The organism is Flavobacterium sp. MFBS3-15 (assembly GCF_026107645.2).
In the GTDB taxonomy this organism is placed as follows: domain Bacteria; phylum Bacteroidota; class Bacteroidia; order Flavobacteriales; family Flavobacteriaceae; genus Flavobacterium.
Genome location: NZ_JAPCHV010000014.1, coordinates 57,672 through 115,342 on the forward strand (window position 1 = coordinate 57,672; position 57,671 = coordinate 115,342).

A 57,671-nucleotide genomic window follows, 5' to 3' on the forward strand; every position below is an offset into this window, starting at 1 on the left:
TTCTGGCAGGCCAACACATTATGCAATCGACTACCGCGAGGCTGAGCCGGTGGTGTTCATGGAGCGGGGCGTTGAGTTCCTCGTATTCCCTAACGGTGAGTTCGACTTCAACACGGAGCCTTCAACAAGGCCTTCTGATACCTATTATCGTTACGGCCGCGGGCGCTACAACACCAATGCCACCTATGGCGCGCCAAACCGTGGCGGCGGCGTACGGATAGAACATGACTACGCAGGCCGGGTACGCCGGGTGGGCAACGTGTTCATCAACTACGATGCAAGGGGCCGCGTAAAACGCATAGGCACAGTATACATGAGCTATAACAGCTTTGCGCTGGCACAAATAGGCAACCTGCGCCTGATATATAACAGGTCAGGACAGATAGTAGATGCTACAGGCTATGTTAATGCCTACAACCGCGGCGCCTACGAGCCTTACTACAGCGGCACCCAGGGCAGCGGAAACTATGGCGGCGGAAGCACCGGGGGTTCGCATTACGATGACGACAGCGACGTGTACTACCGCAAGCCTGCCGAAACCACAAGAGGATAATCTGCAAATCAATAGCCGAAGGGCCGCTTTCAGGAGCGGCTTTTCTTATTTTTGCACTGCGCATACTTTTTGCCGTTTGTGTGCGTTTTTTCCTAAACCAACAGAACATGCTCACCTTCAAAAGAAATTACTTCCTGCTGACCATCCTCCTTTTCATTACCGAAGTGCTTATCGCCCTGTATGTCCACGACAAGATCATCAGGCCCTATGGGGGCGATGTGCTGGTAGTCATCCTCATTTACTGCTTTGTCCGTACGTTCTTCAATTGGCGGGTTGTGCCCGTAGCCGTTGGCACACTCCTATTTGCCTTTTTAGTAGAGACAATGCAGTACTTTAAAATCATCGAAATTCTCGGCCTGCAGGACTCGTCATTTTTCAGGATAGTCATCGGGACATCCTTCGCCTGGATGGACATGCTTACCTATGTTATTGGGATTGCCATAGTTCTTTTGGCAGAAAAAATTTTGGTAAAAAAACCATAATTGATTTATTCCTTTGGCAACTGTTCTATTCGAGATAATAAAAGATACACAAAAACAGCATTGTTACAAGGGTTTACACATCATATTGTCAGAAAAAAGACATTTTTATTAGATATAAAATTGTAATAAAAAAAATTACACTACATTTGCACTTTGGCACGCAAGTTGCTAAATATAAATTATCATGAATCTCTTTTCATGAGGTTTATAATAATTGGTTGGTTGGTTTGTTAAGTCCCGTCATCTCACGCAGATGGCGGGATTTTTTTTGTTATTATAGTTCTATTTTATTAAGTTTGATAAAGCAATAATGATTATGAATCAATTAGAAACTATTAAAAGCAGGCTTATCGACAGAATAACGGCAAGTAAAAATGAGAAGCTTTTGTCGGCAATAGAAAATATCTTCATTGTCACTGAAGAACCTGTCACTTACACACCCGAACAGTTTGAGATGCTCATGCTTGCTGAAGACGACATCAAGTATGGCAATGTGACCTCGCAGGAAGACCTTGACAAAATGGACGAGGAATGGCTGAAATAAAAATTATTTGGGGCAAACATCGCCATCAGGCAGCGTAATAAAACATTCGAATATTGGAATGAGCGAAACGGAAGCACATCCTATTCCAAAAAACTAAATGGCCGAATAAAAGAAAATCTTCAAACTGCCGCACTGAATCCGGAAATCGGAAAAATTTCTGATGGCAACGATTACAGGATGATCTCTTTAGGACATTATAGCCTAGTATACAAATTGGTGGCCAATTCCATATACGTTTTGGCGTTTTGGGACAATCGCCAAAACCCGAAAAAGCTCCTGGGATTGCTGAAAAAATAGTTTCGCTGCTATCTTTCCTTCACCGGCACCCATACCTCCTCTTCCGATTCCGGACTGCCATTTTTGTACTTCTCCCCCAACACTTCAAAGTGCGGCCGATTGTCCAAAACATAGCCCGATGACGGGAGCCAGTCATTAAAGATAAAACTGTAGAAAGGGACTGCCTCCTCAGGAGTGCCTGTATAACTAAAAACAGCATATTGCCCTCCCGCCAGTTCCAGCGTTTCCATCCCTTCCGGGTGTGCATCAAAATCCGTTACCTCAACAGCAGCCCATTTTTCAAATTCAGTTTCAGGACTGAAATGAGCATGAAAGCCTTCAGGATATATTTGCAATGAGAACATATCAGTACCCACAGCATTGGCAATTTCCTTTCTGCGCGGCATGAAGCCATTCCACAGTTTGAATGTCCAGTTATTGGCATACGACATGTTGAGGCGGCTGCCGATGAGCTTTTTGGGAGGTATGGATTTTATTTGGGGGGTCATTGATTATAACTTTCACTCATGCCGGTTAGTCCTCACCCCAACCCTCTCCAAAGGAGAGGGAGCCGGGATGTCCACTCTTACCGGATAATTTTACTATATAGCCTACACACAGACTGTGACTGAAAACTAAAACTACACCTTAACCCTGTTGAGCTTACTGTTCCTCCGGCTAAAGCCGAAGTAAATGGATAAGCCTATAAGCAGCCATGCCGTGAAATAGATCCAGTTCCAAACGCTGAGCTCGGCCATCATGTACAGGCAGCAGATGAGCCCCAGCAACGGAATGAGTGACAGGTTTTTGCGGAAGGCCCAAATTGCGAGCAGAACCAGTGCAATCAGGAATATGTACATTGGTATTTTGTGCTTGAAAAGGTCGAAGCCGCTTTCATATTTCACGTTTTCGGCTACGGGCAATTCGTCAACGAGCCTTTTATAAGCTTCGTCATCATGTTCGTAAGTGCCCAATATCTGCTCAAGGTCCTGTGTACCGTTGGCAACATCGCGCGCAAGCAGCGAATTGTACACTTCATCGGCCTGCTCTTTTGTCAGTGATGTCACAATGGTTGCGGGTGTATTGATCTGCTTGTCATTATTAAGGAATGCCCAGGTAGCCTCCTTATTGTATGTGAATGAAAATACCAGCCCGGCAATGAGCAATACCGGCATGATGAATTTAGCGTTCACATAGGGTGTGCGGAACTTGCCCCGTGGCACATCCTTACGGTTTTGAAGCACCAATACCCCGGCGCATACCAGCACAAAGGCAAACAGCGTACCTATGCTGCACAGGTCGGTTACCATGGTAAGGTTAAGGAACAATGCAGGCACGGCCACTACAAATCCAGTAACGATGGTGGCATAGGATGGTGTTTTAAAACGTGGGTGCACTTTCGAAAACTTTTTAGGCAGCAGCCCGTCGCGGCTCATGCTCATCCATATCCTTGGCTGGCCCATCTGGAATACCAATAGTACGCTGGCCATGGCTACTACAGCGCTCACGGCAATGATGCCGCTCATCCACCTGAGGTCGAGCTTTTCGAACACGAATGCCAGCGGGTCGCCCACATTCAGCTCGTTGTAGCGCACCATCCCGGTAAGGACAAGCGCAATGATTACATACAGCACAGTACAGATGATGATGGCCCACATCATCCCGCGTGGCAGGTCGCGCTGCGGGTTCTTGCACTCTTCGGCAGTGGTGGAAATGGCATCAAAACCGATGTAGGCAAAGAAAACAGCAGATACTCCCTTGAGCACGCCTGAAGCACCATTCGGCGCAAACGGGTCCCAATTGGCAGTATCTACATAAAATACGCCCACGGCAATAACAAGCAGTATGATGCACAGCTTAACCACCACCATGAGGTTGGAGGCATTGCGCGACTCCTTCATGCCCCTGTACACCAGTGCGGTTATGATAATGATGATAAGCAATGCCGGAAGGTCGGCTACAAAATGGAAAGAACCCAGCGTTGGCGCGGTTGTCCAGGCGGTATAAGCATCCTGAAGCCCGGCATCGAGGTTTTCGAAAGCTTTGCCCCCCTGCATCAACGCAGTGGCATCGGCAAAGCCATTGGAGGCAGTAAGGTAATCCATCTGTATCCACTGCGGGAGGTGCAGCCCCCCGCTTTCGAGCAGCCCCGTGAAGTAATCGCTCCAGGATATGGCGACCGTGATGTTGCCAATGGCATATTCCATGATGAGCGCCCACCCTATTATCCAGGCGATAATTTCGCCAAAAGCAACATAGGAATATGTATAGGCACTGCCCGATACCGGCACCATGGAGGCAAACTCGGCATAGGCAAAAGCCGCAAAACCACAGGCAAGGGCAGTAAACAGGAACAGGAATATTACGGCCGGCCCGCCATCGGCGCTGGCCTTGCCTATCGTACTGAAAATACCGGCCCCGATGATGGCGGCAATACCGAAGGCAGCAAGGTCGCGCACCGTTAAATGCCTGCCTAACGAATGGCCGTGCTCATCGTTATCGACCTGATTGAGTATGTCTTCAACTTTTTTCTTACGAAATAATGCGTTTAATCCCATTTGCCAATTGTCAGTTTTATTGAAAAAAAACAAATATAAGGGTAAATTGAAAAAAATGCCCCCCAATAATTTTGATATAGATATTTTTTTTGCTAACTACAATTTACATAAGCGTTCTCTATCCTTCCATAAGTAATAACAATGGACATAAACCTTCGAAAACGCTTGTAAACGCTAAATTTGCAATAGAAAATTAATAATCATTAAATAATACACTATGTCATTAGTAGGTAAAAAATTTCCAAACATTACTGTAGATGCAATTTCTGAAATGGGTGACAACCTGAGGATCAATGTCCTTGAGGAAGCGGTGAACAACAACAAAAAAGTGCTTTTGTTCTGGTACCCTAAAGATTTCACATTCGTTTGCCCTACCGAGCTTCACGCTTTCCAGGCTGCCCTTGGCGAATTTGAAAAAAGGAATACTGTAGTTATAGGCGCTTCATGCGATACTAACGAAGTACACTTTGCATGGCTTAATACTCCGAAAGACAATGGCGGTATCGAAGGTGTAACATACCCGATCATTGCCGATACCAACAGGAACCTTGCCAATATACTTGGAATCCTTGACATTGAGTCTACTGAATACAATGAGGAAACCGACACTCTGTTGGTTACAGGTTCTAACGTTACTTACAGGGCTACTTACCTGGTTGACGAAACAGGAAAAATTTTCCATGAGAGCGTAAACGACATGCCACTTGGCCGTAACGTTGCCGAGTACCTGAGGCTGATTGACGCTTACACGCACGTACAGACTAAAGGCGAGGTTTGCCCGGCGAACTGGGAAGAAGGAAAAGAGGCAATGACTGCCGACCGTAACGGTGTGGCTTCATACCTTGCTTCAAACTAATTAATAACTAAAAATTCACCGTACCATGATACAGGAACTTGAAAAAGATAATTTAGCAGAAATCGTTGCCGGTGAACCATTGGTAGTAGTTCAGTATTCAGCCGGATGGTGTGGCAACTGCAGGATCATGAAGCCTAAGTTCAAAAAGATGGCTACTGAGAATACCAATGTAAAGTTCATCCTTGCCGATGCTGAAAACTTCCCGGAGTCAAGGAAACTTGCCAAAGTGGATAACCTGCCGACATTTGCAGCCTTTAGGGGCGGGCAGCTGGTAAACCAGGTACAGACGAATAAAATAGAAATCTTAACCGACCTTATCAATGAAGTTACCAGTAATTAAGCACCTTACGCAGTTCATTGAAGATAACGACCAGGACTATATCATCGAAACGCTTGAAGTACTTGAAGCGCTGACAGAAGTGCCTTCGCTCAAGGATGAAGAGCTGGATGTGGTTGGGGAGCTTATCTCAAACATGTATGGCGCACTCGAGGTAAACAAAATGATAAAAGAAGGGATGACCAAAAAGGAAGCGCTCAACGCATTTATGATGCGCGTACTTGGTGCCATAGATAAAGAATAGCTTTTTCATAATCAGGTTTAAATTGAAAAACGCTCCCATTGAGGGGGCGTTTTTTTTGTTTTATAGCCATTTAAGGCCAAAAAATACCCAAAAATGGGGATTGATTGCAATTAATCCAGTGTATATTTTTACAGCCAAAAATCCCTAATTATGAAAAAAAGACTACTATTGATCATGGCATTTGTTGCTGTAATGATTTCGTGCTCAAAAGATGATGGCGATGGCAACAATGGAGAAAACCCTATCGGTGGTGAAATATTCACGGCGCAGGTGGTAAAAATCCAGATTCCTGAAGGAACGGAGCTTACCCAGACAATGTATGACGGTGAGATTGGCGGCATCCCTGTAAAGCTTGTAAAAGCTCCGGGGAATATGCTGGCATTTTATCTTCCGACGAATATGCCCACAGGCAATGCCGCATTAGTTATCCCGGCATTGTCTAATATGACGATTGATTATAACATTCAGCAATCCGTACTAAATGCATCTGCAAATGAGATAATTAGCGGATATATCAACAGCCTCGATCTATATGCCCAAAATTTTGGTGATTCTCCGCAGGCACAGTCGTTAAGGCACAACATTGAAAACCTTGAGACAATCTACAACGCTCTAAGCGATGAAGAAAAAAATGAGATGGCACTCACTTACCAGGTTAATAAAATGGCCTTTGACGGCGTATTGGCAATAAGCATGGAACGTACCAGCGACCATGAGGCGTCGCGGGCAGTTTTGAAGGTTGGCCTGGCTGCAGCAGCAATTGTTGAGGGCGTGGCATTGGTTGCAGCAACAGTAGCAAGTGCAACAACCGTTGCAGCCCTTGCACCCGCAGCCCTCGGAGCAGTTACTGTTTACGCAGGGCTTGTGCTGATCAATAACACTGTTAGCGATATTTTCGAGGTAAATGTAATCAAAGAGAACCTAAATCTTGGCGGCTTGTGGGGTGTTACTGACAGGACCGAGATGCCAAGGTTCATTCACAATGTTTCGCAGAATATCACCCTGCAGGCAAACCAAAGGGAATTAGCCCAAAGCGATTCATCCCGAACTGACGAGTATACTTCAGAATTCTTTGAAAATTTTAGCCATTTTAATAACTATGTAGGGATAACTAACAATAGCATCGGTATTATAAACAATGAACTGGAATCAGCCGATCTCCATGCTTTTTCTGCTGCTACATTATCTGCCGACACGACTTTTAGCATGGCAAATATAGATGAAGAAGCTTTTGGAGACATCACATTTTCATTATCGCACCCAAATCTTGTACTTGAGGAAGCATCGCTCCTTGCGGACGGCCAGTTGAAAGTAAAGATAAAAGTAATTGGTATACCTCCTTCGCGCGAAATAGAAACAAACCTTAATTATACATTTGACAATGGGTTCAGTTCATTTACAGGTAGATTTCCCATAATCGTTGAAATACCTTTAGAGGGGTCATGGAATGCAATTAACATTGGTGGCGTTGCCATAGGGGAATGGATAAATGTTTACTCCCCCTCATGCCCTAATGTTGTAATCCTACAGGATAAATGGCTGAACAGGACATTGCAATTTACCGAAAACACCTTTAATTTTTCAGGAAATGTGGTGACTAAAAATTTAAATGTAGTTGTTCAGAGTGATTGTACAATATCAATGGATTCTGAAGATACCGAACAACAGGATTTTGATGAAGAGGGAGGGACATATACTGTCGAAGGAAATATACTGACGCTTTTCAGCCCGGAGGATGGCGACCAGGTATCCGTACCGGTACAATTTATCACCGCAGATAAAATCCAAATTGCGGATGAAATCTATGAAAGACAATAAGCATTGCAAACCAACCAGTCGCAAACGCTCCCCACACCGGGAGCGTTTTTGTTTTGTATCATCGGTCAATTGCATTACTTTAGTAGCTTCATAATTACACACAAATGAAAAACATATTCTGTTCCATCATAGCGTTGATTGCTTTTACGGCGAGCTGCCTGGCCCAAAAGGACCTGATTAACCTGGCATACGGCAAGCACCCACAGCAAACGGTCGACCTGTTCCTGCCAAAGCATTATTCCGGAAGTACACCCGTTGTCATCATGATACACGGCGGTGCCTGGATGATGGGCGGCAAGGAGTATACCGACAAGCGCGCGAAAGACCTGCGCGACCGTGGGTTTGTTGTAGCTAATATTGACTACCGCTATGTGAGCGAAACAGTACACTGCAACGATTTACTGGAAGATGTGGACAATGCTGTAGCGTATGTGCAAAAGGAAGGCAGGAAGCACGGCTATAATACGGATCAGGTAAACATGGCCGGGATAAGCGCGGGGGCACATTTGTCGCTACTGTATGGCTATACTACGAAAAGAAAAGTGAATTCCATTACTGCCATATGCCCGCCAACAAAACTGGACGATGGGGATATTATCCAACACCTTAAAAATGTAAAACTGGATCACGTCGTTGAGCTTTTGGCGGATGCGAAATTCAAACCGGACGGCAGGCAGGACGAAAAATTTACACTGGTTAGTCCGTACTACCGGATCATGAGGATACCAACACTGCTCATTCATGGTGACAATGACCATTTGGTTCCGTATGAACAGTCTTCTTCACTATACATGTCCCTTCAGGAAAGAAATGTCGAATCGAGATTACTCACCATGAAAGGCAAAGACCACGATGCCGGCCTGAACGACGCCGACACCGAAAAGGAAGCCTATGACAACATTGTAGACTGGATAAATTTATATAACTAATGCATCTGTACATTAAAAATATGGTATGCCCGCGGTGCATAACGGCCGTGCGCAGCGAACTGGAAAAAGCCGGAATCACAGTACTATCGGTAGAGCTGGGCGAAGCGGAGATCAAAAACGAGCTTACACCGGAAGAGTTGCGCCATACCGAACAATCGCTGCAGGCATTGGGTTTTGAACTTATCGGCGACCGCAAAAGCCGCATTATTGAGCAGATAAAGACAGAAATAGTATACCTCATACACCATTCAGGTGAAATACTCAGCACCAACCTTTCCGTCTGGCTGGCCGATAAGCTGCACTACGAGTACACGTACCTGAGCAACCTGTTCTCTGAAGTGGAGGGCACTACCATAGAGAAATACTACATTGCCCAGCGCATTGAGAAAGTAAAGGAGCTCCTGGTATATGACGAGCTCTCATTAGCCGAAATTGCAGATGTGCTGGGTTACAGCAGCGCCGCATACCTGTCGGGCCAATTCAAAAAAGTTACCGGCCTCACTCCTACTTTCTATAAATCCATAAAGGAAAGCAAGCGCAGGAAGATTGATGAGCTGTAGTAGACACTTTATCTATTTTAACCACATAGATACATAGAATCCATAGTTTATAAACTGTTTAGGTAACATATTCTCACATAGATGAAGCTAAGCTTCAAACTCTGTGATACCAAACTATAACTTTTTCCCCCTTTTTAAACCTATGTGCCTATGTGGTTGAATATTTTATCAGGTTTAAAGTGTCAGTAAATTTCATAGCTATTTCCAAAAATTGCATAAGCTCCCTGACGCATAAAATCCGAACTTTGCTATATCAATTTTAAATACGGTAAAAAATGCGACATACTTATACACTTTCCGGAATGACCTGTGACGGCTGTTCTGCCAAAGTGGGCTTCCTGCTCAAAAAAGTACCCGGCGTAACCGATGTGGCCATCGACCTGGAAAATGGCACCGCCGATGTGACGATGGACAGCCACATCCCTACCCCCGAACTTCAGGAGGCCCTGAAAGAATATCCCAAATACCAACTGACCGGCCACGAGCACGGGCACAAGGCTGCGGTGGACTTGTTTGGCAACCCGCCCGAAGAGGAAAAAAGCTGGGCCGAAACCTACAAGCCCATACTGCTTTTGTTTGGGTACATAAGCATCGTTTCGCTTATAGCCGGATTTTCAGGAGAGGGATTCAGCATCATGCTGTTCATGCGGGTATTCATGGCGGGATTCTTCCTGGCGTTCTCTTTCTTCAAGATGCTCAACCTGAAAGCTTTTACCGAAAGCTACGCGATGTATGACGTAGTAGCCATGAAATTCCCTGCCTGGGGATACATCTATGCCTTCATCGAACTCGCGTTGGGTCTTGCCTTCGCCCTCAACTTCGAGCCGGTATTCACCAATGCGTTTACGGTAGTGGTAATGTCGGCAAGCCTCATCGGGGTGCTGCAGAGCGTACTCAACAAGAAGAAAATACAGTGCGCCTGCCTGGGTGCGGTATTCAACCTGCCCATGAGTACCGTGACCATTATTGAGGATGGACTGATGATTGCGATGAGCATAGGTATGCTGCTGATGTATTTGTAAGTTTTTTAGCCACGAATTACACAAATTTCTCTAATTCTTCTGAAAAACATATTCAGAAGTTAAATTCATTCTTCCTGAAAATTTGTGTAATTCGTGTAATTCGTGGCAAAAAAAAATCTTGTACTCCAATTAATTCCTACTTTTGTGTTCATTAAAAAAATAAACACAATGGCTACCATCACACTTGGGGGCAATCCCATAGAAACTATTGGCGAACTGCCGGCAACCGGAACAAAGGCTCCTGAATTCAACCTTGTAAAAGGCGACCTTTCCAAAGCATCTTTGGCAGATTTTAAAGGAAGCAAGCTGGTACTGAACATCTTCCCGAGCATTGATACAGGAACATGTGCCACATCGGTTCGCAAGTTCAATGAGCAGGCAGCGAACCTTGAAAACACTAAGGTGCTTTGCATAGCACGCGACACTCCATTTGCGATGAACCGTTTTTGCGGTGCGGAAGGGCTTGAGAATGTAGTTACGCTTTCTGACTTCAATACAGGCGCTTTCGGTAAGGATTACGGACTGACCATTACTACCGGCCCGCTTGAAGGATTCCACTCGCGCGCAATAGTTGTTATTGATGAAGAAGGAACGGTAGTGTATACCGAGCAGGTTCCCGAAATCAGGGATGAGCCAAACTATAAGGCTGCGTTGAAAAGCCTGTAATTGAATTAATCGGACAAAATAACCCCGGGACAGATATCCCATTCGTGATTGACTACATGAAAGACAACAGGTTCGTAAAAGGAAGGCTTAAAAGTGTTGGTTATTCGGTAAAAGGCGCCTACAGGCTCGTAACGAGCGAGCATAGCATCATGGTGCAGTTTTTTATAGGTGTGGCCATAACCATTGCCGGCTTTTACTTTGAAATATCTGCAACAGAATGGATGCTGCAGATATTTGCCATAGGGCTGGTGCTGGCCATTGAGGGCGCCAATACCGCTGTAGAAAAAATATGCGATTTCATCCACCCCGATTACCACGAAAGGATCGGGTTCATAAAAGACATTGCTTCGGGCGCCGTATGTTTTGCGGCGCTGGCAGCAATGGCAGTAGGCATTATAATTTATTACCCTAAAGTAGCTTTGCTTTTTTAAATTTATTGATATTTTTACAGTCAGGAAAAATACATAAATGGCAAAAAGCAAAAAAGAAACCAGGACAGCAGAAAAACCGGCAACCGAAAAAAAGAAATGGGGCTTTTCCCGCCAGCACAAAGTATTGCTTGGCGCTTTGCTCTTCCTCTTTTCAATAGCCCTGCTGCTCTCATTCATTTCCTATTTCCTTTACTGGGATTATGACCAGAGCGTGCTAACCGCCTTTGGCGACAGGCAGCAGGCCGTACACAACTGGCTGGGCAAATTTGGCGCGTGGCTGGCCGACCTGTTCCTTTATCAGGGATTCGGGGTTGCGAGCTTCATCCTGATACGCTTTTTCTTTTTGGCGGGTTCCTACCTGGTGCTCGACCTTCCGGTAAGGAAGCTTAAAAAAACATTGTTCTGGGATTTGTACCTTGTCATCATCGTTTCGGTATTGTGCGGGTTCTTCAATTATGCCATTCCGCAGCTGGGCGGTATCATAGGTTATGAAATGAACCTGTTCCTTCAGGATTACCTGGGCAGCACCGGTACTTTGCTGGTGCTCATCTTCGGGCTGTTCCTGTTCCTGATATTCCGCGTCAGGATGTCTCCGGATGCCATCAAGACCTTTTTTGAGAACAGGCGCAAGGAAATTGAGGAAGACCTTGACAGCGTACCGGAAACAGCACCTTTACAGGATACTTCAAACATTACGGTGACAGCGCCCTACTCCGTAACCGATGCATCGGCACAGGAGGATAAAAATATTTTGCGTGATGATGAAGAAGATGACGAAGAACCGGAAATGGTTTTGCGCACCGTCCCTCCGGTAACCCCTACCGCCCCGCCGCCATCACAATTTGAAATTAACCGCGAGGCACTTAAACCTACCATAGAGCATTCATCAGAACTGAACCTTGACCCGGCAGTAAAGCCTAAGGCGGCAGAGCCTGCAGCCTCCTTCCACGAGGTTATTGAAACCGATGATGAGAGCTTTGTAATCGAAAAATTTGCTGAGGAAGATGTCGTGGAAGAAAACCTTGCTGCACGCCTGGTTAAGGATTTTGGCGAGTTCGACCCTACACTCGACCTTTCCAATTACCAGTTCCCATCGATAGAGCTGTTAAAAGATTATTCTTCGGGCGGCATTACCATCAACCAGGAAGAGCTGGAACAAAATAAGAACAAGATTGTTGAAACGCTGCGCAACTACAAGATAGACATCGCCCAAATAAAGGCGACTGTAGGCCCAAGCGTTACCCTGTATGAAATCGTACCCGAAGCCGGCATACGCATTTCGAAAATAAAAAGCCTCGAGGACGACATTGCCCTTTCGCTTGCAGCACTGGGCATCCGTATCATTGCGCCAATACCGGGCAAGGGAACTATAGGTATCGAGGTGCCGAACCAAAACCCGACCACCGTTTCGATGAAGTCGGTTATAGGTTCCCCGAAATTCCAGTCGGCCGAAATGGAACTCCCTATCGCATTGGGTAAGACCATATCTAACGAAACCTTTGTGGTAGACCTTGCCAAGATGCCCCACCTGCTGATGGCGGGAGCTACAGGACAAGGTAAATCGGTTGGCCTTAACGCCGTGCTTACCTCCCTCCTTTACAAGAAGCACCCTGCTGAAGTAAAGTTTGTACTGGTTGACCCTAAAAAGGTGGAACTCACACTGTTCAATAAAATCGAAAGGCATTACCTCGCCAAACTTCCTGATGGCGGTGATGCCATCATTACAGACAATACCAAGGTTATCAATACACTCAACTCCCTTTGCGTGGAGATGGACAACCGCTACAACCTGCTGAAGGATGCATCGGTAAGGAACATTAAGGAATATAACGAGAAATTCCGCCTGAGAAAGCTCAACCCCGAGAACGGCCACCGCTTCCTGCCCTACATTGTCCTGGTGGTAGATGAATTTGCCGACCTGATCATGACTGCCGGCAAGGAAGTAGAAACGCCGATTGCGCGTTTGGCACAGCTGGCCAGGGCCATTGGCATCCACCTGATCATTGCGACACAAAGGCCATCGGTAAACGTAATTACGGGTATCATCAAGGCGAACTTCCCGGCAAGGATAGCGTTCAGGGTAACCTCGAAAATCGACTCGCGCACCATTCTCGACAGCCAGGGCGCCGACCAGCTTATAGGCCGCGGTGATTTGCTATATACACAGGGCAACGACCTGGTGAGGGTACAGTGTGCCTTTGTAGATACGCCTGAAGTCGAAAAGATAACCGAATTCATCGGTTCGCAGAAAGCCTATCCCGAAGCTTACCTGCTTCCGGAATACTACGGAGAAGAAAGTGGCATCAATCTTGATATAGACATATCCGAAAGAGACTCAATGTTCAGGGAAGCTGCCGAAGTGATCGTTACGGCCCAGCAGGGATCGGCGTCATTGCTGCAGCGCAAATTAAAGTTGGGCTACAACCGCGCCGGAAGGCTCATCGACCAGATGGAGGCCGCCGGGATTGTAGGCCCGTTTGAAGGCAGTAAAGCCCGCAGCGTTCTTATCCCCGACCTTGTGTCCCTTGAGCAATTTTTCAAAAACGAAGAAAACAATTTTTAGACATGCAAAGGATTATCAGGGTCATAGCGCTTTTTTTACTCATTGCCTCCTTGCCGGTACAGGCACAGGATGCCGCTAAGGCCAAGGCGCTGCTCGACCAGGTGAGCGCCAAAGTAAAAAGCTACCAGAATATTTCCATCGACTTTAAATTCTCGGTAAGCAACCCAAAGAAAAACCTCAACCAGGAAAGCAAGGGGACAGTAGTACAGAAAGGCAACCAGTATGTGCTTAACTTTATGGGAATGACACGTATTTTTGACGGCAAAAAGGTATATAACATAGTACCGGAAGATGAGGAAATCACCATTTCCAAATATGATGACGAAAAGTCGGATGAGCTTACGCCATCGAAAATGCTTACTTTTTTCAATTCTGGCTACAAGTATTCCTGGGACATCCTGCAAAATGTAAAAGGCAGGAAGATACAGTATGTAAAACTGAACCCGCTTGACCCGAAAGATGCCACAAAAGAGGTACTTATAGGCATTGATACCCAGACCAAGCACATTTATAATTACATACGGACCGACAAGGATGGCACGAAAACCATCATTACGATAAATTCTTTCAAAACAAACCAGCCTTTGTCAAAAAATCACTTTACCTTTACCGAAAGTAAATATCCTAATTACTATATTAATAGATTAGACTAATTTCCGGTGAAGATATTAGACCGTTACATCCTTACCTCATTCATAAAGACCTTTGCGTCGGTATTTATCATCCTGTTCTTTATCTTTATTTTACAGGCGATATGGCTGTTCATTGCCGAGCTTGCGGGTAAGGACCTCGACGCGGGCATCATTGCCAAATTCCTCATTTTTTATGCGCCTAAGGTAGTGCCGCTGGTATTGCCGCTTTCCATATTGCTGGCCTCGATCATGACCTTTGGCAACTTTGCAGAGAATTATGAGTTTGCTGCCATGAAATCATCAGGCATTTCCCTTAGCAGGGCCATGCGCAGCCTTATGATATTCATTTTCGGCCTCAGCATAGTAGCCTTCTTCTTTGCCAATGACATCATCCCAAAAGCCGAATACAAGTTCATCAACCTGAGGGCAAACATCGTAAAGCGCAAGCCTGCGATGGCCATTGTGGAAGGGCAGTTCAACTCAATTGGGAGCTATAACATCAAGGTAGATAAAAAATCAGGCGAAAATGGCGAGAAGCTGAAGGGTGTTACCATCCACAAAAGGATTCCCGGTAATATGAATGCAACCATCATCCGCTCCAAAACCGGCCTGCTGAAGAGCAGTGAGACATCCAATGTACTGCAACTGGAGTTGTTTGACGGGTATTATTATGAGGATGTCAACTCAAAAAATCCGGGGGACCGCAAGAAGATGCCGTTCGCCAAGAGCAGCTTTACCCGTCAGATCATGAACATCGACCTGAGCATGCTGAACAATGCCAGCACCGATGAAGAACAGATAGCACAGACCAACAACATGCTCAACCTGAGCGAGCTTACCTATACGCTGGATTCACTCGAAGGCAATTATACCAAAGAAGCAAAGAGCCACGCCCGCAATATGGCGCAAAGGCCAAACAACATACTGGCCTACTCAAGACCTTCGATTCTTACTAAAAATGACACCATTGCAGCCGTAAAGAAAGACAGCGTTCCTGCAAAGCTCATTGAGCTTATCAAAACAAAAGAAGATAAAGGCAGGATACTGGACATTGCCGAAAACAGCGTAAGGAGTACCGAAAGCAGCATTAGTTCGGGTAAGGCAGCCCTGTTTGAGAGGATAAAGGCCATCAATAGCCACTGGATAGCTTATTACGACAAGTTTGTAATCGCCTATGCCTGCCTCCTGATGTTCTTTATTGGCGCACCACTCGGAGCCATCATACGCAAAGGCGGCCTGGGTCTACCTATCGTATTTGCAGTACTCATATTCATAACATTCCACTTTATAAATACTTTTGGCAAAAAGCTGGCCCAGGAAAACGGCATCCCGCCCTTCCTCGGATCATGGATGTCATCCTTCGTACTGACACCTTTGGCGGTATTCCTTACCTACAGGGCGACCAATGACATGAACGTAACCATCAACTGGGATCCGCTTGTTAAGCCTGCGCAGAAGATATTTAATAAAGTGTTCAAAATCAAAACTAAAGATGCTTAATATACCTGTTGAAGACCGCATACAACTCAACACAATAGAAGAAGCCATAGAAGACATCCGCCAGGGCAAGATCATCATAGTGGTGGACGATGAAGACCGCGAAAACGAGGGTGATTTCCTTGCTGCCGCAGATAAGGTAACTCCCGAAATGATCAATTTCATGGCTACCCACGGCAGGGGGCTCATTTGTACTCCCCTTACCGAAAAGCGCTGCAAAGAGCTTGAACTTAATGTGATGGTGGTCCGTAATACGGACTCTATGCAGACAGCATTTACCGTATCGGTCGACTTACTGGGCCATGGCGTTACTACAGGCATATCAGCCCACGACAGGGCCAAGACTGTAGAGGCAATGATGGATCCCAACCTAAAGCCGGAAGATTTGGCAAGGCCCGGGCATATTTTTCCATTAATAGCCAAAGAAGGCGGTGTTTTAAGGCGTACAGGCCATACCGAGGCAGCCATCGACTTTGCAAGGCTGGCCGGTTTTAAGCCTGCCGGTGTGATTTGCGAGATAATGAACGAGGATGGCAGCATGGCAAGGCTTCCGGAACTGTATGAGGTGGCGAAGAAATTCGACCTTAAGCTGGTTTCGATTGAAGATCTTGTGGCCTACCGCATGCAGCATGACAGCCTTATCCAGAAGAAGGAAGACTTTGAGATGGAAACGCGCTTTGGCACCTTCAGGCTGAGGGCCTATGTGCAGACGACCAACAAGCAGGTGCACATTGCCCTGACCAAAGGCAGCTGGAACATTGGCGACCCGGTACTGACAAGGATCAACTCGACACAGGTAAATAATGATATTTTAGGTACGCTTACCAATGATGCCGACAGGAAACTGGACAATATGTTTAAACGCATCAACGAGGAAGGCAAAGGGGCTATACTGTTCATCAACCAGGAGGTTTCCCCTGCCGAGCTGCTTACCCGCATCAAGGAGCTGAAAGAGCAACAGGCTGAAAAAGGGCTTTGCAAAGCACCACAGATAAAGATGGACGAAAGGGATTTCGGAATCGGTGCGCAGATTTTGCACGACATTGACATTTGCAAGATACGCCTGCTGACCAATTCGGGCCAGACAAAGCGTGTCGGAATGATTGGTTACGGCCTTGAAATAACGGAATACGTAGAATTTTAAAAATATTTTTGACCCTAAAATAAAGGTTATGAAATGTTTAGAAAAGGTTACGAAATAATTTAGCAATTAAGTTAAATTTGTTTTTGGAAAACCGAAAAAGGTTGCTATATTTGCAACCGCAATGAGGGAAATCATTGTAACATACTGGAGGAATGGCAGAGTGGTCGATTGCGGCAGTCTTGAAAACTGTTGACTGTAACAGGTCCGGGGGTTCGAATCCCTCTTCCTCCGCTGAAAACCGAAAACCTTTAAATAGAGATATTTAAAGGTTTTTTTTTGTTTATACCTGTTACTAAGCAGTAACACTTCCTGTATAGGCGAACCGCTCCTTTCGCATAGGCTTAGACACAAACTAAAGTTTTCTTAAACAGGCCGGAAGGCCAATTTATTCTTAGTAATTTGAAGTATAAAATATCCGGACTCCCGGCTTAAATTCAATACTATGGAAAATACAGCAAAACATAAAGGAAGCCTTTACGGCAAGACAGTCGTAATTACCGGCGCAACCAGCGGTGTGGGCCGTGCAGCAGCTGAAGCATTTGCAAAGGAAGGCTCTAATGTCGTTATAGTGGCGCGTGGCCAAAAAGGGATTGATGAAACTGTAGCGATTTGCAGGGATATGAATTCGGCAGCCATAGGGATTTCGGCAGATATGTCGGTTGCAGAGGACGTGGAAAAAGTAATGGCAGAAGCTTTAAAAATAAACGGCAGGGTGGATGTGTGGATAAACAATGCCGGTGTAATGGCCAGCGGGAAATTTGAGGAAATCCCCATGGAGATCCACGAGCAGGTAATTAAGACAAACCTGTTCGGGTACATGCACGGTGCCTACAATGCCATCAGGGTGTTTAAGCAACAAGATGAAGGCATACTGATAAACAATGTCTCAATCGGCGGGTTTATGCCTGCCCCGTACAGCGCTGTCTATTCGGCGACCAAATATGGCATCAGGGGGATGATGGAGTGCCTTCAGGGTGAAATATCCAACAGGAGCGACATACATGTGTGCAACCTCTATCCGCAATTGCAGAATTCTACAGGCAACCTGCATTCAGCAAAGTATTCGGGCTTTGCTATGCAAATACCTCCCATTGCCTCCAATCCGCGGGCAACTGCAGCAAAAATGGTCAAGCTGGCCAGGCATCCCAAAAAAGATATGTTCCCTGATCTCAGGGCGGCAGCGATCACAAACCTTTACAGGCTGTTCCCAAAACCTGTAATAAATGCTGCATCGGCTGCAGTACGGCTAAAAATGAAAATGAACAAATCGAAGGAAGACGATGCCGGAAACATCCTGACACCATCGGCAGAGCCACTCAGGGTATATGGTAAGCCGCCTGTGCCCTCATCGGCAAAAACATTAGGGTTGGCATTGCTGGCCGGTGCCGGTGCAGGGCTTGCCGTTATGTTGCTGGCTAAAAAAATCTAAGTAAAAAAGGCTGCCAACTTAATGACAGCCTTCCTTAAAAAACTCAAAACTTTATTCAACAATTAGTTTCTTAGAAGTCGATTTGCTTCCTGCATATATCCTGGCAATGTACATTCCTTTTGGCAATGCACTGATAGTAACCGAATCAGCGTCAGCTTCCATTACTTTGCTTCCCAAAACCGAGTAAATCTCAACTTTGGTAATATCTGCTGTTTCAGAAACAAAATGAACGATATCCGTAGCCGGGTTAGGGAACATCCTTACTGATGCGCCCAACTCAGGCCTGTCGATTCCCAGGCTGCATTCTTCACCAACGGTATAAGTAAAGTATTGCGTTACCGCCTGGCCTCCTGCATAAGCGAACTTAACAGCAATATTCACATCCTGGCCCGTTGTAAGCCCCGGAACCGTTGCTGAGAATGAAAGGCCTTCACCCTGTGTCATTGCAATCTCCGTAAACGGATCCTGCAGCCAAACATATCCTACAACACCTACCTTATCGGTATCAAGCAGTTCGACTGTCACAACAACATCGTTGCCCACTGTTTCAAAATGATATGTGTAACCTGTAGAGAAGCTTCCGTTCTCTGCAGTCGTGCTCATGCCCTCGCATTCGGTATTCGTATCTTCAATTGTAGCAGCCTGTAATTCGATTACATTGGTAGCCATGTTGCCTGCTGCATCCATAACAGTGATAGTGAATACATATACCGATTCAGGCAAAAGGTTATTGATTATTACCGATTCCGTCACACCGGATTCACCTGTAACAGTTATCGATGTTCCACCCTCGTAAGTAATCGTATAAATCACATCGCCTGAATTGTCGGATGCCGTTAGCTCCAACTCAATTGAAGTTGCGGTAACCGTTCCTGTGCTGATTTCAAAGCCTGTTGGGGCTTCGATATCTTCCTCGCCGGTACCGCAGTTCTCTCCTACTTCATAGTTAATGTACTGAGTTACTACCTGTCCGCCGGCATAAGCGAATTTGACTGCAATGCCAATTGTATTTCCTAAAGTCTGTGCGGGGATAGTTCCTGTAAAAGTAAGGCCTTCCACATTCGCCATAGGAGTCTCGGCAAATGGTGCCTGAAGCCATAAGTAGGCAACCACACCTACCTTATCGGTATCCAGCAGGGTTATTGTAACATTTACGTTATTACCCACTGTTTCAAACTCATAGCTATAGCCTGTAGAGAAAGTGCCGTCCTGTGCGGCATTTGCAGTTCCTGAACACGGTGTTGTTTCACCGCCCCCGCTTTCTTCAGCGGTTGTGGCAAGGATAACAATCGGGTTGGCAGCTGTATTGCCTGCGGCATCGGCAGCCGTCACTGTAAAGGTGTAGTCGGTATCCGCATCAAGTTCGTCAATCACTACGGTCTCTGTTTCACCCGAAGCAACTGTAACCGTCATTGTTTCCGTCCCATAGGTTATGGTATACGTTACCGAACCTGAATTATCTGTACCGTTAAGCACTAATGCTATCGAGTTGGCTGTGATTGTACCTGCGGTTGCCGTAAAACCTGTCGGCGCCTCTGTATCTTCTTCAGCCTCGCAATCCTGCCCAACCACATAGTTGATGTATTGCGTAACAACCTGGCCTCCTGCGTAAGCAAACTTAACAGCAATGCCTATGGTTGCGCCATTGGCCTGCCCCGGTATCGTGCCGGTGAAGGTAAGCCCGCCCGCATTGGCCATCGGTGTTTCTGTAAAAGGGGCCTGCAGCCATAAGTAGGCTACAACTCCCACTTTATCGGTATCAAGCATGGTCATGCTAACCTGCACATTGCCATTTACTGTTTGGAAAGAATAGCTGTATCCTGTGGTAAATGTACCATCCAATGCGGCAGTACCTGTACCTGTACATGGCACACTGCTTGAGTTTTGCAATGTGGTAGCCTGAACAGTCTGCGGGTTGTTTGCCGCAGCATTTCCGGCGCCGTCAGCAGCAGTTACAGTAAATGTATAGGCCGTGCCTGCCGTAAGCCCTTCAATCAGCGCAACCTGCTGGCTTCCGGAAGTCCCGTTAACCGTAGTGGTGGTTGCACCGTAAGTGATCGTATAGATAACAGCTCCGGAATCGTCTGTGCCGTTAAGAAGAAGCTGTACCGAGTTTGCGGTAACCGTTCCTGCTGTAGCTGTAAAACCGGTTGGCGCCTGCGTGTCGCCACCGCCGCCTGTACAGTTTTCACCCACAACATAGTTAACATACTGTGTTACAACCAAGCCTCCTGCATAAGCAAATTTCACTGCTATGCCAATGGTAGTACCGGGAGTCTGTCCGGGAATAGTTCCTGTAAAGGTCAGCCCTCCGGCATTAGCCATAGGGGTTTCCGAAAAAGGTGTCTGCGTGCGCAAATAGGCAATTACACCAACCTTATCGGTATCCAGCATCGTCATGGATACGTTCACCGTATTTCCCGTTGTGGAAAAGACATAACTGTAACCGGTAGAGAAAGCTCCCTCCGACGCGGCAGTAGCCGTGCCGGCGCAGGCTGTGTTGGCTGGGCCTGACTGGGTTGTTGCAGTCAAAGCTATAGGGTTATTTGCCGCAGCGTTGCCTGAAGCATCAGCAGCAGTGACGCTGAAAGTATATGCAGTCCCGACCATAAGGTTATTTATCACAACCGGTAGCTGTGTGCCCGAAGTGCCTGTTGCCGTGGTAGTATTGCTTCCGTAAGTTATGGTGTAAGTAATGTTGCCCGAATCATCAGATCCGTTTAACAGCAATTGCACCGAGGTTGCCGTTACCGTGCCCACAGTAGCCGTAAAACCTGTCGGAGCCTGGGTATCTCCCCCACCGCCCGTACAGTTTTCACCCACAACATAATTAATATATTGTGTTACGACCAGGCCTCCTGCATAGGCAAACTTGACCGCTATGCCTATTGTTGCTCCCGGAGTCTGTCCGGCGATAGTGCCTGTAAAACTAAGCCCGCCGGCATTGGCCATAGGCGCTTCAGTGAATGGCATTTGCGTCCGCACATAAGCTACAACGCCTACTTTGTCAGTATCAAGCATCGTGGCGGTTACATTTACAGTTGTCCCGGTTGTAGAGAACTCATAACTGTAGCCTGTTGAAAAAGTTCCTTCTGATGCCGCAGTACCTGTTCCCGCACAAGGCGTATTGAATGGTGCAGCGACATTGCCGAAGCCGGAATAATTTGCAATTACTATGCAAATCAGTAACGAAAGGAACTTCATGCATTTTTGATAATTTTGTTTCATATAATTTGATTTTTTTGCTAATATACCTCTAATAATTTCACATTTCCTTAACAAGAGGTATATACAAACCATACATCACCAAAAAAACACGCTACAAAACAACGGTTTTACCTATACAACAACACTACAACTACACCGTTTTCGCCAGTAAATATCGGGGCATGAATTTTCATGAATTTCAATATTTATTTTTTGGATATTATAGCTGTTGCCGTATCCAGATTTGAACCCCTGGCAGTCAATACTACATCATTTCCACTACCGTCGGGCTGTACGATTACCTGCGCATAGCCGTTAAAAAGCTTTCTTTTCCATGTTTCGGCCGGCGTACAAACCTGAACCACGCCGGGATCGGTATTGGCGGCATCCCAATCGTTAATTTTTCGCAATGGGGCAGCGATGATGTGGAGCGTATTATCGCCATTCTTCAATACATCAGCAGCAAGGATATATTTTTGGGCATCATCCGGTGAGGCCGCCATTTTTTTCCCGTTGACAAAAACTACCGCTTCCGGCCCAATCTTTTGGTAAAAGAAGGTTATTACTGCGTTTTTTTCAACGCTATCAAGCTTAAAGCTTCCCCTGTAAACATAGGCCGGAGCCGGATTCTTATAGTCCCTGCCCTCAAAAGCGGGTATCCATCTGCTTTCCTGATATGATGGCAGTTCCTGCGGCAAACCCGCTGCAGCCAAAGCCTGTTCCTGCAGGCCTGTGATTTTTACAAGGGCGATGTCTTCAATAAATTTGTCCTTTTCGGGTGATGTCGGGTCGCCATTCCCTACCCCGATGATCTTCCCTCCTTTTACCGAAAACGAAATTTCGTTATTCGCATTTGGTACGTGCAGGCCGTTTTTATCGGTCACTGACACTGTGAGGACTTTTAGGTCCTTTACATGAGGAATTTTGCTCTCAGCCAGGATGATTTTAGAGGGTGCGCCGGTGGACTTTTGGGTATCCTTCAGGAGTATTTTTCCACCCTTGTAACCAATGGCCTCCAAAGTGCCGGGTTGGTAGGCTATTTTCCATTCGAGGTGGCCTAATTTTTCCATCCTCTTTTTTCCCAAGCTTTTCTTGTTCAGGAACAATTCCACCTCATCACAATTGGAATGCACCCACACATCGATCTCCTTACTTTCCATCCCCTGCCAGTTCCAGTGCGGAATGATATGCAGGACGGGCTCGTTCCCCCACCATGATTTCAGGTAATACACATTATCCTTCGGGAAGCCGCACATGTCCATCATCCCAAAATAGGAATTGACCGAAGGCCAGCCATACGGGGTAGGCTCCCCCCTGTAATCAAACCCTGTCCAGATGAACATCCCCGCCAGGTAGGACCTTTCGGCGTAGAATTTCCATCCCTCCTCTATGCTGTAAAAGGTTGGGCGAGGCTTGCGGTCGTAGGCGCTTTTGTAGTGTTTGGCCTCATCGTCAAAGTAGATGCCCCGCGTGGCGAAGGTCGACCCCTCCTCGGTGCCCATGCCCGGCTGATTGGGGAATTGCCTCCTGTGCGCATCAATATCGCCGTTGCCCATGTAGTTGTAGCCCATGACCCCGACCATGGATGATATCCCGCTCCGGAACCCGCTGCTGATGCCCACGGTTACCGGCCGCGTAGGGTCGATACTTCTGGCGAAGTCCTGCATGATATGCGTAATGCGCTCTCCCGTGATGTTGCCCTCGATCTTCCATTCCTCATTGCCCACAGACCAGCAGAACACGCTCGGGTGGTTGCGGTCGCGCTCTATCATCTGCCGCACGGCCCCGAGGTGGTAATCGTTGATGCCCATCAGCCTTGTCTCGTCGATAACCAGCATGCCGAGCCTGTCGCACGCCTCGAGCAGTTCGGGTGTGGGTGGGTGGTGCGAGCAGCGGTAGGCATTGCTCCCCATTTCCTTCAGCTTTTGGATGCGGAAGTACTGCAACCCGTCGGGCAGTGCCGTTCCCACTCCGGCATGGTCCTGGTGGTTATTGGTACCTTTAAGCTTCAGCGGCTTCCCGTTGAGGAAAAAGCCCTCTTCGGCATCAAACCGTATGCTGCGGATGCCAAAGGCAGTTTCGTAACTGTCCACTACCCTGCCCTCCTGCCTTACCTGCGTCACCATGCGGTACAGGTTGGGCGTATCCACGTCCCAAAGCTTCGGGCCGTTTATTTTCAGTGCCGACGTGAAAACACCCTTTTGGTAAAAACCCGGGGCGCTCCCCTTTTCGGTTGCCGACGCCACTTCTTTTCCGTCGGCATCATAGGCTGTCCGGACAATTTCGATTGCTCCCGTATAGTTGCCTTTGTTTTCTATCGTAACCTGTGCGGTAACATCTGCAAAGCCATTCTTTACGTCCGATGTTATGTAAGTACCGTTCTGTGCCACGTGCAGCGGATTGGTTTTAAGTAAGTGGACGTGCCTGTATATGCCCGCCCCTTCGTAATACCATCCCTCCTCCATCGAAGCATCCACCCGCACGGCAATGGTATTCTCGCCGCCATAGTTCACATAGGCCGAAACATCGTGTTGGAAACCCAGGTAGCCGCTTTCCCATGTGCCGAGGAAATGCCCGTTGAACCACACCTTGCAGTTGCGGTACACCCCATCGAATTGCAGCGAAATGATCCTGCCAAGGTCAGCTTGCGGAATGGTTACTTTTTTGCGGTACCACCCGATGCTTTTTTGGGGGAATCCTTTACCTGCTGCCTTGAACCCGTGGCTTGGGCTGCCTTTTTCGGAAAATGGCTGCTCCACCGCCCAGTCGTGCGGCAGGTCGAGCAGGCGCCAGGCACGGTCATCGAAAACCGGGGCCGCGGGGCCATCACCGTTGCCTGTTTTAGCGAGATAGGAAAAGTAGGCCGTGCCATGGTTGAAGTCTTTTTCCGTATCCGACGGATGCCCGAACGAGAACCTCCACCCGGAATCAATGCGGGTTTGCTCCCGCGGGTTTTGGGCAAAAGCAAGGCCGGTAATCATTAAAAAGCAGGCTAAAAACAGGCGGTGTAGTATGGCATTCATAGTGTATTATAACGATTGAGGGATAAAAATATCGTTTTTGGGCGGCGTGTAGTAATAGTATTTTATCAAAGTATGAACATAGTCCTCTCCCCGGCCCTCTTCAAAGGAGAGGGTGACGGGACGTAACGCTCTTACCGGGAAAACCACGGAAAACAAACTTAAAACCCGCTACTGTTCCGTGTAAACCTCACCCCCAACCCCCTCTCCAAAGGAGAGGGGGCAGCTACACTCCTGTCGAATAGTCCTCTTCAAAGGAGAGGGTGACGGGACGTAACACTCATGCCGGTTATACGAGAAAACAAAAATAAAACCTGACTTTGCGGAGCACATCCCTATATGGTTAAATCGAATACCAATTGGCTATCAATTGGAATAATTCCTTATTTTCGCTCATTCAAAAACAACATTAAACACACATGGACTTCAACAAGATTATCGAGCTTCTTGCCTATACGCTGCCTGCAGCCATTACCGGGCTGGTAGCTTACTACTTTTTTGCACAGCATACCAAAAACGAGGAGGGCCGCCGCCGCTACCTCATCCATAAGGAAGCGCAGAAGAATGCCCTGCCCCTCCGCCTGCAGGCTTATGAAAGGCTGGTACTGTTCCTGGAGCGCATCAACCCTGCCAAACTGCTGATACGCGTGGCACCGCACTCTTCCGACAAAAATGACTATGAGGAATACCTCATTGCCCAGATCGAGCAGGAATATGAGCACAACCTTACCCAGCAAATCTACATTTCGGGCGAGGCATGGGATGTGATCATGACCGCCAAGAACGCCACCATACAAATGATACGCAAGGCAGGCATGAGTGCCGACTCGGCCAACAAAATGCGCGAAATGATCCTTACCGACCTTTTCGACAAGCAAAGCCCCAGCAGTGTGGCAGTGGCTTATTTGAAGAACGAGGTTGGGGAGATGTGGTCTTAATTATTTCAGATTTCAGATTGTAGATTTCAGATTGAGCTGCACTCATGCCAGTAAAATGGATTTACGCAGGTCTTCTTTTTAACGATACGGTAGAGATGCAATGCCTGCATCTCACAGGATACAGGGGCGCGTTGAATGCGCCCCACTTTTTTATACTATGTTTGAGTCGCAAGGCATTGCGTCTCTACCCTTACGGTTCATATGACAATCAGGGGGATTACGTGCTTGCGCCAAATAATTCTTAATTGTTGCCCTTTTCCTACGGAAAATGCAGTTTTTTTCAATACTTTAGCACAATCAAACAACAGACACATTTCAAATTTTTAACGTTACAATGAAAAATACTGCGCTTACGCATATTCATGAGGGCCTTGGTGCCAAAATGGTCCCTTTTGCGGGCTACAACATGCCTGTTCAATATGAAGGGGTGAACATCGAACACGAAACCGTACGCAATGGCGTAGGCGTTTTCGACGTGTCGCACATGGGAGAATTCCTCCTTAGCGGGCCAAAGGCACTGGACCTGATACAGAAGGTGACCAGCAATGATGCATCGACGCTTACTGTAGGCCGGGCACAATATTCCTGCCTGCCGAATGATGAGGGCGGTATCGTAGACGACCTTATCGTGTACAAGATTAAAGAAGAGCAATACCTGCTGGTAGTGAATGCCTCGAACATTGAGAAGGACTGGGCATGGATATCGTCTAAAAACGATTTGGGTGTGGACATGCGCAATGTATCGGAAGACTATTCGTTATTAGCCATACAGGGGCCTATGGCCATGGAAGCCATGCAGCCGCTTACATCGGTAGACCTTGCTGCCATAAAGTACTACCATTTTGAAGTGGCCGACTTTGCGGGCATTGAGCATGTGATCATTTCTGCAACGGGATATACCGGCAGCGGCGGTTTTGAGATCTATGCCAAAAACAGCGAGATAGAACAGATTTGGAACAAAGTATTTGAAGCCGGAGAAGCATATGGCATAAAGCCTATCGGGCTTGCTGCACGCGACACGCTTCGCCTGGAAATGGGCTTCTGCCTGTATGGGAACGACATTAATGATACCACTTCCCCGCTTGAGGCCGGGCTGGGCTGGATCACGAAGTTCAACAAGGACTTTACCAACTCGGAGGCACTGAAGCAGCAAAAGGAAGCCGGCGTAACCCGCAAGCTGGTAGGCTTTGAGCTTACCGAGCGGGGGATACCGAGGCACGATTATGAAATTACAGACAAGGACGGAAACGTGATAGGCGTTGTAACATCGGGTACGCAGTCACCATCGCTGGGCAAAGGCATCGGGTTGGGCTATGTGCCTGCAGCCTATGCCGCGCCGGACAGCGAAATATTCATCCGCATAAGGAAGAATGATATCCCTGCCAGGGTGGTGAAGCTGCCGTTCTATAAAAAATAAATGCCATGAAAAAACTATTCGCATTCGCTTTACTGCTTCCCCTGGCAATGGGGGCGCAAAACCATGATAAGGCGTGCGATGTTTTTTCGAAAGTGAATAGTGTGCTTCAGTCGAGGCACTACAAGCCTAAACCGGTAGACGACAGTTTATCGGTTTATGTTTTTGATAAGGTCATGGAAGGGCTGGACGATAACCGCATCCTGTTCCTGAAAGAGGAGTACGAACAGCTGGCCAGGCACCGCTATGCCATTGATAATTACATAAAGGACAAGGACTGCTCGTTCTTTTCCGACTTTATCACCATTTACAAAAAGGCCCTGGAACGCAGCAGGGGCTTTGTAGAGGAAATTGGCCGCGAGCCGCTTCCCTTCAATACCAAAGACACCATCTATTACTCCAGGGAAACCTTTCCGTTTCACTCCAAAGCAGACCGCATAAAGAGTTTCCTTCGCAAGAAGATCACCTACGACATACTCGAGGACATATCCGAACAGAGCAAAAACAAAGATTCGCTCAAAGTACATCTTGAGGCGTTAGGAAAAATATCACGCCCAAAAATATTGGAAAGCTACCTGTGCAAGGCCAACCTGTTGCTGAACCCTTCGGAGGGTTTTGAAAACAGCATTTACAACCGGTTCTATTCGGTATTTTGCTCCTATTTCGACCCGCATTCCACCTACTTCAATTATAGCGAGAAGGCATCGTTCGTATCGTCCATATCTACCGAAAATTATTCGCTGGGGCTGTATGTTTCCCAAAATGAAAAAGAACAGATCATTGTAGAGGACATAGTTCCCGGCGGGCCGGCATACAAAACCGACAAGATCAAAAAGGGTGACGAGATCATAAAGCTGGCAGCCAATGATACGGAATATACCGTATCGTGCGCCTCGATGGATAAGATAAACGACATTGTAAATTCAGATACCTACAGGACCGTAGTGCTGACACTCCGCAAAAAGGACGGGTCGGTCTATTCGGTAAGCCTTGAAAAAAAGGTGATGAAAGCCGATGACCACAGCGTATACAGCTTTGTACTGGGAGATAAGGACCCGGTAGGCTACATAAAGGTGCCCAGCTTTTACACAGCTTTCGATTCGGACAAAAGCCAGGGCTGCGCCGATGATGTGGCGCGCGAAGTGGTAAAGCTGAAAAAAGAGAATATCAAGGGCCTCATCATCGACCTGCAATACAACGGCGGGGGTTCGATGGACGAGGTGATACGCATGGCAGGGATGTTCATCAACTTTGGGCCGGTGGCAGTAGTTACCGACAAGGATATGGATTATAACGTAATCAAGGACTTTAACCGCGGCATGGTTTTCAACGGGCCTATGGTCGTGCTGGTTAATGGTTTTTCGGCATCGGCAAGCGAGTTTTTTGCCGGTGTGATGCAGGATTACAACCGCGCCATTATAGTGGGCAATACCACGGTAGGCAAGGCGACCATGCAAACTATACTGCCACTGGAGGCAGCAAATGAAAAGCCGGAGGATTTTGTAAAAGTGACCATCGACAAGTTTTACCGCATTACCGGCAAAAGTAGCCAGTATATAGGAATAGTGCCCGATGTGGAGCTTCCAACCTTTTTTGACAAGCTGCTGCCCAGGGAACGCACCATGACCACAGCCATAAAGAACGACAGTATAGCCGACCTGCACCTGAGGTTCAGCAAAATGCCCGAAGAGCCCATAAAAAGAGCCGCTGAGCTGAGCCGCAACCGCACGGCCTCCGATGCAGGCTTCCAGATGGTAACCTCGGTAAATGACCGGATCAATGCACTGTACAACAATGCCAAAAAACCGGTAGCGGTAACCTTTGACAGTGTGTTTGACGATGTGCATTCCATGGACCAGATATGGAAGGATATAAGCGCCGCTGCAGAGAAAGAACTGGGCTTTTCCATCCGCAATACCGCTTTCAACCAGGAAGTGACGGGCTACGACGACTACCTGAAAAATGCCAACGAGTACAAGATAAAATCTGTGAAAACCGATATGTATATCAACGAAGCGGTAAACATATTGAAAGACCTTAACCAATAACCAACAACCAATGAAACAAATGTTACTCGGCATACTATTCATAGTATCGCTTACCTGTGCAGCGCAGGATTTTAAAACACCAATCGAATACCTCAACTTCATCGACAGGGAAAGCAAGCCCATTTCGGCCAACACGTGGAAATACACCAAGGCTGTAGCCCACAGCAAAAGCGCGCGCAAGATTGATGCTACGCGCAAGGCGCTCATAAAATCGATACAGGCTGCCTCCAAAAAAATCGCCGCCACCAATGGCTTTAAGGGCGATGTGGAGTACCGCGACCAGCTTCTCGCCTACTTCTCCATTTCTGAAAAATACATTAACGACGAGTACGACAAGATCATCGACATGCAGGAAGTGGCCGAGCAATCGTATGACCTGATGGAAGCCTACATCCTGACGCGCGACATGGTGAACCAAAAGATAAACGACGAGATTGAAAAACTGAACAGGCACCAAAAGGAATTCGCCAACAAATACAACATTACCATTACCGACGACCAAACTGAACTGGGCAAAAAAATGGAGATTTCCAACCAGGTGTTTAAGCACCAGAGCGACATGTACCTGATATTCTTTAAAGTGTACATTACCGATGCCAACCTGATGAAGGCGGTACAGGACAAAGACATCAACAGGATACAGCAGAATGCATCGGCACTGGAATCGTTCGTAAACGAAGGGCTTGAAAAGCTAAAGCAGGCCTCGCCCTATAAAAATGACCCAATGCTGGTGAATGCTACCAAAAAAGCGCTGGAATTCTATAAGAAAGAAGCACTGGAATTTGCTCCGGGCGTTACGGATTTCATGATGCTGAACCAAAAAGCAGATGAAAGCAAAAAAGCCATGGATGCAAAGGGGAAGCCGTCAAAGGAAGATATTGATGCCTACAACAAGACGGTTAACGAGCTCAACAAGGCAGTGGGCAATTACAACAAGCTGAACAACAAGTACAATACCGAAAGGAACAACGCCATTACTGCCTGGAATACGTCCAGTGAAGGCTTTGTTTCGAAACATGTGCCGAGGGATTGATTGGTAATGCTTCAAAAAAATTACACCTAAATAACAATCATCTAATTTTTTGCAAAAACACGGAATAAGTTTATTTTTGTGCCTCCAAACAAATTAATTATGGGAAGAGCGTTTGAATTCAGGAAAGCAAGGAAAATGAAACGTTGGTCGGCAATGGCCAAAACGTTCACAAGGATAGGCAAGGATATTGTAATGGCCGTTAAGGAAGGCGGCGGTAACCCGGAGACCAATGCACGGCTAAGGGCAGTGATCCAGAATGCCAAGGCAGCCAACATGCCGAAAGACAACGTGGAGCGTGCCATAAAGAAAGCATCCGACAAGGATACAGCCAACTTTAAGGAGGTACTTTTCGAAGGTTATGCACCGCACGGTATCGCCATCCTTATTGAAACTGCTACCGACAACAACAACCGCACTGTGGCCAACATCCGCAGCTACTTCAACAAGTGCAACGGTACGCTGGGCACACAGGGTTCGGTAGAATTCATGTTCGACCATACCTGCAACTTCCGTATCCCTGCCGAGGGCCGCGACGTTGAGGAACTCGAGCTGGAGATGATCGACTTTGGCGTGGAGGAGATCTTCGCTGATGAGGACGGCATCGTTATGTACGCGCCATTCGAGAGCTTTGGATCAATCCAGAAAGAACTTGAAAACCGCGGCATTGAGATACTTTCTTCAGGCTTTGAGCGCATACCGCAGGTGACCAAGGAACTTACCGAAGACCAGGTAGCCGATGTGGAGAAACTGCTTGAGAAGATCGAGGAAGACGATGACGTGATGAACGTGTATCACACCATGCAGGAATAATTTTCTATTTTTTATTTGCTATTGATTATTGGGGAAACCCACAACAATATAAAGCATCCTTCGGGGTGCTTTTTTTATCAGAGTTATTTTGAGGTGCTGGACAGGATGGAGAAAAACCTGTATATTTGGGCAACAAAAGCAAACATTGGTAAAATACCTTTTATATAAAACGGGTTATGCACTGCTCACGCTGTTTGGCGTGGTTACTGTCATATTCTTTCTATTCACCGTGCTTCCCGGCGACCCTGCCCGCATGATGCTGGACCAAAACGAGAATTCTGAGCAGCTGGCCATCATCAAGAAAAAATACGGGTTCGACCAACCGGTATCCAAACAGTACCTGTACTACCTTAACGACCTCTCCCCCCTCTCCTTTCACAGCACCAACGATGGGGACTATACTTATTTGTCCGAAGGCAAGTATACTGCGGCAAAGCTGTTTACCATAGGAAGCACGACTACAGTCATTAAAGCGCCCTACCTCCGGGAAAGCTTCCAGAAAAGCGGCAAGAAGGTAACGCAGGTGATAGGCGATACGCTCCCCAATACCATTGTGCTGGCGTTCTTTGCAATCATCATTGCCATCATAGTGGGGATATTTTTCGGCATTGTTTCGGCGTTGCATAAAGATACGTGGATAGACAGGACCATTGCACTGGTGAGTACGCTGGGCATGAGCCTACCCTCCTTTTTCGCGGCGATACTGTTCGCGTGGGTGTTCGGGTTCCTGCTGCACGAGTACACCCATATCGGCATGACCGGAAGCCTGTATGAGGTGGACGATTTTGGCGAAGGCTCGTACATTAAATGGAAGAACATCCTCCTGCCTGCCATCGTACTGGGCATACGTCCGCTGGGTGTGGTGATACAGCTGATGCGCAACTCACTCCTGGAAGTAATGGGACAGGATTACATACGCACCGCCCGTGCCAAAGGGCTTAGCGAGGTACGCATCATCCGCAAGCACGCGCTGAAAAACGCGCTTAACCCTGTGGTTACGGCAATCTCGGGGTGGTTTGCCTCGATGCTGGCGGGCGCGGTTTTTGTAGAATACATTTTTGGGTGGAACGGCCTAGGCAAAGAGGTGGTGGAAGCCCTTAACACGCTCGACCTCCCGGTGATCATGGGGTCGGTGCTGGTGATCGCGACGACTTTTGTGGTCATCAACATTTTGGTAGACCTTATTTATGCATGGCTGGATCCTAAGATCAGGCTGGGGTAAGAAATTACTATATGAAAAAACTGCTGCTCTCCCTTTTGCTTATTGCCTGCGTAAAGGTTGCGGGGCAGGACGCTTTTTCGCTGAAAAATAAAACGTACACGCTTACCGATACAACAGGTAAGATAAAAGAATGCGCCCAAAAGAAGATACTTTTCATATCGGATTCCTCCTTTCTCGCAATCACTAAGTGCAAAGAGGTTGAAACACTGGGTTCGGGCAGGTATATCGTCAATAAGAAAGGCATTACCCTGAACTTTGAAAATACCGTTGTTGTAAAGAACATGGATCCAAAACTGGGTTACATCCTGTACACGGACTCCCTCGTACCACTAAAGACACTGGCTTTAAAAGCGGTTACCAAAAAGAAAAAGCTCCATTTTAAAAATGGAAGCCTATATATGGCCCCCACTGAAGGCCTGCTTGGTACACTCCTAAATCTTGAGGCCGATAACCGCCTTGTGCGCCTTGGGATGGCGAAGGACAGCAATATTGATATATTTGAGGACACAGATTTTTCTTCAAAATACGACAGCATCATCATACAGCGGGGCGTGGATAAGTTTAACGGAGAGGAGGCGCTCGCCTATTTTGATGATGAAAACAAGATTATAGGGTCGTTGAACAGCGGCTATTGGGGTGGTGAAGTACACTATGCGCCCGACGGCAAATTCAAGATGTTTGTATTTGAAGGTGAAGCCTGCGGCGCGCATTGCGGCACTGTATTCACTACGCTGGTACAGCTTCCGTCAGGTAAAGTGCATGAAATGTGGACGTCGAAAATACAATCGCTCGAAAAGTATGATGAGGAAAAATACGCAGTCATTACCCATTCCTGGGGTGGCGGCACAACAGGAGGGCATGTGCTTGTACTGACGCTATTCTCCGTAGATGAAGAGGGCGTAACCTACCACGACATGACACCGGGCAACGGCGATGAGGATTTCGACATCTACACCCCATGGTGGGGCTTCGACTACTTGAAAATGGATTATGACCCGGCCACCCAAAAAGTGACCTATAGCTACCTCACTTCACCAATGGATACAGAAACCCTGATGGAATACCTCCCGGAGCGCACTACCGGCCTGGCTGATAATGAAGGATTGCTGGTATCGGGAACGCTTGTTTTGGAGGATGGGATTATAATTGAATCGGATGAAGAGTACATGATTGTGGAACTGGAGTAGTTCTTACCCTCTAAATTTCATTATATTTGGCAATAAACCATTATTTTATGCCAATCCAACCCATTATAATTCCAATACACAAAGGGAAACTAATAAAGCTGTTGATTTTTTCGGTTATTTTTATCCTTGCGGGAATTTGGATTATAACCGTTAAGCCCGGGGTTTCCGATACGTTCCTAAACAACGGATTCATAAAATATGGAGCTGCCGCTGCGGCAATCATTATGGGTATTTCGGCAATGATCTTCTTTATCATCAAAATGTCTGACGAAAAGCCCGGTTTCATAATCGACTCAAAAGGGCTGACTGATAATGCAAGCGGTGTAAACGCAGGGTTCATTCCGTGGGAAGATATAAGGCATATCTACACCTCTCAGGTAATGAGTGAAAAATTTATAATGATTGGTGTTTCATATCCTGAAAAATATATCAACAGGCAAACGCAGTTTTTAAAGAGAAAAGCCATGAATTTTAATTACAAAGCTTACGGATCTCCCATTTCAATCACTGCAAACGGACTCAAAACAAGCCATGAAGAACTGCTTGCAACGTTGAATGAGATGTGGGGTAAGTTTAAAAACGCGTAAGAATTGTAAAGATCAGTTCGTAGTTTCCTACCCTGCGACGTGGGTGCACAGGATAAAAGTAAAGGCTCCCCCGGCTTTCATTTTTTGTTTTTTGAGGTCATATTTTCGTGTGGGCACTTTCAATTATTTCGTTTAAAAAGTCTTGCGAAAAGACCTTGCTTTACTTTCTTCTCAATAATCCATAAAGGTTCATCAGTTGGCCTAATAATCTTAGAATTTATATGATGTTTTGCCCAGGAAAATCCGGTATTAGTCGGTTTATTTATAAGGTCTGCCACAATGAATAACTCAGGAAGCCCGTCTACAATACCAAAATTAAAATTTACATCGTTTGGCTCAAGTACTCCCAAGTTTCTATCCCAAATTTCAAATACGGTTTTTTCGTGAATGATGTCAAGATGAGATTCATTACCTTTTTTCCCATATTCGTCCACGTGCATTATGAATTCACTAAGATTTTCAGAATGCTTAATCACGACCGCAGGGTCATGACACACATAGTAGACCGAATTCCAATTCCCCAACGAATCTATGTCTAAAATCCAATAATTCCCAAAACCGTCGCCTGCAAGCTCTATTGAACGTGGAAATAAACCATCGATACCGAACACACCATAAGTGTCAAAGCGGATTTCTTCAAAACTATAGAATTCAAATCCCCTGCTAAATCGAAGCAATTGTTCAATTTCGTCAGGTAAAGTGTTATTAGGAAGTTGACTTTTAAAATTGGTTATTTCATGATCATCCATTCCACCCAGCAATTCTACCTTATACAAATCTCCATCTTCGGATTCATATCGATTACCAAGAATGGATTCTAACTGTTTCTTTGGGGCCATAATAAACTATATGATAATTATTGCTAAAACATCCGAGTCAGCAACCTGAAACCTGAAACTTTAAACTAAAAACTCATCTTCCCCAGCGTTTCAATCACATAATTATGCATCACCTCCTTATAATCGAGGTGAGTGACGATACGCAGTTTGTTTTTGCCTAATGATGAAATGAAAATGTTCTTCTGCTTCAGCTTTTCCATGAAAGCTTTTTCGTCGAGGTGGGGCTTCAATGAGAAAATAAGGATATTGGTCTCTACGGGCTCAACCTTATCGATATACGGCAGCTGGCTGAGCAGGTTGCCCAGCTGTTTCGCACGGCGGTGATCCTCGTCCAGGCGGCCCACATTATTTTGCAGGGCATACAGTCCTGCGGCGGCAAGGTAACCCGCCTGGCGCATACCGCCTCCGAATATCTTACGGATGCGCATCCCCATACGGATGTGCTCCTTACTGCCTATGAGCAGCGAGCCTACCGGAGCGCCCAGGCCTTTGGACAGGCAAACCGATATGGTATCGAACAGCTCCCCGAACTGCTTGGGATGCTGGCGTTTGGCTACAAGGGCATTCCACAGCCTGGCGCCGTCGAGGTGGTATTTAAGGTTGTTGGCGCGGCATACTTCCTGTATTTCCAGCAGGGTTTGCAGGTCATAACAGGCGCCTCCGCCTTTGTTGGTCGTATTTTCGATGCATACAAGGCTTGTAAGCGGACTGTGGTAAAAGTCGGGCGGATTGATGGCATCGGCTACCTGTTGTGCAGTGATCATGCCGCGGTTGCCGTCGATAAGCCTGCTGGAGACACCGCTGTTCACCGCTACACCGCCACCTTCATAGTTGAAAATATGCGCCCACTTGTCGCAGATAAGCTCATCGCCGGGGTTGGTGTGCAGCTTTATGGCCGTTTGGTTGGCCATGGTACCTGAAGGAAAAAATAAGGCGGCTTCCATGCCGAACAGACCGGCTACGGTTTCCTCAAGCTCGTTTACTGTCGGGTCCTGCTTAAAAACATCGTCGCCGACTTTGGCCCTGAACATCTGCTGCATCATCTCGTGGCCGGGCCGGGTTACCGTGTCGCTTACTAAATTTATTTCCATATATTGAAAAGGATGCCTTACTTTTGTATTACAAAACTACATTAATTTATGACAAATACCGAACAAATTAAAGGTATTATAGAGCGCCTGGGAGCACTGAGGAGGTATCTTTGACATCGATAAGAAGATCATTGAAATAACCAACGAAGAGGAAAAAACCTTCGCGCCCGACTTTTGGAACAACGCCAAAGAAGCCGAAATCATTGTGAAAAACATCCGTTCCAAAAAGAAATGGGTGGAAGACTATGAGAAGGGCAACAACATGGCCGAAGAACTCCAGATAATCTATGAGTTCGTAAAGGAAGGCGATGCCACCGAACAGGAACTGGACGACCAGTACAAGCTGACTTTAGCCCACATTGAGAACCTGGAATTCCGCAACATGCTCTCTGACGAAGGAGACAGCATGAGCGCCGTATTGCAGATCACTGCCGGGGCCGGCGGTACCGAAAGCTGCGACTGGGCCTCGATGCTGATGCGTATGTACATCATGTGGGGCGAAAAGGAAGGCTACAAGGTGCGTGAGCTTAACTATCAGGCCGGGGAGGTTGCGGGCATCAAGACCGTGACACTCGAGTTTGAGGGTGATTATTCTTTTGGCTACCTGAAGGGCGAGAACGGCGTACACCGTCTGGTGCGCATTTCACCATTCGACAGTAATGCCAAAAGGCATACCTCGTTCGCATCGGTATATGTTTACCCGCTCGCCGACGATACCATAGAGATCGAGATTAACCCTGCCGACATATCGTGGGAAACCATGCGCTCCAGCGGTGCAGGGGGCCAGAATGTAAACAAGGTAGAAACCGCAGTGCGCCTGCGCCACCACCCTACCGGCATCATCATAGAGAACTCTGAGACCCGCTCACAGCTGGATAACAAGACCAAGGCCATGCAGTTGCTGAAATCGCAGCTGTATGAAATTGAGCTGAAAAAACGCCAGGCCATGCGCGACGAGATTGAGGCCAACAAGATGAAGATCGAATGGGGCTCGCAGATACGCAACTACGTGATGCATCCGTACAAACTGGTGAAGGACGTCCGTACGGCCTATGAAACCAGCGATACGGAAGGTGTGATGAACGGCGAGATTGATGAGTTCCTCAAGGCCTACCTGATGATGATGGGTCAAAAGACAGAGGAGAATTAACATCCTTTGTTGGAGGTTTAATTTAACCGTAAAGCTCAAGAGTTTTTTTACAAAAGACACAAAGCTGCATGCTCAAGCTGATAAAGCGAAGCGTAGCTTTGTGTCTTTATTGCATACAGCAAAATGCTTCATGAATTTTATGAAAATTTGTGGGTACGTGGTAAAATAATGACCTGTTAACCCGGTTAGATAAATTACCAATGCCAATTATTGCAACCGATTTGTATTTAACCTAACTTTAACATCGTGTATTGGAGTTATTCTTAATAAAATAATTGTAATTTAGTTTTTATTTTAACGGCCTAATTCTTAAAAGCAGCGTTCTGTATCTGAAGCAGGTATGAATCAAACCATCGATTATTACATCCCGGAAAATGACCAACTGAGGCTGGAAAAGCTGCAGGAGTATAGTATTCTCGACACGCATCCGGAAGATGTGTTCGACACGATAGCTTCTATGGCGCAAAAGCTGTTTGGAACTTCGGGGGCTTTTATAACCTTTGTAGACAGCGACAGGGTTTTCTTTAAGTCCAACCTTAGCAAATTGGCAGCCGTCCAGGTGAGGCGTGAAGACAGCCTCTGTTCGCGTGCGATACTGAACGATGACATATTTGTACTAAACGATACCCATAACAAGCCTGCGCTGCAGAACAACCCCTACGTTTCAGGAAAAGGCGGGATACGCTTTTATGCCGGCTCGCCGCTGAAAACTCCCGAGGGTTACAACATTGGTACGATTTGCGTAACGGATGACAAACCGCGCGAGGCATCTCCTGAACAATTGGAAATGCTGAGGACGCTCTCCAAAATGGTAATCGACAAGCTTGAAAACAGGCTGCGGTACCGTAAATCGATAGAGTCTCAGGTAAACCTGATGAATATTACGCTTCATGACATAAAAAATCCGCTCGCTTCCATCAATCTGGCCAATGATATGCTGAAAAGCAATGGCACAGACAAGGTTAAGATGAATAATGTCATAAAAACATCAGTAAACCGCATAGAGGAAAGGCTGTCAGAACTTCTTAAGCAATCGGAACTGGAAGAGACAGACCTGCTGTTAAAGATTGAAGCATTTGACATTAATGATGTGCTTACACGGCTATTTAATAACTTCGACCTGCTTGCCCGCAGGAAAAAACAGGCCATTGAACTGAAATACAATGAAAATTTACCGCTGATTGAGGCAGACAAGGCCAAAATATCTGATGTACTGCACAACCTCGTAAGCAATGCGATAAAATATTCCTACCCTGATTCAAAAATCAAGATAGAAGCACGTGAGGCAGGCTATAACATCCACATTGAAGTACGCGATGAAGGCCAGGGACTGGATCGTAACGACGTGCAGAAGCTGTTCATGAAGTTTGCACAGCTAAGCTCTAAACCTACAGGAAAAGAAACCTCAACCGGCTTGGGGCTGTCGATAGCCAAGTCATTCGTGGAACTCCATAAGGGTACCATATATGCCATGAGCCCCGGCAAAGACAGGGGGACTACATTTATTGTGTCACTCCCCATAAAATACATACCGGAACTGGAACCCGATATTACTGCTACATAAGCGCCCGACCCTATCATTGCAGACCCGTCAAGCCAACCTATTACTAAAAAGAAACCAATATAACGATGTCAGACCTTTCTCCTGAACAACTTGCCAAAAAGGAGCAACACAGGCTCGAAAAGCTTCGTGACTACAGAATACTTGACACCCATTCTGAAGATACTTTTGACAAGATCTCCCTAATGGCATCGCAAATTTTCAATGCGCCCAATGCTTTCATTGTATTTGTTGACGAAAAAAGGGTATTTATAAAATCAAACCTGAGCAACACAACTTATAACGAAGTACCCAAGGAAACAAGTGTAGTATCGCATGTCATTGAGCAGGACGAGGTTTTTGTTATTAACGATTTGAGAGAACATCCGCACTATAGCGACAGCCCGTTCATCAAGATGACCAACGGCCCACGATTTTATGTGGCTTCACCCCTAAAGACACCCGAAGGCTATAAGATTGGGGCATTGGTAGTTACAGCCCCGGAACCCGGAGAGGCAAACCCTTTACAAATCGACCTCATTAAGAGCCTGTCTAAAATAATAATAGATAAGCTCGAAAACAGGCTGCGCTACCGTAAAACCATCGAATCGCAAATCGACCTGATGAACATTGCCCTTCACGAAATAAAAAACCCATTGGCTTCAATTAAACTGGCCAACGAGATTATATCCAAAGACGAGAGCAAAAAAGACAAGATGACCGAGATGATAAAGTCATCGGTGGGGCGTATCAAATCGAAGCTGTCAGACCTGCTGAAATACTCAGAAGCAGAAGAGGCACAAATCATACTGCATATAGAGGAAATCGACGTGCATGAAATATTCGTCAGGCTGAAAAACAGTTTTGAGCTTTTAGCCACAAAAAAAGCACAAATACTCCATTTTGAGATTGAGGACGGGCTTCCATTCCTTTATGCCGACCGTGTAAAGGTATTGGACATATTGCATAACCTTGTAAGCAATGCCATAAAGTATTCCTATAAGGGTGGCACCATCCATATTCTGGCGCGCCAGGCGGGTACGTCGATTGAAATTGAAGTAAAAGACAACGGCCAGGGGCTTGATGAGGAAGATATTGCCAGGCTGTTTACCAAATTTGCCAAACTAAGTTCAAAGCCTACCGGCAGGGAAACGTCCAACGGGCTGGGGCTTTCCATAACAAAATCGTTTGTCGAGCTGCTCAACGGCTCCATTACAGCATCCAGTGAGGGTAAAGATAAGGGCACCTCCTTTATAGTAAAGCTTCCTTTTAAATATTCAAAAGAACATCCTGTCCCTGAATTTAATTCGTAAAAATTTCTCCCATTCGTTATATATCCTTAAATTAATGGCGGCAAATTTTAGGATATGAATAATCAGAAGGCTTTACTTTACACACCGTCCTTATCAAACGAAAAATCGCTAAAAACACTGGTAGAAAACCGTACCGTATACTCGCTTGATAATTGCGAGCTCAACCTGTTCGAGACCTATCAGGAGTCAGCGCTCGTGCCGCTCAAATTCAATGACCTTGTAGTTACGAGCATGCTACGCGGAAAAAAGGTAATGCACCTCTTCGACGACCCGGCCTTCGAATACCTGCCTGGAGAAACCGTCATCGTGCCGTCTAATGTAGAAATGAAAATCGACTTCCCTGAAGCTTCTACCCAAAATCCTACGCAATGCCTTGCCCTCGCTATTGACCATAATAAGATTGAAGAAACGCTGGTATTCCTAAATGAGCGCTACCCAAAAGAGGATGATACCTGGAAGTTGTACCACGAAAACTACTTCTTTTACAACAATACCGATCTTGCCAATACCATCAATAAGCTCATCCGCGAGTGCATGAGCTATTCGGTAACCAAGGATGCACTGGTAGATCTTGCCTTGCAGGAATTGCTGGTACGCATCGTGCAGACGCAGACCGTCCAGCGCACAAATGACAGTAATGCCATCGATACGGCAAGCCCTATTTATGCTATTACCCAATACATCCGCGACAACATTACCAAAAGCATCAACCTGAAAGACCTGAGCGAAAAGGCTTGTATGAGTACAACCTCCTTTTATCGATATTTTAAAAGAGAACTGGGGGTGAGCCCTATCGAGTACATTTTAAACGAAAAAATAAAACAGGCAAAGCAGCTGCTCAAAAACCCCGGCATACAAATCAACGAGGTGTGTTTCATGGCAGGTTTTGATGACTGCAATTATTTTATCCGCCTGTTCAAGAAATATGAAGGAATTACGCCTAAGCAATACCAATTGCTGCATGTGAACTAGACAGTGTCTTTTTTACTCCTCCAGATACCGCAAAGGCTCCAGATTGCCCCTCTCCTCGTCCGTAAAAAGCCGTGACTCAATCAGGAAGCGTTTGCCTAGCGGGATTTCCAGTGAAAAGCTCGCTCCCCTCCCATCAATGGCGTTGAGCGTAAGGTGGGTGTGCTGCCAGTATTCGAACTGGTCGCGGCTCATCCAGAATTCGCAACCCTCCACCTCGCCCAGGCATACATCGCTATAGCCGAGTTTGAAATCGCCTTTTTCAAAGCACATGGGCTGGGAACCGTCGCAGCAGCCGCCACTTTGGTGAAACATGAGTTCGCCATATCGCTCCTTCAGTTGGCTGATGAGGGCAGTGGCTTCGGGTGTTATGTCAATCCGTTTGTGCATGGCTATTTATTTTGGCCGCAAGATCTTAAAGACTTTGTAGGTATCAATAGTTAGGATAAGCCTACAAGGTTTGAAACACTTGCAGGTTAAAAATAAGGCTGCCCTTCGACAGCCTCATTCACCAAACCTTAGACCGTTAAAAGAATCCAAGTTTATTTTTATCGTAAGAAATGAGCATGTTTTTAGTCTGCCTGTAATGTTCCAGCATCATCTTATGGTTTTCGCGCCCAAAACCCGATTTTTTATAACCTCCGAACGGGGCATGCGCCGGGTAAGCATGATAGTTGTTTACCCATACCCTACCCGCTTTTATAGTTCTTGGCACCTGGTACAGTTCATGCGCATCGCGCGTCCAAACACCGGCACCCAGGCCATACAGCGTATCGTTAGCAATTTCCAATGCTTCTTCTGTGGTTTTAAATGTGGTAACACATACCACAGGCCCAAAGATTTCCTCCTGGAAGATGCGCATTTTATTATGCCCCTTGAATATCGTAGGCTGGATGTAGTAGCCGCCACCCAGTTCGCCGTCCAGCTGGTTCACATCCCCTCCGGTAAGCACCTCGGCGCCTTCCTCCTTGCCTATTTTCAGGTATGATTTAATCTTCTCAAACTGGTCGTTTGATGCCTGTGCACCCATGGCAACCGTCTTATCCAGCGGGTGGCCTGTTTTTATGGCTTTGGTACGGGCAATGACCCTCTCGATGAACTTATCGTAAATATCCTCGTGTACCAGCATCCTCGAAGGGCATGTACACACCTCGCCCTGGTTAAGTGCGAACATCACCGCGCCTTCAACAGCTTTATCGAAAAAAGCATCATCGGCATCGCCTACCGACTTGAAAAAAATGTTTGGCGACTTGCCCCCCAGCTCCATGGTCGACGGAATGATGTTCTCGGCAGCATACTGCATAATGAGCCTTCCGGTGGTAGTTTCGCCGGTAAATGATACTTTGGATATCCGTGGCGATGTAGCCAGTGGCTTGCCTGCCTCTACACCAAAACCGTTAACGACATTGATCACTCCCGGCGGCACTACGTCCTGCAGTAGTTCCATGAGGATGATAATGGATACGGGTGTTTGCTCTGCAGCCTTCACTACGGTACAGTTACCCGCGGCAATGGCCGGCGCTATTTTCCACGTAGCCATAAGTAATGGGAAGTTCCACGGTATGATCTGCCCTACAACGCCAATTGGCTCGTGCAGGACGATGCTCACCGTATTTTCGTCATGTTCCGATATTGCGCCCTCCTCTGCCCTTATGACGCCTGCAAAGTACCTGAAATGGTCAATACACAGCGGCAGGTCGGCAGCCAGTGTTTCACGTATGGCTTTTCCGTTATCAATGGCTTCAACAGTGGCAAGGTACTCGAGGTTGGCCTCCATCACATCGGCGATCTTATTGAGTATGCCGCTGCGGTAGGCAGGCGACGTTTTGCCCCAGGTCTCAAACGCTTGGTGCGCGGCATCCAGCGCCAGTTCAATATCTTCTTTAGTAGAACGCGCCGCTTTGGCAAATGCTTTGCCGTCAATAGGTGAAATGTTGTCGAAATATTCCCCTTTAACAGGCGGGACGAATCTGCCTCCGATAAAATTATCATACTTTTCCCTGAATTCGGGCCTTTGTACTATGCTCATAATTTAAAAGTTTATTTGGTTACTCCCAAAATTAGCGAGCGATAACGTTTTAGGATAGCATAATTCGTTCAATTAATAGCACAATTCATTCAAAAGGTTGTAGCCACGAATTCAGGAATTATCAGGTTCCTCATGATGCATCAGACCTGGAAAACAATCGGTTAACAAGATTATAAAAGCAACAAAAAAGCCTTCCGCTATGCGGAAGGCTTTGATAAAGTAACAATATTTATTGTCTATAAAAACAGACTTAATATCCAGTAGATAAGGGCGGCAAGCACTGCCGATACCGGTATGGTAAGCACCCACGCCCAAATAAGGTTTACCGTAACGCCCCAGCGTACTGCCGAAACACGTTTGGTAAGCCCCACCCCGATGATGGAACCGGTAATGGTGTGCGTTGTACTTACAGGCACTTTAAAGTGCTCTGTAACGTATAAGGTTAGCGCTCCTGCAGTTTCTGCGGTAACGCCTTCAAATGCCGATACTTTTGTAATCTTGGAACCCATTGTCTTTACAATCTTCCAGCCGCCGCTTAGCGTACCTATTGCAATGGCAGAATAACACGCCAGCGGGATCCACTCGGGCATTTTGCCGTCTACACCATCTTTTGGAAGCACTACGTCAAGCCATTCCGGAAGGCTTTCCTGGGCGTGGCCACTTGTATGGATGTATACCGCTACAGCGGCTGCGATGATACCCATTACCTTTTGCGAATCGTTACCACCATGCCCAAGGCTGAAGGCTGCCGATGAAAGCAACTGCATTTTTTTGAGCCATGCTTCGGCCTTGCCGAGGCTGAGTGTACTGAAGAACAGGCAGAAAGTGCTTATTGACAATATGATAAATGCAACAAGGAACCATTTGATATTGTGCGGTTCAAAAGCCACTGACCAGAATTCCGACTCAAAGCGCGGCTTCTTGATGTCTTCATAGCCTACCATATTGAAATAAACGAACACAATGGTAGCAATCATCAGAACCACGGTGAATATCTTCGGATAGGGAGTATCTTTCCTTGAAGAGTTCAGGAACCAGATGGAAATAAGGTAGGAAACCAATGCCCCGATAAGCGGCGCCAGTACGATAAATGCAATGATGATAAGTACCCCCGACGGAAAACCTCCCTCTTTACCGGGTGTGTACCAGGACACTACGTCAAACCCTGCATGGGCGATGGCAGCACCTGCAAACCCCCCGATGAGGGTATGCGATGAGCTGGAAGGTATGCCCAGCCACCATGTCAGGAGGTTCCATATGATGGCGGCGATGACCCCTGCAAGTATCACGACAAGGTTAATGTCCATGGTATGGGCTGTCTTGGCAACGGTATCGGCCACACCGAACCCGAATACCCAATAGGCCAGAAAGTTAAAGAACGCAGCCCAAAGCACCGCCTGGAACGGCGTAAGCACCTTGGTGGCTACTACTGTTGCAATGGCGTTCGCTGCATCGTGGAAACCGTTGATGTAGTCAAATACCAGCGCCAGTACAATAATTACTATGAGAAGCGTAAACATACGTTGGAAGCTATGGGTTTATGAATACTTAACAGTCACTGATTCCAGCACGTTGGCCACGCCTTTGCACTTATCTGAAGCCGACTCAAGGGCGGCAAGCACTTCCTTGTATTTGATGATATTCTTTACATCGGTCTCGTTTTCAAAGATATCGGCTACCGCCTTATCAAAAACGTTATCCGACTTGTTTTCAAGCTTATTGATCCTTTTGCAGGCATCGGCAATGCCTTTCAGGTTCTTCATGTCCTTCAGATCTGCTACCGCTATCTGTATAAGCTGGCAGCTTTCCAGGGTGATTTCAGTCATTTTCCTGATTGACTTGGTAATCTTTTCCACTTGGTAAAGCCTCATCCTGCTGGCTGCCCCGTAAAGGTAGTCGGCCACATCGTCAATTGCAGAAATAAGTGCGTGGATGTCTTCCCTGTCAAATGGCGTAATGAAGTTCCTGCTCAGTTCCAGGTTGGTCCTGTGGGCAATATCTTCAATGATATTTTCCAGTTCTTCGATTTTCCTGTAATAAGCTTCCCTTTGTTCTTTTGGAGCATTAACGGCTTCGTGGAGCGTTTCGGCCAGGAGTACAAGGTTTTGCGCTGCCTGTTCAAATAGGGGAAAAAATTTCTTGTCTTTCGGTACAAGGAACTGAAAAATGCTGTTTATAGACATATACTAATTTTTACGGGACAAAGGTATTTTACCAATGTTAAGAAATAGTTAAGCAGATATGAATTTGGAGTTACCAAATAAGAACTTATAAACATTCAAATTTATAGAAGATTCGTAATAATTACCTTTACTTTCAATCGTTTTCGTATTTTAGCGGCGCAAATCATTAACCGAAGCAAATATAATGGATATTAACTTCAACAAGAACGAAGACCACAATAAACTTCTCCTTTCCGAAATGAAGCAGCGCCTTGCCAAAGTAAAATTGGGCGGCGGGGAAAAGCGCATCGAAAAACTACACGCAGAAGGCAAGATGACCGCACGTGAGCGCATTGAATACCTGCTCGACAAAGACAGCAAAAGCATTGAGATAGGCGCCTTTACCGGCGACGGCATGTATGCCGAGCACGGCGGCTGCCCCAGTGGGGGCGTTGTGGTAAAGATAGGCTACGTTAGCGGAAAGCAATGCATGGTGGTAGCCAACGACGCTACCGTAAAGGCCGGTGCATGGTTTCCCATTACCGGAAAAAAGAACCTCCGCGCGCAGGAAATAGCGATGGAAAACCGCCTGCCCATCATCTACCTTGTTGACAGTGCCGGGGTGTATTTGCCGATGCAGGACGAGATCTTCCCTGACAAGGAACATTTCGGGCGCATCTTCCGCAACAATGCCATCATGAGCAGCATGGGCATTACCCAGATAGCCGCTGTAATGGGCAGTTGTGTGGCGGGTGGGGCCTACCTTCCGATCATGAGCGATGAAGCGCTGATTGTAGACAAAACCGGGAGTATTTTCCTTGCCGGAAGCTACCTCGTGAAAGCAGCCATTGGCGAAAGCATAGATAACGAAACGCTTGGCGGCGCAACCACGCATTGCGAAATATCGGGTGTGACTGATTATAAAGCCAAGGACGATAAGGATGCCCTTGATACCATACGCAACATCGTGAGCAAGATAGGCGATTATGACAAAGCCGGCTACAACCGCATAAAGGCTGAGAAGCCTGCGCTCCCGGAGAAGGACATTTACGGAATCATACCAAAATCAAGGAGCGAGCAGTATGACATGATGGAAATCATCAAAAGGCTTGTGGACAACAGTGAGTTTGACGAATACAAAGCAGGCTATGGCCAAACGATAATAACCGGCTATGCACGAATTGACGGCTGGGCGGTGGGCATTGTAGCCAACCAGCGCAAAGTGGTAAAATCAAAGAAAGGCGAAATGCAGTTTGGCGGCGTGATCTATTCGGACAGCGCCGATAAGGCCACACGCTTTATAGCCAATTGTAACCAAAAGAAGATACCGCTGGTATTCCTGCAGGATGTTACGGGATTCATGGTAGGCTCGAAATCAGAGCACGGCGGCATCATTAAAGATGGCGCCAAGATGGTGAACGCCGTAAGCAATTCGGTAGTACCGAAGTTTACCGTGGTAGTGGGCAACTCATACGGTGCGGGCAACTATGCCATGTGCGGCAAGGCTTACGACCCAAGGCTGATATTTGCCTGGCCGAGCGCTGAGCTGGCCGTAATGGGTGGCACGCAGGCTGCCAAGGTGCTGCTGCAGATTGAAGCATCATCACTCAAGGCCCGTGGCGAAGAGATTACACCCGAGAAAGAAGAAGAACTGTTCAACAAGATAAAAGCCCGCTATGACGCGCAGGTATCGCCCTACTATGCCGCTGCAAGGCTTTGGACGGATGCCATCATCGACCCGCTGGATACCCGCAAATGGATATCGATGGGCATTGAGGCGGCCAACCACGCGCCTATCGAAAAACAGTTTAATCTTGGCGTGATACAGGTGTAATGGCTTACAGGATAGCACTATACACTATATTCATGTTTATAGGATTGATAGCCGGTTTAGTGATTATGTTATTTTTAGAATACATTGTATTTCCTGATCCTTGCTATTACCATAGCCATGAACCAAATTTTATCATTTCGTTGTTGTACGATTTTCCTTCATGGAATGGTAATCATCCTGTTACCAATACCGGGTTTATGATTATTATTCACATTACCTGTGCTCTCACGGGATTTTATATTGCAAAACGAAGAATCAACAATGCTTAAATAAAATGTTATGCGGCACCTTATGGTGCCGCATAACATTTTAAATTTTGTCCACACAATAATTATCGGTATTTTTATTTGGTACAAAACAAAACAGCGTTCTCTAAAACGGCCGTTGCCAATCAGACCATGAAACAAACCATAACACTCCTATTGCTTTGCTTCAGCATCGCAATTTCTGCCCAGTCCAAAAGCCGCATCATTAAGATCGACAACTTCCGGTCCAAATACGTCAATGCACGCAATGTGGAGATATGGCTGCCACCGGGGTATGATGACAATAACAATAAAGAAATGTACCCCGTGCTGTACATGCACGACGGGCAGAATGTGTTCGACAAAGGCAGTTCCGGCTTTGGCGTGGCATGGGAAGCTGATAGCATCGCCAATAAGCTCATTACCGAAGGCAGGGTAAAACCGTTCATCATCGTGACGGCGGCGCACGGCAACAATTTGCGCTACATGGAGTATTTCCCCGAGCAGGCGGCAAAGCAATATTTTACCGAAGACGATATGGTAGTATTTAAAGACCTGGCAAAGCAAATGAACGTAAAAGTAAATTGGCTTGCCGACGAATACCTGCAATTTTTGGTTAAGGAACTAAAGCCCTACATCGATAAAAATTACAGGACGCTGCGCAACAATGCGAACACCTCGGTTTGCGGCAGTTCGATGGGCGGTCTGATCTCGATGTATGCCATCTGCGAATACCCTGAGGTTTTCGGGCAGGCGGCGTGCGTATCGACCCACTGGCCGCTGTTGTTCGATAATAATAACATGAAGCCGTCGGAAGCGGTACGCAGCTACATGAAGGACCATTTCCCCTCGCCAAAAGACCACCGCGTGTATTTTGACTACGGCACCGCCACACTTGACCAGTACTACGAGCCGCACCAAAAGCTGGTCGACGACATCATGCGCGCCAAAGGCTATACTGAAGGCAGGAACTGGGTAACCCGTAAGTTTGAAGGCGCAGAGCACAACGAGCAGTCGTGGCAAAACCGCATGGACGTAATACTCGAATTCTTGTATGGAAAATAGGCCTCCCCAGCTTACCGAAACCCAGTTGCAGAAACTTGCCGCCCAACTCCGCTGCCCCGATGGCGAAGCCGGTGTAAAAGTGGGCGAAATGATGAACTTTACCAACGGCAACATGATCGCCAAAGCCATCGAAAGCCTTAACCTCGCTTTTGCCAACAGCGTGCTCGAAATAGGCCCCGGTAACGGCAGCCACGCCAGGGACATCGTTAGTAAGGAAGACACCATTACTTACTCGGGTATTGACATCTCACCGATTATGGTAGAAGAAGCAAGGAAACTGAATGCCGGGCTGGAAAATGTTTCCTTTGAATTGGCCGACGGCTGTTACATTCCTTTTGGCGAAGGCCGGTTCGACAAGATACTTACCACCAACACCATTTACTTTTGGCAGGATGCTCAGGGATATGCGAATGAAATTGCCCGTGTTTTGGCAAAAGACGGAACGGTGACCATAGGATTCATACCCGAAAGCACGATGCAGCACATCCCTTTTGCAAAATATGGCTTTACACTGTACAGCGTTGAAAAAGTAACAGCTTTAATGGAAGCCGCCGGTCTGGAAGCAGTATCGGCTGTGACCGAAAAAGAATGGGTAACGAGTAATAGCGGTACACAAATTGAAAAGGGAATTTGTACTGTTTACAGCGAAAAAACCATGAAGCCAGCACTACTTTCGTTACTGATACCTCCTTTACTCCTGTTTTTCTCGCATCAACATAATAAAACTGCGGCCGGGCGTGAGGCTGTTGCTACCGACACCCTGCATTGGGAAACGGAGTTTTGCACCCACATTGGCACTTTCGATAAGTCGAAATACAGCAAGGAACAATTAAGGGGCGCATTCAAACTTTGGTTTACCAACAGTTCGCACCAAATAAATACAAGATATGTTGTATTTAATGCCAAAGAATATTACAACTTTGACAGCAAGGGCCAACTGCAGATGCTGGAAAAAGAATATGCCGGGAAGAAAGCGGTGTATGCTGTGATTAAAATTCCGCCGGGCAGGATATGGAAAGACCTGCTCCAAAATAGGATAAAAGACCTGGATGAAACGTATGAGCTGTCCAAACTGAGCCTGAAAGCACATTCTGATCCATCGATATTATTGAAAAACAGGTTTGCGCAGCATTGCCCCCAATACATTGAAGCACTTGCGTCGGAAGACACGGAACTCCTGATGGCGGCATGGCAAAGGCTGAAAGCGGAAAAAGATACGGGAAGCTACTCTGAAAGCAGCTTCAACAAATATAAAAACAGCCTAAGCCCAAAAATGAGGATAGCCGCCGCGAGGACGGATCTCCTGACCTTTGGATGGTACAACTGCGCGAACAGGCAGATCGGCCATGAAACTCCCAACATCAATTATCGTGAAGAATTTGACAAACTGTTCCTTTCTGTTGAGGAAGACTGCGATGAGCCATAATTTTTTTGTCCTGTAACAAATTGCTATTTTTAATGACCAATTAGCCAAACACCCCGCCCATGAAAAACATGTTCCTGATTGCCGCTGCCCTTCTTGGGATCGCTGCTTCCGCGCAAACTTTTACACGCCGTGACAGCCTGCAGGGCGGATTGAGGCCTGAGCGCACCAATTTCGACGTGCAGCGCTACGACCTCAACATAACCCTCGACCCTGAAAAGAAGCATATTAAAGGCTATAACGACATTACCTTTAAAGTGGTGGAGAACACCTCCAAGATACAGCTCGACCTGTTTGAGAACATGAAGGTGGAAAGCATTGAGCTGAAAGGCAAAAAGCTGAAATACAAACGCGACAACGGCGCCGTGTTCATCACTTTTCCAAAAGAGCTGAAAAAAGGCGCTGAAGAAACCTTGCGCTTCAATTACTCAGGAAACCCGCTTGTTGCAAAAAATGCACCCTGGGACGGCGGGTTTGTTTTCTCAAAAGATGCCAACGGCAAGCCCTGGGTGGGCGTTGCGGTACAAGGCACTGGCGCGAGCCTCTGGTACCCCGTTAAAGACCACCAGACCGATGAACCGGAACGCGGCGCGTCTGTAAAAGTAGCGGTACCCAACGGCCTGATGAACGTATCGAACGGGCGTTTCCTGGGCAGTACCGACCTTAAGAACGGGTACACCCGCTGGGACTGGGAAGTGAAGAACCCGATAAACAACTACACGATAACCCTCAATGTGGCCGATTATGCCCACATTCATGATAACCTTGATGGCCTCGACCTTGACTACTACGTACTGAAAGCCAATGAGGAAAAAGCGCGCAAGCATTTTGAGGAAGTAAAGCCGATGATGGAATGCTTCCAGGCGAAGTTTGGCAAATATCCGTTTTGGGAAGATGGCTACAAGCTGGTAGAAACGCCCTACCTTGGCATGGAGCACCAAAGCGCTGTGGCCTACGGCAACAAGTACAGGAAAGGATATTTGGGGGGCGACATGACCGGCACGGGCATCGGGATGCTGTTTGACTACATAACTATACACGAAACGGGCCACGAATGGTTTGGCAACAGCATTACCTCCAAAGATATTGCCGATATGTGGATACATGAAGGCTTTACTACTTATACGGAATGTGTGTTTGTAGAATGCCAGTTTGGATACGAAAAGGCTATGAAATACATTACCGGCCTTCAGATGAATGTGTCGAACCAAAAACCGGTAATAGGCATTTTTGGCGTGAACAAGGAAGGTTCGGGAGATATGTACCCCAAGGGCGCCCTCATGCTGAATACGCTGCGCCATATGGTTAATGATGATGATAAATGGTGGAAGATGCTCCTGAAATATTCCGAAACCTTTAAGAAAAAAGTGATTGATACCGAAACGGTCGTGGACTTTTTCAATACAGAGACCGGCATGGACCTTACCCCTTTCTTTAACCAATACCTGCGCCACAAAAACCCTCCCATCCTCCAACTGAAGCTGAATGATGGCAAACTGGAATACCGCTGGGAAACGGATGAAGCACGGTTTAAGCTGCCTGTAGGCATCACCGCAAATGGCAAAGACCTCCGCCTGAATGCTACTAACGACTGGCAGTCGGTAACAACCGATGCTACCGATTTAAAAGATGTCGCGCTGCAAAAGCAGAAGTTTTATGTAAAGGTGCAGAAGCTGTAGTTTACAGTTTCAGTTTTCAGCCTGCCTCCGGCCAGGCAGGTCGCGGTCTCAGTTTCCGGCATGTCATTTCGATTATGGGAGAAATCTCAAAAGCGTTTTTGTTAACCTGAGATTTTTCGACTCCGCTGCGCTGCGCCCAAAATGACAGGGAATTCGTGTGATTTCGACGATAGGAGAAATCTGTTTAATCTGATATTTCTTCTATGCTCGAAATGGAAGGAACTAATCCAACATTTTCACTTCTGTAATAAGCACTTCCAACGGCAGGCTGAAGTTGATGCGCTGTGCCATTTCCCCGGCTTGCTGCTTATCCATATTTGCAGCTATCGTGGCTTTTCCATTGGCGATGGGAGCCATGAGCATCGGGCAGCTCAGCACTTGATCGCCAAGCATGATGGCCAGGCATTTGTTAGTGTTTTTTTGGGTTAGTTCTTCCCATGCCTTTTTGTATTCTTTTTTAAATTCCAGATTAACATCATAGCTCATGCCGTTGCGCGATTCTGTTATGGCTGCATCTTTCATCATGTTGAGGGTTATCGGTGCATCTTTTACAATCTTTACTGCAAATACGGGGACTGATTTAGCGCCTTTTTCCGGTATGCCGAATGCAAAAGTAAGCCCGTCCGGCAGCAGTTTTTTGATTTCCTGGAGATTCACCAGGGCCTGAAACTGTTCCATCCGCATTATGAGGCAGGTGCCAATGGATGCGCCATAAGCAAAATGCGTATCCACCAATTGTTCAAAAGGTATTCCCATGTCTGCACTAATGGAAGCCATTCCGGCGAGCGCATTTGCAAGTCCGGCAGCGTCATACGTTTCATATATGGCAAATTTTCCACTGCGGAAATACGTTGAGGGTGATACCCCCTCACAAGGGATTTTGGCAACGATGACACCGTTTTCAAGCTTAATGTCGGCCTGCTGCTTTTTATACTTTACATTTTGGATGAGCTTTTCTACCGTAAGCTTTTTAAGCTCCTCGGGAGCATCAGCATCGGAAAATTCGGCAGTCACCTGTTGGCAATACTTTTGGGCATGGCCCTGGCAGCCTGATAACATAAATACCATCAATGCAGCCCCTACTATTATTTTTTTCATGGCAACGTTATCTTGGAAAGAAATAGCTTTCTGATTCAACTACAAAAACCATTTTACCGGTATTGGCATTCACATAGTAATCCTTTACAGGATAGTCCCCCTCTTCCTTTACCGATGCGGGATGCTCCCGTATTAGCCAGCAAAACGAGTCGGACCCCGGCTCGTATGCAATACCGATTCCGGATACTATGCCTTTGTAACGCTTATCCGTCTTGGCCGTTTTCAGTGCCTTGCATACATCTATAAATTTATCAAATGCAGGATTCTTTTTTACCGAGGGCAGCACATCATCAGAGATCATGTTGAAATCGTTGTCCAGGCCTATCTCAAAATCATAATCAAACTCTCCGTGTTTTAGGGAATAGGCAATTACATAGGTAACATCATAGCCGGATAAATTATACAAATCTTCAGGTGCCGAGTCCTCACTCATCCCATCGGGATAGATTATGTACATGTATTTTACTTTGCACTTCTTTTCAAATGCGGCGCCCGAGCGTTGCACGATGTAATTTTTGCCCGCGGCCATAGCTGGGGTGGCATATTCAGGAATACTTGAGGTATAGTGTTTGGCGCTGCTGTAATCATTGTTAACCGCAAAAAACACCATGCTTTCACTGATCTGTTCTTTATCCGGAAAAAGAATTTTATCGCTGTCCGCGCACTGCGCTATTGATGTTATTGAAAATAAAAAAGATAAAGTGATTGTAAAAATAGCCTTCATCAGGATAGTAGTAAAATATTTATATTATTAATTCCGGATCACTTTTTCGTCGCGCAAAGCACCCGTTTCTTTATCATGTGCAGTTTACCGGTAAATGCTCCTCCCGCCTGTGTTGCAGATGCATTCCGATCCGGTGCCATATATCATATTTAATACACCTTGCCTGCCAATACATTTTCGCAAAAATCAGCAAAGCCGTTGCCCACCCGGGCAAAATCCTCTAAAAACAAGAAGGGGGAGCTGTCATAAAACTCACCTACCTGGCCATACAGTTCTGAGGCTTTATCACAGCAAATGAAGAAATTGCCCCTGTCGCTCCGATGCCCTACCGAAAGCCAGAAAACAGGCTGGTATTCAGTATTTTCTTCACGATCAGTATAATTTACCGTGGATGACAATGCTTCAAAAAGGCCATAAATATAAAGATCCTGGCCGACAGGCTTTATGGTATTATTGTCTACCGTGCTAAGGTAGTCCAGGTATTCTTCAGGTATCTCAAATTGCACCCTGCGTTCGTATGGCAGGCTTTTGAAATTCGATAAAGCCGGGAACAACAGATTCTGCATTGCCTTCCCTAGATAGCTGCCACCGGCAACGCTGTAATTTATTCCCTTTTTTTTAAGACGGTCAAAAACCGTTTCTGTATTTTCCTCCATTTATAACTTAAAATCAAATCAACAATTTCATCATTATAAACCCCATAAAATAAAAGCCTTCCATACCGATCTGCCAAATCCCTCACCGGAAGAACTTTCTACAGGAAATAAGAATGTCCGAATAGCCGGCAACAAGGTACAGCATCTTCATTAAGGGAATGATCAACTGTTTACAGGCCGAAGATACTACTATTTTTCTTACTTTTAGCACATATACCCCCCGCCGTAAAATCTCATGATTTGCAATTGTGCCTTAAGATATGCGGGCTTTCATTCATTACATTCGAATGTCGGGAAAATGCCAACGCTTACACAAAACAAAAAATCTTGCGAACTGCAAATTATTTTAAAATTTTAATCGCGCTTTATCTTACCCGAACCGGTTTCCTCAAATTTTTCAACAAACATGATGTCTTTCGGCTTCTCAAATTTACCCAGCCCCTTGAACGCGGCATTGTCGATGTCAAATGGTTCGCCTTCCACAACCAGTACCAGCTTTTCGCCAAGCACTTCGTCGGAAACACCTTTCACGTAAAAACGCCTGTCTATTTTGCCCGACAGTTTTTCCTCTATCTGCTCCGGAAACAGTTTTACGCCGCCACTATTAATCACATTATCATACCTGCCAAGCCATATGAAGTGTGTATCACCCGTGATTTCCACAACATCGTTAGTTACTACAGGCTCATCACATATTTTGTAAGGGTCGATCACCAGGCAGTTTCTGTCATCCTTGCTGATGTTGACATTGGGAAGTACGGTAAACGCCTCCTCTCCTATCCTTTTGGCAGCGATGTGGGTAATGGTTTCGGTCATGCCATAGGTTTCGTAGATTTCAGTAGACAGCCCTGACAGTTTTTCACTCAATGCCTTGCTCACCTTTGCCCCGCCGAGTATCAGCTTTTTTATCATGTGGAGCTTGCCCAGCGAATGCTCTGCCTGCAACGGCACCATCGCGGCAAAGTCATATTCCGTTTCATTGCGTTCTAGCGGATTGGATTGAGGCGCCACCATGTCCATGTCCCAGCCCAGGATGAATGCCCTTACCAGCATCATCTTGCCTGCTACATACTGCGTTGGCAGGCAGTGAAGCACCTTAATTCCCGATGGCAGATCGAAGAACTCCCCTGTGGCTATGGCCGAGTTGACCATGGCCTGCTTGTCTACACGTATGATTTTTGGCGCACCTGTAGTACCTGAGGTCTGCATTTCAATAAAGCTGTTCTGGTCGAACCAATAGAGGATGAAATCGCCCACCGCCCTTTCAAAAGGCTCGCCTTCTTTGATAAAGCTGTAAGCAACACGGCACAGGTCATCTTCATTAAAATGGAAGCCGTTCAGTTTGAAATGGGGATGCACAAAATGGTAGTCAGGATTATTCATGGGTAGGTCCTATTTCGTTTATGTCAATTTGTTTAGATTGCGGGTTTACATCGCCTGTCAGCTTTTCCTTCCATCCTTTCCATTTGTACTTATAACTGAAAAGAAGCAGCAATAACGGGTAGATGACCACTACAGGCAATAGTATGTCAAAACCTGCACTTGGTTCGGATATGTCCTTAAAAACCGAATGAGTTTGGAAAGCGGTCCAGTCAGCAGTTACAAGCAATGCAGCAGTAAGGTTATTGGCCGCATGGAAGCCCAGTGCAAGTTCGGTCCCTTCGTCCATAAGGGTCATGATGCCAAGGACGAGTCCGGTGCCGATATAGTACACCAAAGCGATGTATCCTATTTGCTTTATCTCAGGGTTGGCAATGTGCATCACTCCAAAAATCACTGAGGTCATGACCAGCGGAAACCACCTGTTTTTCGCCAGGAGGCCAAAGCCCTGCACGAGGTAACCACGAAATACCAGCTCCTCCACACTGGTTTGTACAGGGATCATGAGTACGGCTATAATGGCAAGTATGGCAAACTTTCCCGGATTGAATTGCAGGATGTACTTGCCGGGTTCGGTGTAATAAACCAACAATATCATCCCCACCGAGAACACGCCCCACACCGTGAAAGCAAATAAAATTCTTTTCCAGTCGGTTTTGGGGCGCGACGTGACGATTTCCTTAAATTTCTGATGATGCATCCTGCGCACTACAATCCAAAGCCCTGCCATAGCAAATGCAAATGAAAGGAGGACAAAAAAAAGTGTAAGGTTAAGGTCAAGAAACCTCATTATTTCTCCCTCATCCATAGGCACCGGCTTTCCGGTTTTGATCGCTTCCGCTGCTATGAATGCTATCCATGGCAGCTGTCCTACAAAAGAGGCGCCAATCACAATGACCGACCCTACAAGATATTTCCAGAATACATTACCCGGCTTAAAAGCCTGTGCTATAAACATAAGAGCTGAGGTTTAATTTTTACTAATGTTTGCACTAAGTTAGCTGAATTTTCGGTTAATAATGGCTTTCTTTGCAAAAAGAATTTAATGATCACCATTTACCATAAGCCGCAGTGCAGCAAGTCCCGTGAAGGCGTGCAATTGCTGGAGAATCTCGGCATTCCTTTTGAAATTGTAAAATACCTCGACCAACCGCTTTCCAAAGAAGAACTGAAAGAACTCATCAAAAAACTCGGCATAAAGCCAATTGAACTGGTACGTACGAAAGAAGACCTCTGGAAAGAAAAGTATGCCGGGCGAAAACTCACAGGCACACAGGTTATTGCCGCCCTGGCAAAATACCCCAACCTCATGGAACGCCCGATAGTAGTAAATGGCGAAAAGGCGATAATCGCCCGCCCGTCGGAAAAGGTAAAAGAAATCCTATAATTCATTTAACAAAACTTTAAGGTTTCCCCTTTAAACCCTTAGCCATCTTTCCAGTCATATCAGCTAAATCATCTTTCAAAAAAACCTATAATGCGCTACATGAAAAATTTCAGGACATCCGTCTTACTATTGTTTTTATTTACCACGCTTCTCACATTTGCACAGGACAAGCCCGGAAACATCAAAATTACCGGTAAGATCATAGAGCAGGAAACACAGCTTCCACTGGAATTTGCTACTGTTACAGTACAAACCACAGACAACGTAACCGTAAACGGAGGCATGACCGATGCAAACGGCGAATTCTCTATCTCGGTACCCGCAGGTACCTACAACATCAAATTCGATTTCATTTCGTTCAAATCGCAGGTTGTAGCCTCAAAGGTTATTACCGAAAATACCAACCTGGGTGTAACGGCACTGGAAGCCGATACCACCATGCTCGATGCGGTTGAGATAACAGCCGAACGTACAACCGTTGAAATTAAGCTCGACAAAAGAGTATACAATATAGGTAACGACATGATGGTAAAGGGCGGAAGCGTGAGCGATGTACTGGATAATGTACCTTCGCTATCGGTTGATGCTGAGGGTAACGTGGCGCTAAGGGGCAACCAGAGCGTGACAATACTTATTGACGGAAGGCCTTCTACCCTTGCGGGCAGCAATGTAGCCGATGTACTGCGCCTGCTCCCTGCAGATTCGGTAGATAAAGTGGAGGTAATTACCAATCCATCTGCACGCTATGATGCCGAAGGTGGCGGGGGTATCGTAAACATCATATTGAAAAAGGGCAAAGCCGACGGGTTTAACGGATCGATCAACGCCAATACAGGTATTCCTGATAACCACGGCGTTTCGGCCAACCTGAACTACAGGAGCGAGCATTACAACGTGTTCTCGAACCTGGGTTATAATTACAGGAACAATCCAGGTAACTCAATGAACAACTCGGAGTACCTTGATGAAAACGACAACCCTACACGCTACGTTAACGAGCGCAGGGAAAACGACCGCCTTCAAAGGGCATTCAACGCCAGCTTTGGCATTGAATGGTTTATAGACAGCACCCTTACATGG

Annotated in this window: 51 protein-coding genes and 1 tRNA gene (2 of these 52 cut by a window edge); 37 read left to right on the top strand and 15 right to left on the bottom strand. The window is 46.5% G+C overall.

Translation table 11 applies throughout. The features are described 5' to 3' along the window. The 4 genes from OGH69_RS12965 to OGH69_RS12980 all read left to right on the top strand — a co-directional run. Positions 1-553, top strand: the 3' portion of a protein-coding gene (locus OGH69_RS12965) for a hypothetical protein (RefSeq protein WP_265174908.1). Its footprint begins 77 nt before the window's first position; only the last 553 of its 630 coding nucleotides appear in the window; the start codon falls outside the window, past its left edge; its stop codon occupies positions 551-553. Between the two features lie 107 nt (positions 554-660). Then, entirely contained in the window at positions 661-1,035 is a 375-nt protein-coding gene (locus OGH69_RS12970) for a ribosomal maturation YjgA family protein (protein ID WP_265174909.1), read from the top strand. A 316-nt stretch (positions 1,036-1,351) separates the two neighbouring features. Further along, positions 1,352-1,579, top strand: a complete 228-nt coding sequence (locus OGH69_RS12975) for a hypothetical protein (RefSeq protein WP_265174910.1) — start codon at positions 1,352-1,354, stop codon at positions 1,577-1,579. A 24-nt stretch (positions 1,580-1,603) separates the two neighbouring features. Then, positions 1,604-1,876 carry a type II toxin-antitoxin system RelE/ParE family toxin gene (locus OGH69_RS12980; RefSeq protein ID WP_265174969.1) on the top strand — a complete coding sequence of 91 codons (273 nt, stop codon included), beginning with the start codon at positions 1,604-1,606 and terminating at the stop codon, positions 1,874-1,876. 8 nt (positions 1,877-1,884) lie between these two features. On the opposite strand, the gene OGH69_RS12985 is transcribed toward OGH69_RS12980, so the two are convergent. Both OGH69_RS12985 and OGH69_RS12990 read right to left on the bottom strand, forming a co-directional pair. Further along, complete coding sequence (locus OGH69_RS12985; RefSeq protein ID WP_265174911.1) at positions 1,885-2,364, bottom strand: GyrI-like domain-containing protein; 480 nt, start codon at positions 2,362-2,364, stop codon at positions 1,885-1,887. Positions 2,365-2,496: 132 nt separating this feature from the next. Then, positions 2,497-4,413 (bottom strand): amino acid permease, encoded by a 1,917-nt coding sequence (locus OGH69_RS12990; RefSeq protein WP_265174912.1) that lies wholly within the window; start codon positions 4,411-4,413, stop codon positions 2,497-2,499. A gap of 217 nt (positions 4,414-4,630) precedes the next feature. Here OGH69_RS12990 and OGH69_RS12995 point away from each other — a divergent pair, with 217 nt between their 5' ends. The 15 genes from OGH69_RS12995 to OGH69_RS13065 all read left to right on the top strand — a co-directional run bounded on the left by OGH69_RS12995 (position 4,631) and on the right by OGH69_RS13065 (position 18,541). After that, complete coding sequence (locus OGH69_RS12995) at positions 4,631-5,269, top strand: peroxiredoxin (RefSeq protein ID WP_265174913.1); 639 nt, start codon at positions 4,631-4,633, stop codon at positions 5,267-5,269. Between the two features lie 25 nt (positions 5,270-5,294). Next, complete coding sequence (locus OGH69_RS13000) at positions 5,295-5,609, top strand: thioredoxin family protein (RefSeq protein ID WP_265174914.1); 315 nt, start codon at positions 5,295-5,297, stop codon at positions 5,607-5,609. Beyond that, the gene (locus tag OGH69_RS13005; RefSeq protein WP_265174915.1) at positions 5,590-5,850 is read left to right on the top strand and encodes a DUF6952 family protein; all 261 of its coding nucleotides are present in this window, start codon (positions 5,590-5,592) and stop codon (positions 5,848-5,850) included. Before OGH69_RS13000 ends, OGH69_RS13005 begins: the two co-directional genes overlap by 20 nt. 150 nt (positions 5,851-6,000) lie before the next feature. Continuing rightward, positions 6,001-7,668 carry a hypothetical protein gene (locus OGH69_RS13010; protein WP_265174916.1) on the top strand — a complete coding sequence of 556 codons (1,668 nt, stop codon included), beginning with the start codon at positions 6,001-6,003 and terminating at the stop codon, positions 7,666-7,668. Between the two features lie 104 nt (positions 7,669-7,772). Next, positions 7,773-8,597, top strand: a complete 825-nt coding sequence (locus OGH69_RS13015; RefSeq protein ID WP_265174917.1) for an alpha/beta hydrolase — start codon at positions 7,773-7,775, stop codon at positions 8,595-8,597. Further along, a complete protein-coding gene (locus OGH69_RS13020; protein WP_265174918.1) occupies positions 8,597-9,157 on the top strand; it encodes a helix-turn-helix domain-containing protein in 561 nt (186 codons plus the stop codon). Before OGH69_RS13015 ends, OGH69_RS13020 begins: the two co-directional genes overlap by 1 nt. A 275-nt stretch (positions 9,158-9,432) precedes the next feature. Next, the gene (locus tag OGH69_RS13025; protein WP_265174919.1) at positions 9,433-10,179 is read left to right on the top strand and encodes a heavy-metal-associated domain-containing protein; all 747 of its coding nucleotides are present in this window, start codon (positions 9,433-9,435) and stop codon (positions 10,177-10,179) included. Between the two features lie 168 nt (positions 10,180-10,347). Then, positions 10,348-10,845, top strand: a complete 498-nt coding sequence (gene tpx, locus OGH69_RS13030; RefSeq protein ID WP_265174920.1) for a thiol peroxidase — start codon at positions 10,348-10,350, stop codon at positions 10,843-10,845. Between the two features lie 47 nt (positions 10,846-10,892). Next, on the top strand, positions 10,893-11,276 hold the full coding sequence (locus tag OGH69_RS13035; protein ID WP_265174970.1) for a diacylglycerol kinase: 384 nt from the start codon (positions 10,893-10,895) through the stop codon (positions 11,274-11,276). A gap of 37 nt (positions 11,277-11,313) precedes the next feature. Continuing rightward, entirely contained in the window at positions 11,314-13,839 is a 2,526-nt protein-coding gene (locus tag OGH69_RS13040; protein ID WP_265174921.1) for a DNA translocase FtsK, read from the top strand. 2 nt (positions 13,840-13,841) lie between these two features. Continuing rightward, a complete protein-coding gene (locus OGH69_RS13045; RefSeq protein WP_265174922.1) occupies positions 13,842-14,492 on the top strand; it encodes an outer membrane lipoprotein periplasmic chaperone LolA1 in 651 nt (216 codons plus the stop codon). A 6-nt stretch (positions 14,493-14,498) separates the two neighbouring features. Next, entirely contained in the window at positions 14,499-15,971 is a 1,473-nt protein-coding gene (locus OGH69_RS13050; RefSeq protein ID WP_265174923.1) for an LptF/LptG family permease, read from the top strand. After that, on the top strand, positions 15,964-17,112 hold the full coding sequence (ribB, locus tag OGH69_RS13055; RefSeq protein ID WP_265174924.1) for a 3,4-dihydroxy-2-butanone-4-phosphate synthase: 1,149 nt from the start codon (positions 15,964-15,966) through the stop codon (positions 17,110-17,112). Before OGH69_RS13050 ends, ribB begins: the two co-directional genes overlap by 8 nt. Positions 17,113-17,258: 146 nt before the next feature. Further along, a tRNA-Ser gene (locus OGH69_RS13060) sits at positions 17,259-17,343 on the top strand. A gap of 211 nt (positions 17,344-17,554) precedes the next feature. Next, on the top strand, positions 17,555-18,541 hold the full coding sequence (locus OGH69_RS13065; RefSeq protein WP_265174925.1) for an SDR family NAD(P)-dependent oxidoreductase: 987 nt from the start codon (positions 17,555-17,557) through the stop codon (positions 18,539-18,541). A gap of 51 nt (positions 18,542-18,592) precedes the next feature. Here OGH69_RS13065 and OGH69_RS13070 read toward each other — a convergent pair whose 3' ends face one another. Further along, the gene (locus tag OGH69_RS13070; RefSeq protein ID WP_265174926.1) at positions 18,593-21,769 is read right to left on the bottom strand and encodes a T9SS type A sorting domain-containing protein; all 3,177 of its coding nucleotides are present in this window, start codon (positions 21,767-21,769) and stop codon (positions 18,593-18,595) included. Between the two features lie 185 nt (positions 21,770-21,954). Further along, complete coding sequence (gene galA, locus OGH69_RS13075; protein ID WP_265174927.1) at positions 21,955-24,771, bottom strand: beta-galactosidase GalA; 2,817 nt, start codon at positions 24,769-24,771, stop codon at positions 21,955-21,957. A 416-nt stretch (positions 24,772-25,187) separates the two neighbouring features. Here galA and OGH69_RS13080 point away from each other — a divergent pair, with 416 nt between their 5' ends. The 8 genes from OGH69_RS13080 to OGH69_RS13115 all read left to right on the top strand — a co-directional run bounded on the left by OGH69_RS13080 (position 25,188) and on the right by OGH69_RS13115 (position 34,007). Continuing rightward, positions 25,188-25,706 (top strand): DUF7935 family protein, encoded by a 519-nt coding sequence (locus OGH69_RS13080; RefSeq protein ID WP_265174928.1) that lies wholly within the window; start codon positions 25,188-25,190, stop codon positions 25,704-25,706. Positions 25,707-26,040: 334 nt separating this feature from the next. Further along, positions 26,041-27,123 carry a glycine cleavage system aminomethyltransferase GcvT gene (gene gcvT, locus OGH69_RS13085; protein ID WP_265174929.1) on the top strand — a complete coding sequence of 361 codons (1,083 nt, stop codon included), beginning with the start codon at positions 26,041-26,043 and terminating at the stop codon, positions 27,121-27,123. Between the two features lie 5 nt (positions 27,124-27,128). Next, positions 27,129-29,168: a S41 family peptidase gene (locus OGH69_RS13090; protein ID WP_265174930.1), complete on the top strand. Its 2,040-nt coding sequence runs from the start codon at positions 27,129-27,131 to the stop codon at positions 29,166-29,168. 10 nt (positions 29,169-29,178) lie between these two features. Continuing rightward, entirely contained in the window at positions 29,179-30,201 is a 1,023-nt protein-coding gene (locus OGH69_RS13095) for an LIC11966 family surface protein (RefSeq protein ID WP_265174931.1), read from the top strand. A gap of 99 nt (positions 30,202-30,300) precedes the next feature. Next, positions 30,301-31,011 (top strand): YebC/PmpR family DNA-binding transcriptional regulator, encoded by a 711-nt coding sequence (locus OGH69_RS13100; RefSeq protein ID WP_265174932.1) that lies wholly within the window; start codon positions 30,301-30,303, stop codon positions 31,009-31,011. Between the two features lie 145 nt (positions 31,012-31,156). Next, the gene (locus OGH69_RS13105) at positions 31,157-32,233 is read left to right on the top strand and encodes an ABC transporter permease (protein ID WP_265174933.1); all 1,077 of its coding nucleotides are present in this window, start codon (positions 31,157-31,159) and stop codon (positions 32,231-32,233) included. Positions 32,234-32,244: 11 nt separating this feature from the next. Beyond that, positions 32,245-33,420, top strand: a complete 1,176-nt coding sequence (locus tag OGH69_RS13110; RefSeq protein WP_265174934.1) for a hypothetical protein — start codon at positions 32,245-32,247, stop codon at positions 33,418-33,420. A gap of 47 nt (positions 33,421-33,467) precedes the next feature. Then, positions 33,468-34,007, top strand: coding sequence for an STM3941 family protein (locus OGH69_RS13115; protein WP_265174935.1), 540 nt, complete (start codon positions 33,468-33,470; stop codon positions 34,005-34,007). Positions 34,008-34,126: 119 nt separating this feature from the next. Here OGH69_RS13115 and OGH69_RS13120 read toward each other — a convergent pair whose 3' ends face one another. Next, positions 34,127-34,846, bottom strand: a complete 720-nt coding sequence (locus OGH69_RS13120) for an SMI1/KNR4 family protein (RefSeq protein WP_265174936.1) — start codon at positions 34,844-34,846, stop codon at positions 34,127-34,129. Positions 34,847-34,911: 65 nt separating this feature from the next. After that, positions 34,912-35,937: a threonine aldolase family protein gene (locus OGH69_RS13125; RefSeq protein WP_265174937.1), complete on the bottom strand. Its 1,026-nt coding sequence runs from the start codon at positions 35,935-35,937 to the stop codon at positions 34,912-34,914. 48 nt (positions 35,938-35,985) lie between these two features. Here OGH69_RS13125 and prfB point away from each other — a divergent pair. From prfB to OGH69_RS13145, 4 genes are all read left to right on the top strand, one after another. After that, positions 35,986-37,087 (top strand): peptide chain release factor 2 gene (prfB, locus tag OGH69_RS13130; protein ID WP_265174938.1). Its coding sequence is split into 2 segments (ribosomal slippage): positions 35,986-36,048 and positions 36,050-37,087, totalling 1,101 coding nucleotides; the frame shifts between segments, so codons are not numbered across the junction. A 340-nt stretch (positions 37,088-37,427) separates the two neighbouring features. Next, positions 37,428-38,651: a GAF domain-containing sensor histidine kinase gene (locus OGH69_RS13135; RefSeq protein WP_265174939.1), complete on the top strand. Its 1,224-nt coding sequence runs from the start codon at positions 37,428-37,430 to the stop codon at positions 38,649-38,651. A 65-nt stretch (positions 38,652-38,716) separates the two neighbouring features. Next, the gene (locus tag OGH69_RS13140; protein ID WP_265174940.1) at positions 38,717-39,940 is read left to right on the top strand and encodes a GAF domain-containing sensor histidine kinase; all 1,224 of its coding nucleotides are present in this window, start codon (positions 38,717-38,719) and stop codon (positions 39,938-39,940) included. A 54-nt stretch (positions 39,941-39,994) separates the two neighbouring features. After that, positions 39,995-40,912, top strand: coding sequence for an AraC family transcriptional regulator (locus OGH69_RS13145; protein ID WP_265174941.1), 918 nt, complete (start codon positions 39,995-39,997; stop codon positions 40,910-40,912). Between the two features lie 12 nt (positions 40,913-40,924). Here the strand turns inward: OGH69_RS13145 and OGH69_RS13150 are convergent, their stop codons facing one another. The 4 genes from OGH69_RS13150 to OGH69_RS13165 form a co-directional block, all read right to left on the bottom strand. Further along, positions 40,925-41,299, bottom strand: coding sequence for a DUF779 domain-containing protein (locus OGH69_RS13150; protein WP_265174942.1), 375 nt, complete (start codon positions 41,297-41,299; stop codon positions 40,925-40,927). 136 nt (positions 41,300-41,435) lie between these two features. Beyond that, positions 41,436-42,938 (bottom strand): aldehyde dehydrogenase family protein, encoded by a 1,503-nt coding sequence (locus OGH69_RS13155; protein ID WP_265174943.1) that lies wholly within the window; start codon positions 42,936-42,938, stop codon positions 41,436-41,438. A gap of 236 nt (positions 42,939-43,174) precedes the next feature. Then, complete coding sequence (locus OGH69_RS13160) at positions 43,175-44,458, bottom strand: inorganic phosphate transporter (protein WP_265174944.1); 1,284 nt, start codon at positions 44,456-44,458, stop codon at positions 43,175-43,177. An 18-nt stretch (positions 44,459-44,476) separates the two neighbouring features. Then, positions 44,477-45,121, bottom strand: a complete 645-nt coding sequence (locus tag OGH69_RS13165; protein ID WP_265174945.1) for a DUF47 domain-containing protein — start codon at positions 45,119-45,121, stop codon at positions 44,477-44,479. A 184-nt stretch (positions 45,122-45,305) separates the two neighbouring features. Here OGH69_RS13165 and OGH69_RS13170 point away from each other — a divergent pair, with 184 nt between their 5' ends. From OGH69_RS13170 to OGH69_RS13185, 4 genes are all read left to right on the top strand, one after another. Beyond that, positions 45,306-46,934, top strand: coding sequence for an acyl-CoA carboxylase subunit beta (locus tag OGH69_RS13170; protein WP_265174946.1), 1,629 nt, complete (start codon positions 45,306-45,308; stop codon positions 46,932-46,934). Positions 46,935-47,332: 398 nt separating this feature from the next. Beyond that, positions 47,333-48,244 (top strand): alpha/beta hydrolase, encoded by a 912-nt coding sequence (locus OGH69_RS13175; RefSeq protein ID WP_265174947.1) that lies wholly within the window; start codon positions 47,333-47,335, stop codon positions 48,242-48,244. After that, a complete protein-coding gene (locus OGH69_RS13180; RefSeq protein ID WP_265174948.1) occupies positions 48,234-49,670 on the top strand; it encodes a class I SAM-dependent methyltransferase in 1,437 nt (478 codons plus the stop codon). Before OGH69_RS13175 ends, OGH69_RS13180 begins: the two co-directional genes overlap by 11 nt. A gap of 59 nt (positions 49,671-49,729) precedes the next feature. Then, a complete protein-coding gene (locus OGH69_RS13185; protein WP_265174949.1) occupies positions 49,730-51,346 on the top strand; it encodes a M1 family metallopeptidase in 1,617 nt (538 codons plus the stop codon). 222 nt (positions 51,347-51,568) lie between these two features. On the opposite strand, the gene OGH69_RS13190 is transcribed toward OGH69_RS13185, so the two are convergent. The 5 genes from OGH69_RS13190 to OGH69_RS13210 all read right to left on the bottom strand — a co-directional run bounded on the left by OGH69_RS13190 (position 51,569) and on the right by OGH69_RS13210 (position 56,162). After that, a complete protein-coding gene (locus OGH69_RS13190) occupies positions 51,569-52,444 on the bottom strand; it encodes a SecDF P1 head subdomain-containing protein (RefSeq protein WP_265174950.1) in 876 nt (291 codons plus the stop codon). Between the two features lie 7 nt (positions 52,445-52,451). After that, positions 52,452-53,168 carry a hypothetical protein gene (locus OGH69_RS13195; protein WP_265174951.1) on the bottom strand — a complete coding sequence of 239 codons (717 nt, stop codon included), beginning with the start codon at positions 53,166-53,168 and terminating at the stop codon, positions 52,452-52,454. A 149-nt stretch (positions 53,169-53,317) separates the two neighbouring features. Further along, positions 53,318-53,824 (bottom strand): hypothetical protein, encoded by a 507-nt coding sequence (locus OGH69_RS13200; protein WP_265174952.1) that lies wholly within the window; start codon positions 53,822-53,824, stop codon positions 53,318-53,320. 354 nt (positions 53,825-54,178) lie between these two features. After that, positions 54,179-55,207, bottom strand: a complete 1,029-nt coding sequence (locus OGH69_RS13205) for an AMP-binding protein (protein WP_265174953.1) — start codon at positions 55,205-55,207, stop codon at positions 54,179-54,181. After that, positions 55,200-56,162 (bottom strand): CPBP family intramembrane glutamic endopeptidase, encoded by a 963-nt coding sequence (locus OGH69_RS13210; RefSeq protein WP_265174954.1) that lies wholly within the window; start codon positions 56,160-56,162, stop codon positions 55,200-55,202. The genes OGH69_RS13205 and OGH69_RS13210 overlap by 8 nt, the downstream gene beginning before the upstream one ends. An 87-nt stretch (positions 56,163-56,249) precedes the next feature. On the opposite strand from OGH69_RS13210, the gene arsC reads away from it, so the two are divergent. Both arsC and OGH69_RS13220 read left to right on the top strand, forming a co-directional pair. After that, entirely contained in the window at positions 56,250-56,591 is a 342-nt protein-coding gene (gene arsC, locus OGH69_RS13215; protein ID WP_265174955.1) for an arsenate reductase (glutaredoxin), read from the top strand. Positions 56,592-56,690: 99 nt separating this feature from the next. Further along, positions 56,691-57,671, top strand: partial view of a TonB-dependent receptor gene (locus OGH69_RS13220; RefSeq protein WP_265174956.1) — the 5' portion only. Its footprint extends 1,509 nt past the window's final position; the window shows 981 of its 2,490 coding nt (coding positions 1-981); the start codon lies at positions 56,691-56,693; its stop codon lies beyond the right edge, outside the window.

What these genes read in the sequence shown, in the direction of transcription:
- OGH69_RS12970 (WP_265174909.1), top strand. Translation starts at nt 661, where the DNA reads ATGCTCACCTTCAAAAGAAATTACTTCCTGCTGACCATCCTCCTTTTC.
- OGH69_RS12975 (WP_265174910.1), top strand. Translation starts at nt 1,352, where the DNA reads ATGAATCAATTAGAAACTATTAAAAGCAGGCTTATCGACAGAATAACG.
- OGH69_RS12985 (WP_265174911.1), bottom strand. Translation starts at nt 2,364, where the DNA reads ATGACCCCCCAAATAAAATCCATACCTCCCAAAAAGCTCATCGGCAGC.
- OGH69_RS12990 (WP_265174912.1), bottom strand. Translation starts at nt 4,413, where the DNA reads ATGGGATTAAACGCATTATTTCGTAAGAAAAAAGTTGAAGACATACTC.
- OGH69_RS12995 (WP_265174913.1), top strand. Translation starts at nt 4,631, where the DNA reads ATGTCATTAGTAGGTAAAAAATTTCCAAACATTACTGTAGATGCAATT.
- OGH69_RS13000 (WP_265174914.1), top strand. Translation starts at nt 5,295, where the DNA reads ATGATACAGGAACTTGAAAAAGATAATTTAGCAGAAATCGTTGCCGGT.
- OGH69_RS13005 (WP_265174915.1), top strand. Translation starts at nt 5,590, where the DNA reads ATGAAGTTACCAGTAATTAAGCACCTTACGCAGTTCATTGAAGATAAC.
- OGH69_RS13010 (WP_265174916.1), top strand. Translation starts at nt 6,001, where the DNA reads ATGAAAAAAAGACTACTATTGATCATGGCATTTGTTGCTGTAATGATT.
- OGH69_RS13015 (WP_265174917.1), top strand. Translation starts at nt 7,773, where the DNA reads ATGAAAAACATATTCTGTTCCATCATAGCGTTGATTGCTTTTACGGCG.
- OGH69_RS13020 (WP_265174918.1), top strand. Translation starts at nt 8,597, where the DNA reads ATGCATCTGTACATTAAAAATATGGTATGCCCGCGGTGCATAACGGCC.
- OGH69_RS13025 (WP_265174919.1), top strand. Translation starts at nt 9,433, where the DNA reads ATGCGACATACTTATACACTTTCCGGAATGACCTGTGACGGCTGTTCT.
- tpx (WP_265174920.1), top strand. Translation starts at nt 10,348, where the DNA reads ATGGCTACCATCACACTTGGGGGCAATCCCATAGAAACTATTGGCGAA.
- OGH69_RS13040 (WP_265174921.1), top strand. Translation starts at nt 11,314, where the DNA reads ATGGCAAAAAGCAAAAAAGAAACCAGGACAGCAGAAAAACCGGCAACC.
- OGH69_RS13045 (WP_265174922.1), top strand. Translation starts at nt 13,842, where the DNA reads ATGCAAAGGATTATCAGGGTCATAGCGCTTTTTTTACTCATTGCCTCC.
- ribB (WP_265174924.1), top strand. Translation starts at nt 15,964, where the DNA reads ATGCTTAATATACCTGTTGAAGACCGCATACAACTCAACACAATAGAA.
- OGH69_RS13065 (WP_265174925.1), top strand. Translation starts at nt 17,555, where the DNA reads ATGGAAAATACAGCAAAACATAAAGGAAGCCTTTACGGCAAGACAGTC.
- OGH69_RS13070 (WP_265174926.1), bottom strand. Translation starts at nt 21,769, where the DNA reads ATGAAACAAAATTATCAAAAATGCATGAAGTTCCTTTCGTTACTGATT.
- galA (WP_265174927.1), bottom strand. Translation starts at nt 24,771, where the DNA reads ATGAATGCCATACTACACCGCCTGTTTTTAGCCTGCTTTTTAATGATT.
- OGH69_RS13080 (WP_265174928.1), top strand. Translation starts at nt 25,188, where the DNA reads ATGGACTTCAACAAGATTATCGAGCTTCTTGCCTATACGCTGCCTGCA.
- gcvT (WP_265174929.1), top strand. Translation starts at nt 26,041, where the DNA reads ATGAAAAATACTGCGCTTACGCATATTCATGAGGGCCTTGGTGCCAAA.
- OGH69_RS13090 (WP_265174930.1), top strand. Translation starts at nt 27,129, where the DNA reads ATGAAAAAACTATTCGCATTCGCTTTACTGCTTCCCCTGGCAATGGGG.
- OGH69_RS13095 (WP_265174931.1), top strand. Translation starts at nt 29,179, where the DNA reads ATGAAACAAATGTTACTCGGCATACTATTCATAGTATCGCTTACCTGT.
- OGH69_RS13100 (WP_265174932.1), top strand. Translation starts at nt 30,301, where the DNA reads ATGGGAAGAGCGTTTGAATTCAGGAAAGCAAGGAAAATGAAACGTTGG.
- OGH69_RS13110 (WP_265174934.1), top strand. Translation starts at nt 32,245, where the DNA reads ATGAAAAAACTGCTGCTCTCCCTTTTGCTTATTGCCTGCGTAAAGGTT.
- OGH69_RS13115 (WP_265174935.1), top strand. Translation starts at nt 33,468, where the DNA reads ATGCCAATCCAACCCATTATAATTCCAATACACAAAGGGAAACTAATA.
- OGH69_RS13120 (WP_265174936.1), bottom strand. Translation starts at nt 34,846, where the DNA reads ATGGCCCCAAAGAAACAGTTAGAATCCATTCTTGGTAATCGATATGAA.
- OGH69_RS13125 (WP_265174937.1), bottom strand. Translation starts at nt 35,937, where the DNA reads ATGGAAATAAATTTAGTAAGCGACACGGTAACCCGGCCCGGCCACGAG.
- OGH69_RS13135 (WP_265174939.1), top strand. Translation starts at nt 37,428, where the DNA reads ATGAATCAAACCATCGATTATTACATCCCGGAAAATGACCAACTGAGG.
- OGH69_RS13140 (WP_265174940.1), top strand. Translation starts at nt 38,717, where the DNA reads ATGTCAGACCTTTCTCCTGAACAACTTGCCAAAAAGGAGCAACACAGG.
- OGH69_RS13145 (WP_265174941.1), top strand. Translation starts at nt 39,995, where the DNA reads ATGAATAATCAGAAGGCTTTACTTTACACACCGTCCTTATCAAACGAA.
- OGH69_RS13150 (WP_265174942.1), bottom strand. Translation starts at nt 41,299, where the DNA reads ATGCACAAACGGATTGACATAACACCCGAAGCCACTGCCCTCATCAGC.
- OGH69_RS13155 (WP_265174943.1), bottom strand. Translation starts at nt 42,938, where the DNA reads ATGAGCATAGTACAAAGGCCCGAATTCAGGGAAAAGTATGATAATTTT.
- OGH69_RS13160 (WP_265174944.1), bottom strand. Translation starts at nt 44,458, where the DNA reads ATGTTTACGCTTCTCATAGTAATTATTGTACTGGCGCTGGTATTTGAC.
- OGH69_RS13165 (WP_265174945.1), bottom strand. Translation starts at nt 45,121, where the DNA reads ATGTCTATAAACAGCATTTTTCAGTTCCTTGTACCGAAAGACAAGAAA.
- OGH69_RS13170 (WP_265174946.1), top strand. Translation starts at nt 45,306, where the DNA reads ATGGATATTAACTTCAACAAGAACGAAGACCACAATAAACTTCTCCTT.
- OGH69_RS13175 (WP_265174947.1), top strand. Translation starts at nt 47,333, where the DNA reads ATGAAACAAACCATAACACTCCTATTGCTTTGCTTCAGCATCGCAATT.
- OGH69_RS13180 (WP_265174948.1), top strand. Translation starts at nt 48,234, where the DNA reads ATGGAAAATAGGCCTCCCCAGCTTACCGAAACCCAGTTGCAGAAACTT.
- OGH69_RS13185 (WP_265174949.1), top strand. Translation starts at nt 49,730, where the DNA reads ATGAAAAACATGTTCCTGATTGCCGCTGCCCTTCTTGGGATCGCTGCT.
- OGH69_RS13190 (WP_265174950.1), bottom strand. Translation starts at nt 52,444, where the DNA reads ATGAAAAAAATAATAGTAGGGGCTGCATTGATGGTATTTATGTTATCA.
- OGH69_RS13195 (WP_265174951.1), bottom strand. Translation starts at nt 53,168, where the DNA reads ATGAAGGCTATTTTTACAATCACTTTATCTTTTTTATTTTCAATAACA.
- OGH69_RS13200 (WP_265174952.1), bottom strand. Translation starts at nt 53,824, where the DNA reads ATGGAGGAAAATACAGAAACGGTTTTTGACCGTCTTAAAAAAAAGGGA.
- OGH69_RS13205 (WP_265174953.1), bottom strand. Translation starts at nt 55,207, where the DNA reads ATGAATAATCCTGACTACCATTTTGTGCATCCCCATTTCAAACTGAAC.
- OGH69_RS13210 (WP_265174954.1), bottom strand. Translation starts at nt 56,162, where the DNA reads ATGTTTATAGCACAGGCTTTTAAGCCGGGTAATGTATTCTGGAAATAT.
- arsC (WP_265174955.1), top strand. Translation starts at nt 56,250, where the DNA reads ATGATCACCATTTACCATAAGCCGCAGTGCAGCAAGTCCCGTGAAGGC.